This window comes from Varibaculum massiliense, assembly GCF_900106855.1.
GTDB classification, from domain to species: domain Bacteria; phylum Actinomycetota; class Actinomycetes; order Actinomycetales; family Actinomycetaceae; genus Varibaculum; species Varibaculum massiliense.
Genome location: NZ_FNWI01000004.1, coordinates 2,017,270 through 2,074,940, shown reverse-complemented (window position 1 = coordinate 2,074,940; position 57,671 = coordinate 2,017,270). Strand labels below are relative to the sequence as shown.

53 protein-coding genes and 1 riboswitch (2 of these 54 only partly in view) are annotated in these 57,671 nt (G+C 52.8%); of the genes, 13 read left to right on the top strand and 40 right to left on the bottom strand.

Features of this window, described 5'->3' with window-relative positions:
* From cybH to BQ5456_RS09135, 5 genes are all read right to left on the bottom strand, one after another.
* On the bottom strand, nt 1–51 hold the start of the coding sequence (gene cybH, locus BQ5456_RS09155; protein WP_083378455.1) for a Ni/Fe-hydrogenase, b-type cytochrome subunit. The gene continues 1,263 nt to the left of window position 1, outside the view; 51 of the gene's 1,314 nt are visible here — the first part of the coding sequence; the start codon lies at nt 49–51; the stop codon falls past the left edge of the window.
* Nucleotides 48–1,790, bottom strand: a complete 1,743-nt coding sequence (locus tag BQ5456_RS09150) for a nickel-dependent hydrogenase large subunit (RefSeq protein ID WP_071129706.1) — start codon at nt 1,788–1,790, stop codon at nt 48–50. The genes cybH and BQ5456_RS09150 overlap by 4 nt, the downstream gene beginning before the upstream one ends.
* Nucleotides 1,790–3,028 (bottom strand): hydrogenase small subunit, encoded by a 1,239-nt coding sequence (locus BQ5456_RS09145; RefSeq protein ID WP_071129705.1) that lies wholly within the window; start codon nt 3,026–3,028, stop codon nt 1,790–1,792. The genes BQ5456_RS09150 and BQ5456_RS09145 overlap by 1 nt, the downstream gene beginning before the upstream one ends.
* Nucleotides 3,029–3,153: 125 nt before the next feature.
* Nucleotides 3,154–3,942 carry a hydrogenase nickel incorporation protein HypB gene (gene hypB / locus BQ5456_RS09140; protein WP_071129704.1) on the bottom strand — a complete coding sequence of 263 codons (789 nt, stop codon included), beginning with the start codon at nt 3,940–3,942 and terminating at the stop codon, nt 3,154–3,156.
* A gap of 1 nt (nt 3,943) precedes the next feature.
* Nucleotides 3,944–4,294 (bottom strand): hydrogenase maturation nickel metallochaperone HypA, encoded by a 351-nt coding sequence (locus BQ5456_RS09135; protein ID WP_071129703.1) that lies wholly within the window; start codon nt 4,292–4,294, stop codon nt 3,944–3,946.
* A gap of 123 nt (nt 4,295–4,417) precedes the next feature.
* Between BQ5456_RS09135 and hypF the strand changes: the two genes are divergently transcribed.
* Nucleotides 4,418–6,712, top strand: a complete 2,295-nt coding sequence (gene hypF / locus BQ5456_RS09130) for a carbamoyltransferase HypF (protein WP_071129702.1) — start codon at nt 4,418–4,420, stop codon at nt 6,710–6,712.
* On the opposite strand, the gene hypE is transcribed toward hypF, so the two are convergent.
* Entirely contained in the window at nt 6,709–7,845 is a 1,137-nt protein-coding gene (hypE, locus tag BQ5456_RS09125; protein WP_162840157.1) for a hydrogenase expression/formation protein HypE, read from the bottom strand. The genes hypF and hypE overlap by 4 nt on opposite strands.
* Before the next feature lie 95 nt (nt 7,846–7,940).
* Here hypE and BQ5456_RS09120 point away from each other — a divergent pair, with 95 nt between their 5' ends.
* Nucleotides 7,941–8,207: a HypC/HybG/HupF family hydrogenase formation chaperone gene (locus BQ5456_RS09120; RefSeq protein WP_071129701.1), complete on the top strand. Its 267-nt coding sequence runs from the start codon at nt 7,941–7,943 to the stop codon at nt 8,205–8,207.
* A 48-nt stretch (nt 8,208–8,255) separates the two neighbouring features.
* Nucleotides 8,256–9,404, top strand: a complete 1,149-nt coding sequence (hypD, locus tag BQ5456_RS09115; protein WP_071129700.1) for a hydrogenase formation protein HypD — start codon at nt 8,256–8,258, stop codon at nt 9,402–9,404.
* A 285-nt stretch (nt 9,405–9,689) separates the two neighbouring features.
* On the opposite strand, the gene miaA is transcribed toward hypD, so the two are convergent.
* The 3 genes from miaA to BQ5456_RS09100 form a co-directional block, all read right to left on the bottom strand.
* On the bottom strand, nt 9,690–10,631 hold the full coding sequence (gene miaA / locus BQ5456_RS09110) for a tRNA (adenosine(37)-N6)-dimethylallyltransferase MiaA (protein WP_071129699.1): 942 nt from the start codon (nt 10,629–10,631) through the stop codon (nt 9,690–9,692).
* Nucleotides 10,632–10,636: 5 nt separating this feature from the next.
* Complete coding sequence (gene miaB, locus BQ5456_RS09105; protein WP_071129698.1) at nt 10,637–12,151, bottom strand: tRNA (N6-isopentenyl adenosine(37)-C2)-methylthiotransferase MiaB; 1,515 nt, start codon at nt 12,149–12,151, stop codon at nt 10,637–10,639.
* A 107-nt stretch (nt 12,152–12,258) separates the two neighbouring features.
* A complete protein-coding gene (locus BQ5456_RS09100) occupies nt 12,259–13,458 on the bottom strand; it encodes a DegT/DnrJ/EryC1/StrS family aminotransferase (RefSeq protein ID WP_071129697.1) in 1,200 nt (399 codons plus the stop codon).
* A 225-nt stretch (nt 13,459–13,683) separates the two neighbouring features.
* On the opposite strand from BQ5456_RS09100, the gene BQ5456_RS09095 reads away from it, so the two are divergent.
* Both BQ5456_RS09095 and BQ5456_RS09090 read left to right on the top strand, forming a co-directional pair.
* Complete coding sequence (locus BQ5456_RS09095) at nt 13,684–14,712, top strand: lipid II:glycine glycyltransferase FemX (RefSeq protein ID WP_071129696.1); 1,029 nt, start codon at nt 13,684–13,686, stop codon at nt 14,710–14,712.
* 170 nt (nt 14,713–14,882) lie between these two features.
* A complete protein-coding gene (locus BQ5456_RS09090) occupies nt 14,883–16,103 on the top strand; it encodes a DUF1015 domain-containing protein (RefSeq protein ID WP_071129695.1) in 1,221 nt (406 codons plus the stop codon).
* A gap of 53 nt (nt 16,104–16,156) precedes the next feature.
* Here the strand turns inward: BQ5456_RS09090 and uppS are convergent, their stop codons facing one another.
* Nucleotides 16,157–16,933 carry a polyprenyl diphosphate synthase gene (gene uppS / locus BQ5456_RS09085; RefSeq protein ID WP_071129694.1) on the bottom strand — a complete coding sequence of 259 codons (777 nt, stop codon included), beginning with the start codon at nt 16,931–16,933 and terminating at the stop codon, nt 16,157–16,159.
* A 7-nt stretch (nt 16,934–16,940) separates the two neighbouring features.
* A complete protein-coding gene (recO, locus tag BQ5456_RS09080) occupies nt 16,941–17,672 on the bottom strand; it encodes a DNA repair protein RecO (RefSeq protein WP_083378453.1) in 732 nt (243 codons plus the stop codon).
* 290 nt (nt 17,673–17,962) lie between these two features.
* Here recO and BQ5456_RS09075 point away from each other — a divergent pair, with 290 nt between their 5' ends.
* Nucleotides 17,963–19,237: an ATP-binding protein gene (locus BQ5456_RS09075; RefSeq protein ID WP_071129693.1), complete on the top strand. Its 1,275-nt coding sequence runs from the start codon at nt 17,963–17,965 to the stop codon at nt 19,235–19,237.
* Between the two features lie 259 nt (nt 19,238–19,496).
* Here the strand turns inward: BQ5456_RS09075 and BQ5456_RS09070 are convergent, their stop codons facing one another.
* The 18 genes from BQ5456_RS09070 to ribD form a co-directional block, all read right to left on the bottom strand.
* Nucleotides 19,497–20,543, bottom strand: a complete 1,047-nt coding sequence (locus BQ5456_RS09070) for a LacI family DNA-binding transcriptional regulator (RefSeq protein WP_071129692.1) — start codon at nt 20,541–20,543, stop codon at nt 19,497–19,499.
* A 64-nt stretch (nt 20,544–20,607) separates the two neighbouring features.
* Nucleotides 20,608–21,990, bottom strand: a complete 1,383-nt coding sequence (locus BQ5456_RS09065; RefSeq protein ID WP_071129691.1) for a glycoside hydrolase family 13 protein — start codon at nt 21,988–21,990, stop codon at nt 20,608–20,610.
* Nucleotides 21,991–22,011: 21 nt separating this feature from the next.
* Nucleotides 22,012–22,899 carry a carbohydrate ABC transporter permease gene (locus BQ5456_RS09060; RefSeq protein WP_235858569.1) on the bottom strand — a complete coding sequence of 296 codons (888 nt, stop codon included), beginning with the start codon at nt 22,897–22,899 and terminating at the stop codon, nt 22,012–22,014.
* Nucleotides 22,869–23,777, bottom strand: a complete 909-nt coding sequence (locus BQ5456_RS09055) for a carbohydrate ABC transporter permease (protein ID WP_071129689.1) — start codon at nt 23,775–23,777, stop codon at nt 22,869–22,871. The genes BQ5456_RS09060 and BQ5456_RS09055 overlap by 31 nt, the downstream gene beginning before the upstream one ends.
* Nucleotides 23,778–23,779: 2 nt before the next feature.
* Entirely contained in the window at nt 23,780–25,057 is a 1,278-nt protein-coding gene (locus BQ5456_RS09050; protein WP_071129688.1) for an ABC transporter substrate-binding protein, read from the bottom strand.
* A gap of 520 nt (nt 25,058–25,577) precedes the next feature.
* Nucleotides 25,578–27,329 (bottom strand): 2-isopropylmalate synthase, encoded by a 1,752-nt coding sequence (gene leuA, locus BQ5456_RS09045; protein WP_071129687.1) that lies wholly within the window; start codon nt 27,327–27,329, stop codon nt 25,578–25,580.
* Nucleotides 27,330–27,460: 131 nt separating this feature from the next.
* On the bottom strand, nt 27,461–28,519 hold the full coding sequence (locus tag BQ5456_RS09040; protein ID WP_071129686.1) for a LacI family DNA-binding transcriptional regulator: 1,059 nt from the start codon (nt 28,517–28,519) through the stop codon (nt 27,461–27,463).
* 157 nt (nt 28,520–28,676) lie between these two features.
* The gene (gene era, locus BQ5456_RS10625; RefSeq protein ID WP_071129685.1) at nt 28,677–29,738 is read right to left on the bottom strand and encodes a GTPase Era; all 1,062 of its coding nucleotides are present in this window, start codon (nt 29,736–29,738) and stop codon (nt 28,677–28,679) included.
* A complete protein-coding gene (locus BQ5456_RS09030) occupies nt 29,735–31,030 on the bottom strand; it encodes a hemolysin family protein (RefSeq protein WP_071129684.1) in 1,296 nt (431 codons plus the stop codon). The genes era and BQ5456_RS09030 overlap by 4 nt, the downstream gene beginning before the upstream one ends.
* Nucleotides 31,031–31,032: 2 nt before the next feature.
* The gene (gene ybeY / locus BQ5456_RS09025; protein WP_071129683.1) at nt 31,033–31,488 is read right to left on the bottom strand and encodes an rRNA maturation RNase YbeY; all 456 of its coding nucleotides are present in this window, start codon (nt 31,486–31,488) and stop codon (nt 31,033–31,035) included.
* Nucleotides 31,485–32,444 carry a PhoH family protein gene (locus BQ5456_RS09020; protein ID WP_071129682.1) on the bottom strand — a complete coding sequence of 320 codons (960 nt, stop codon included), beginning with the start codon at nt 32,442–32,444 and terminating at the stop codon, nt 31,485–31,487. The genes ybeY and BQ5456_RS09020 overlap by 4 nt, the downstream gene beginning before the upstream one ends.
* A complete protein-coding gene (locus tag BQ5456_RS09015; protein ID WP_071129681.1) occupies nt 32,445–33,227 on the bottom strand; it encodes a 16S rRNA (uracil(1498)-N(3))-methyltransferase in 783 nt (260 codons plus the stop codon).
* Complete coding sequence (dnaJ, locus tag BQ5456_RS09010; RefSeq protein ID WP_071129680.1) at nt 33,227–34,333, bottom strand: molecular chaperone DnaJ; 1,107 nt, start codon at nt 34,331–34,333, stop codon at nt 33,227–33,229. Before dnaJ ends, BQ5456_RS09015 begins: the two co-directional genes overlap by 1 nt.
* Before the next feature lie 25 nt (nt 34,334–34,358).
* Nucleotides 34,359–35,384: a heat-inducible transcriptional repressor HrcA gene (gene hrcA / locus BQ5456_RS09005; RefSeq protein WP_071129679.1), complete on the bottom strand. Its 1,026-nt coding sequence runs from the start codon at nt 35,382–35,384 to the stop codon at nt 34,359–34,361.
* Between the two features lie 150 nt (nt 35,385–35,534).
* Nucleotides 35,535–36,008 carry a 6,7-dimethyl-8-ribityllumazine synthase gene (ribH, locus tag BQ5456_RS09000; RefSeq protein WP_071129678.1) on the bottom strand — a complete coding sequence of 158 codons (474 nt, stop codon included), beginning with the start codon at nt 36,006–36,008 and terminating at the stop codon, nt 35,535–35,537.
* 48 nt (nt 36,009–36,056) lie between these two features.
* On the bottom strand, nt 36,057–37,301 hold the full coding sequence (locus tag BQ5456_RS08995) for a bifunctional 3,4-dihydroxy-2-butanone-4-phosphate synthase/GTP cyclohydrolase II (protein WP_071129677.1): 1,245 nt from the start codon (nt 37,299–37,301) through the stop codon (nt 36,057–36,059).
* A complete protein-coding gene (locus BQ5456_RS08990; RefSeq protein WP_235858568.1) occupies nt 37,298–37,846 on the bottom strand; it encodes a riboflavin synthase in 549 nt (182 codons plus the stop codon). The genes BQ5456_RS08995 and BQ5456_RS08990 overlap by 4 nt, the downstream gene beginning before the upstream one ends.
* A 32-nt stretch (nt 37,847–37,878) precedes the next feature.
* Entirely contained in the window at nt 37,879–38,943 is a 1,065-nt protein-coding gene (gene ribD / locus BQ5456_RS08985; protein ID WP_071130019.1) for a bifunctional diaminohydroxyphosphoribosylaminopyrimidine deaminase/5-amino-6-(5-phosphoribosylamino)uracil reductase RibD, read from the bottom strand.
* Nucleotides 38,944–39,016: 73 nt separating this feature from the next.
* A riboswitch (FMN riboswitch) is annotated at nt 39,017–39,138 on the bottom strand.
* Between the two features lie 94 nt (nt 39,139–39,232).
* On the opposite strand from ribD, the gene BQ5456_RS08980 reads away from it, so the two are divergent.
* Together BQ5456_RS08980 and BQ5456_RS08975 are read left to right on the top strand one after the other, a co-directional pair.
* Nucleotides 39,233–40,036, top strand: coding sequence for a glutathione S-transferase family protein (locus BQ5456_RS08980; RefSeq protein WP_071129675.1), 804 nt, complete (start codon nt 39,233–39,235; stop codon nt 40,034–40,036).
* Between the two features lie 22 nt (nt 40,037–40,058).
* A complete protein-coding gene (locus tag BQ5456_RS08975; RefSeq protein ID WP_071129674.1) occupies nt 40,059–40,946 on the top strand; it encodes a DUF3097 family protein in 888 nt (295 codons plus the stop codon).
* Between the two features lie 21 nt (nt 40,947–40,967).
* Here the strand turns inward: BQ5456_RS08975 and hemW are convergent, their stop codons facing one another.
* From hemW to BQ5456_RS08955, 4 genes are all read right to left on the bottom strand, one after another.
* Complete coding sequence (hemW, locus tag BQ5456_RS08970) at nt 40,968–42,272, bottom strand: radical SAM family heme chaperone HemW (protein ID WP_143037073.1); 1,305 nt, start codon at nt 42,270–42,272, stop codon at nt 40,968–40,970.
* On the bottom strand, nt 42,269–43,135 hold the full coding sequence (gene trmB / locus BQ5456_RS08965) for a tRNA (guanosine(46)-N7)-methyltransferase TrmB (RefSeq protein WP_083378450.1): 867 nt from the start codon (nt 43,133–43,135) through the stop codon (nt 42,269–42,271). The genes hemW and trmB overlap by 4 nt, the downstream gene beginning before the upstream one ends.
* Before the next feature lie 3 nt (nt 43,136–43,138).
* Nucleotides 43,139–44,986, bottom strand: coding sequence for a translation elongation factor 4 (lepA, locus tag BQ5456_RS08960; RefSeq protein WP_235858567.1), 1,848 nt, complete (start codon nt 44,984–44,986; stop codon nt 43,139–43,141).
* A 68-nt stretch (nt 44,987–45,054) separates the two neighbouring features.
* Entirely contained in the window at nt 45,055–46,605 is a 1,551-nt protein-coding gene (locus tag BQ5456_RS08955; protein WP_071129672.1) for an LLM class flavin-dependent oxidoreductase, read from the bottom strand.
* Nucleotides 46,606–46,778: 173 nt separating this feature from the next.
* On the opposite strand from BQ5456_RS08955, the gene BQ5456_RS08950 reads away from it, so the two are divergent.
* Both BQ5456_RS08950 and rpsT read left to right on the top strand, forming a co-directional pair.
* Entirely contained in the window at nt 46,779–47,210 is a 432-nt protein-coding gene (locus BQ5456_RS08950; RefSeq protein WP_071129671.1) for an RNA-binding S4 domain-containing protein, read from the top strand.
* Between the two features lie 292 nt (nt 47,211–47,502).
* Entirely contained in the window at nt 47,503–47,769 is a 267-nt protein-coding gene (gene rpsT / locus BQ5456_RS08945) for a 30S ribosomal protein S20 (protein WP_071129670.1), read from the top strand.
* A gap of 438 nt (nt 47,770–48,207) precedes the next feature.
* Here the strand turns inward: rpsT and BQ5456_RS08940 are convergent, their stop codons facing one another.
* The 3 genes from BQ5456_RS08940 to BQ5456_RS08930 are packed head-to-tail and all read right to left on the bottom strand — an operon-like array spanning nt 48,208 to nt 51,172.
* A complete protein-coding gene (locus BQ5456_RS08940; protein ID WP_071129669.1) occupies nt 48,208–48,999 on the bottom strand; it encodes an ABC transporter ATP-binding protein in 792 nt (263 codons plus the stop codon).
* Nucleotides 49,000–49,008: 9 nt separating this feature from the next.
* Complete coding sequence (locus BQ5456_RS08935) at nt 49,009–50,004, bottom strand: FecCD family ABC transporter permease (protein ID WP_071129668.1); 996 nt, start codon at nt 50,002–50,004, stop codon at nt 49,009–49,011.
* Nucleotides 49,997–51,172: an ABC transporter substrate-binding protein gene (locus BQ5456_RS08930; protein ID WP_083378449.1), complete on the bottom strand. Its 1,176-nt coding sequence runs from the start codon at nt 51,170–51,172 to the stop codon at nt 49,997–49,999. Before BQ5456_RS08930 ends, BQ5456_RS08935 begins: the two co-directional genes overlap by 8 nt.
* Before the next feature lie 701 nt (nt 51,173–51,873).
* Here BQ5456_RS08930 and BQ5456_RS08925 point away from each other — a divergent pair.
* Genes BQ5456_RS08925 through BQ5456_RS08915 form a run of 3 tightly spaced genes read left to right on the top strand, consistent with a single transcriptional unit; the run spans nt 51,874 to nt 53,804 of the window.
* Nucleotides 51,874–52,713 (top strand): SGNH/GDSL hydrolase family protein, encoded by an 840-nt coding sequence (locus BQ5456_RS08925; RefSeq protein ID WP_071129667.1) that lies wholly within the window; start codon nt 51,874–51,876, stop codon nt 52,711–52,713.
* A 51-nt stretch (nt 52,714–52,764) separates the two neighbouring features.
* The gene (gene msrA, locus BQ5456_RS08920) at nt 52,765–53,286 is read left to right on the top strand and encodes a peptide-methionine (S)-S-oxide reductase MsrA (RefSeq protein ID WP_071129666.1); all 522 of its coding nucleotides are present in this window, start codon (nt 52,765–52,767) and stop codon (nt 53,284–53,286) included.
* Nucleotides 53,277–53,804 (top strand): O-acetyl-ADP-ribose deacetylase, encoded by a 528-nt coding sequence (locus BQ5456_RS08915; RefSeq protein WP_071129665.1) that lies wholly within the window; start codon nt 53,277–53,279, stop codon nt 53,802–53,804. The genes msrA and BQ5456_RS08915 overlap by 10 nt, the downstream gene beginning before the upstream one ends.
* Before the next feature lie 433 nt (nt 53,805–54,237).
* Here the strand turns inward: BQ5456_RS08915 and gatB are convergent, their stop codons facing one another.
* From gatB to BQ5456_RS08895, 4 genes are all read right to left on the bottom strand, one after another.
* The gene (gene gatB, locus BQ5456_RS08910; protein WP_071129664.1) at nt 54,238–55,734 is read right to left on the bottom strand and encodes an Asp-tRNA(Asn)/Glu-tRNA(Gln) amidotransferase subunit GatB; all 1,497 of its coding nucleotides are present in this window, start codon (nt 55,732–55,734) and stop codon (nt 54,238–54,240) included.
* A 10-nt stretch (nt 55,735–55,744) separates the two neighbouring features.
* Nucleotides 55,745–57,238: an Asp-tRNA(Asn)/Glu-tRNA(Gln) amidotransferase subunit GatA gene (gene gatA / locus BQ5456_RS08905; protein ID WP_071129663.1), complete on the bottom strand. Its 1,494-nt coding sequence runs from the start codon at nt 57,236–57,238 to the stop codon at nt 55,745–55,747.
* 2 nt (nt 57,239–57,240) lie between these two features.
* Entirely contained in the window at nt 57,241–57,537 is a 297-nt protein-coding gene (gene gatC / locus BQ5456_RS08900; protein ID WP_071129662.1) for an Asp-tRNA(Asn)/Glu-tRNA(Gln) amidotransferase subunit GatC, read from the bottom strand.
* A gap of 66 nt (nt 57,538–57,603) precedes the next feature.
* Nucleotides 57,604–57,671, bottom strand: partial view of a phospholipase D-like domain-containing protein gene (locus tag BQ5456_RS08895; protein WP_071129661.1) — the 3' end only. Its footprint extends 1,174 nt past the window's final position; only the last 68 of its 1,242 coding nucleotides appear in the window; the start codon falls outside the window, past its right edge; its stop codon occupies nt 57,604–57,606.

Genomic DNA, 57,671 nt, shown 5'->3' with positions numbered 1-57,671 from the left:
AGATAATTTTTTCGGCTTTTCTACAGTCGTGGTTCCCGGTTTATCGCTCATGAGGTCACCGCCTCACCAACGAGATTCCCATCGGGATCAAGAATGTGTACCCCACAGGACATACAGGGGTCATAAGAGTGGATAGTACGCATCGGTTCTAGAGGAGCCTTGGGATCTACCAAGGGATGGGTCCCCGTTCCCATCAGGGATTGCTCATAGGGACCGGGAACACCTTTGGCGTCACGTCCTCCTGCCAACCAGGTAGTGGGTACTACTGCTTGATAACGCTCCACTTTCTTGTTCTTGATTGATACCCAGTGGGAAAGATCCCCCCGGGCGACCTCTACAAACGCGTATCCTTGCGATTCTTGCGGCCAATGACCAGGATCCCACTTGCTGGCATCGAAAACCTCAATGTCTCCCCGCTTAATGTTATCCACCAGCGCGTTATAGTCCTCTCGCAGCAAGGCGGCAGAGACCGTGGCTTCTGCAGCCCGGGCAAAAGTCCGTCCCATCGTAGAGTTAATCTGATCGGGGGTGATTCCCAAGGTTTCAATCGCCCCGTCGACTAGTTTCTTAACCGGCTCGTACCCCTGGGCATAAGCCAGTATCATCCGGGCTACCGGCCCCACCTGCATTGGTTTCCCGTCATAGCGGGGAGCCTTCGACCAGGTGTATTTATCGTTATCCCCCAGCCATTCGAAAGGTGGCTGCGGCCCGGTGTACTTTACGGTGGTCTCCCCCTTGTCAGGAGTTAGACCTTTCTTGTCCCCTACCGAGTATTCATACCAGGCAGAAGAGATAAACTCTTCAATCTTGTGCGGATCGAAGGGGTGTACTTTACTCAAATCCCCGTTGAGTATTACCCCCGGCTTAATAGCCGTATGCGGAGATTTTAGCCGCGACTTATTGGGGTCGCCTGCAAAAATCGACCCCGCCAGTCCTACCGCCAAATAATTGGGATGAGTAGCGCCAATATCGAAGTAGTCTTTATACACCCCGGCCAAAGCCAAAACATCCGGATAATAGCAATCGTTGACGAATTCGTTGATCTCTTCAACCCAGGTCTTGACTTGATCCATTTGCACCTGGTTGATGGATTCTGAAGACGTCGGATCTATAGAACAGGCCATCCCGCCTACCAGGAAGTTCGGGTGCGGGTTCTTGCCACCGAAAACCGTGTTAATCCGAATCATGGAACGTTGGAATTCCAGCGCATCCAAATAGTGCGCCACGCACATCAAATCTGCTTCCGGAGGAAGACGGTAATCGGGGTGATCCCAATACCCGCCGGTAAACACCGAGAGCTGCCCAGAATCCAAGATATTTTTAACCGTATCTCGTACCTCGGTAAAGCGCTTCAGGTTATTACCCCGCCACTTCGATCCGATGGAGTTTGCAAACTCTACCGCCTTAGCAGGGTCAGCTTTCGCTGCGTTAGGAACATTCACGAAGTCCAGAGCATGTAGGTGATAGAAGTGGATCACATGGTCTTGGATTTCTTGTGACCCCAATACTAGACCACGGATTAAACGGGCGTTTTCGGGGGGATTGGAACCAATCGCGTCCTCGACTGCGGTAATAGAGGCAATAGCATGTACCGAGGTACAAACCCCACAAATACGTTGCACGAAGGCCCATACATCTCGCGGATCGCGATTCTGCACGATGGTTTCGATTCCTCGGAACTGGGTACTGACGCTCCAGGCTTTCTTAATCTGGTTGCCAGCAGTTTCCATCTCAATGCGCAGGTGACCCTCAATCCGGGTCAACGGGTCGATAACTACTTTTTCAGCCATTACTTAGCCTCACTGTCTTTGTCGTTGCTTGCCTCAGGTACTTCTGCAGTAGTGGTTTCCCCCGGGGTGGGTGGTTCGGTATCGACATCGGTGGCATCACCGAAGGCAGCCATGGGAGAATTCTTGGTCGCTTTCCGGTCAGCAGCAGCTCTTGCGGCGGTGACCCCTGCGTGTACGGCAACGCCGGCGGCAACTGCCCCGGTAAAGCCAAGACCTACCTTCTCGGCGGTAGCCTCCACCCCGAATCCTGGAACGCTAGGCAACACTTGGTAGAAGGGGCTGAACCGATCGAAGAAGTCACGCTCAGTACAACCTATACAGGGGTGACCAGCACCAATCGGCCAACCGGCTTTCATATTCCATTGGACTATAGGGCAGGGGCTAAAAGTCGAGGGCCCTTTACAGCCCACATCGTATAGACACCAACCTTCCCGAGCACCAGCATCATCAAAAGTACGTACGAACTGACCCGCATCGAAGTGCGGGCGGCGCGGACAGGAGTCATGAATCCGCTGACCGTAGGCAAACAGGGGACGTCCCTCGGAATCAACTTCGGGAGTCTTCCCGTGAGTCAAGATATAGGTTAACGAGGCAGTGATTACCTCCCCGATTGGAGGACAACCCGATACGTTGATAACCGGCTTGTCTCTGATGATTTCATCTACGCCGACCGCACCGGTGGGGTTGGGTTTTGCAGCTTGCACGGAACCATAGACTGCGCAGGCACCCACTGCCAAGATTATGGAAGCATTTTCGGCAGATTCCCGCAAGACTTGTTCGGCGGTCTTCCCCCCAATCGTGCAGTAAATACCGCCATCTTTGGTAGGAATAGAGCCGTTTACTACCAGGATATGTTCCTTCGCGTTAGTATCAGCCAGCGCCTTTTCGGCGGCCTCGCCGGCTGCCGCCATTACTAGCTCGTTGTAGTTCACCGACAGCAGGTTCAGTACCACCTCTTCTACTGTGGTTCCCCCGCTACGCAAAGTAGATTCCATGCAGCCAGTACATTCTTGCAGCTGCAACCAGACCACATTGGGTTTAGTAATCGCCCCTAGTTTGTCGGCCAGTTCTTCGGCGGCTTTTTGCGCCGGAGCGGCGTGTGCTAACTCCGGCGTGCCTACCGCGAAAATGGCTGCTAGTCCAGCACAGTATTTAACGAAATCCCGTCGACTCACCCCGGCACTGGCAAGGTTATCGGCGAGGGTTCCCTCCCGCCACGGTTTTATCTCATAGCTCATTTCCGGTTCCTCACTGATATTGAAGTTAGACCACAACGTCTCTCGAAATCATTATATTCAGTCATGTATTTATCTGATTAACCTGTTAAAACACCTATTTTATTTCGCAAAAAAAAATTACGTATTTATAGTTGCTTTAGCCACTCGATCCAGGGGTCAATTCCTTCCCCATTGAGCGCAGACAGTTCAATCACCTTTACTCCCGGATTAACCTGTTCTAGATATCCGCGGAACCGATCCATATCGAACTTTAGATAGGGCGCCAGATCCATCTTATTTACCACCACGATTTCTACCGAGCGGAACATCACCGGATACTTTAGAGGCTTATCTTCGCCCTCGGTAATAGAAAACACCATTGCCTTGGCGTTCTCACCCACGTCGAACTCTGCCGGACACACTAGGTTGCCCACATTTTCGATGATTACCAGGTCAAGTTGATCGAGATCCAAACCATCCAGCGTGTGGTGCACCATAGGGGCATCCAAGTGGCATTCGCCGCCAAAACCTTGTCCGGTGTTCAGTAGGGATATTTGGGCGCCGTAACCGTCCAGGCGTTCGGCATCTAAAGGAGTTTCAATATCGCCTTCGATAATCCCTACCCGCAACTGACCTTGCAGTTTCGCCAGAGTGTGTTCCAGCAAAGTAGTTTTTCCCGATCCGGGCGAACTCATCAGGTTAACCACTTTCACGTTATTATCTGCGAATGCCTGACGGTTATGCTCTGCCAAGTGGTCGTTTTCTGCATAGATATCTTCTAGGATTTCAATGCGTTCTTTCTCGGTGTCGTATCCGGAGTGATCCCCGATTACTTCCGGGTCAGCCACATAGTCACCGTGATCGTGGTGGTGGGCATGATCTCCGTGATCGTGTGAGTGTACCGTGCCATCATCATGACGATGAAAACGTCCCATATTATTGTTTCCTCTCTGGCGTGACTTCTATGGACACTACTCTAAACTCTTCCCCGCTAATGACCGCTACCTCACGGGAGGAACAGTTTGCGCAGCGAAAATCTAAAACTTCCTCCAACTGGGTTTTTGATCCACAGTTTTGGCAAACAATCACCGCTGGAATCTCGGTGATATTAAGCTGGGCAGGACCCGACAAAGTGTTTTTACGAACGGCACCCCAAGCAAATTGCAATGCTTCTGGTACTACTTGTCGTAAATGCCCCACCTCTAGCTCTACCTCTAGAACCTCACGTCCCGCCGCATGCCGGGAAACGATGCGAGCTAGTTGGCGGGAAAGCGCAACTTCATGCATTGTTTCTCCTTTATTAGTCTGGCGGGGGGCGCCGTGAGGGCGTTACTAACCTTACCTTGTTCCCTGCCTTCCGCTTACCGCTAGGCTTAGAATGTTGAGGTTTCACTAAACGAGGAGGATGGGATGCGGCGAGCCTATCGGCTGCGCGGAGTCGTGCAAGGGGTGGGGTTTCGCCCGCACGTAGCGAAAGTCGCCGCTGACTTCCCCATCAGTGGTTTCGTGGGCAATGATGACGAATCGGTGTTTATTGAAGCCCAAGGCGCCGCCAGCGATATTGAAAACTTCATGACGAAAATGCTGGCGACCCTACCTCCCCTGGCGAGCGTCCTCCAGTGCATTGCTCGAGAGATTCCAGAGCAGGAGGGCGAAAATGGATTTAGGATTGTGTCTTCGCGGCGGCGTTCTGGCGCGCGCACTTTGATTCCCCCCGATACCGCCACCTGCCCGGATTGCTGCCGGGAAATGACTGACCCAAATAATCGGCGCTATCACTATCCCTTCATTACCTGCACCAATTGTGGTCCGCGGGCAACGATTATGGTGGATTTGCCCTACGACCGGGACACCACCACTATGGTTAAGTTCCCGATGTGTCCGGTCTGTCGAGCAGAATATACTGATCCGAAAAATCGGCGTTACCACGCGCAACCGGTGAGTTGTTTTGATTGCGGCCCGGTATTGTGGGTAAGCGATACTAAAAACCCAGAGTTGCGCCCTCCAGCGGGAAATCGCCGCCCCTTAATCGCCGCCGCCCTATCTGAGGCTCGTGCGCGTTTGCGGCGCGGAGAAATCCTGGCGGTGAAAGGTATTGGTGGTTTTCATCTGCTGTGCGATGCCCGCAATCAAGAGGCGGTGGCGCGGCTGCGTAAACGGAAAAACCGGGGGGATAAGCCGTTTGCAGTGATGGCGCCCAATGTTGATACTGCTCAAAGACTTGCACACTTAAATCCCCAGCAGTTAACGGAACTTTCTTCCCCGGCGCGCCCCATTGTAATCGCGCCTTTTGGTCCCGGATACGATTTAGCACCAGCGGTTGCTCCCGGGTTAGGGGATGTGGGGATTTTATTGCCCTACGCCCCTTTGCACTTAGAACTGTTAAGCGCAGAATGTGCCGAAATGTCTCTGGTGGCAACTTCCGGGAATCTGGCGGGAGAACCGCTGTGTTTTACCAACGAGGACGCGCTCGCGCGTTTGGCGAAAATAGCTGATGGTTTCGTTTTCCATGACCGCGATATTCACCTGCCGATGGAGGACTCGGTATTTTTGGCCAACTCGCAGGTAACAATCCCTTCCCGCCGTTCGCGGGGGTACGCACCACTGCCGGTGCCGCTGCCGCAGGCAGCCGCAGTACCGACTTTGGCGGTAGGCGGGGAACTAAAAAATAGTTTCTGCCTGTCCAGTGGAGATTGGGCGCATATATCGGGTCATATTGGGGATATGGGTACTCTCGCCAGTCAGGAATCCTTGGACAGAGCGGTAACCCAAATGTTGAATTTCCAACATCAGCAGCCTGAAAAAGTTGTCTGCGACCTGCACCCTGCCTATTCCACTGTCAGTTGGGCTTCCCGTTTCGCTGACCAGCGCGGCATCGAGTTGTTACAGGTGCAGCACCATGTGGCACACGCCTATAGCCTGTTGGCAGAGCGCTCTCACCTGGATTCGGCGGTAGTTGTGGCAGTAGATGGCACCGGGTATGGTCTAGATGGCACTATCTGGGGCGGAGAAATCCTGGAGATTGCGGGAGCTGCTTGGCAACGCCGCGCGCACCTGCCCTCATTTAGTCTGGTGGGAGGAGATCGCGCCGTGCGCTACCCCTGGCGGGTCGCCTTGGGGATTGCCCATGATTGGAAGCTGGAGGGGATTACCCAAAAAATCAGCAGCGAGATTGGGAATCGACAAGGAAAAAGTGCCGAATTAGAACTAGTCAAAAGCCAGTTAAATAGTGGTTTTGGAGTAGTCGCCACCACCAGTTGTGGCAGATTATTTGATGCCGCGGCTGCCATATTAGGTATCTGCACGTCAGTCACCTACGAGGCACAAGCAGCAATGGAACTAGAGTATGCTGCCACCACTTGGGCAAATAGGAACGCGGAGATGCAAACTCAGCGCTTTGGTAGCTACCGGGAACTTTTCGAGATGCTCACTGAGGACGAGAGGGAAGTGGGCGAGCGTGCCTGGCAGTTCCATCTGGGACTGGCGCAGCTATTGGCTGCCCAGGCTGGGGAAACTGCCGAAAAAGCGAGGATCAAAACCGTGGGGTTGACCGGTGGCGTTGCCCTAAATCGCCTATTTTCTAGCCATTTCGCTCAGATTATGCGCGAAGGTGGCTACAAAGTCTTGACTCACAAAACCGTACCCCCAAATGATGGGGGGCTGAGCCTAGGGCAGGCGTGGGCAGCAGTTTTGGGGGCTTGTTAGCAGATGCGCGGCAGCGGATCGCCGACCAGCATGTCAATCATGCGAGTGCCCCCGAAAGCGGTCACCATCACTACCGATGACTCCGGTTTAGAAACTACCCGCCCGATATTAGCGGCTTCTTCCCCACCGGGCAGCGCCCGCAGGGCTGTTAACGCCGCATCTACCTGGTCGGCAGGTACAACCGCACAGAACATACCTTCGTTTGCCACATAAATGGGATCGATACCCAACATATCGCAGGCACCACGGGTCATATCGTGTACCGGAATCGATTCGTCCTCGATAGCAATCCCCCATCCGGTAGCCACCGCTAGTTCGTTTAGTACTGTTCCCAGGCCGCCGCGAGTAGCATCCCGCATCCAACGAGTCTGCGGAACCGCCGCTATTAGCGCCTCAACCAGGTGATTAACCGCGCGAGTATCTGATTTAATCGGGGCTTCTATCGCCAGATCACCACGCGCCATCATTACTGACATGCCGTGATCGGCGATCGCTCCGGAAACAATGATTCGGTCACCACGTTGCACCTGGCTAGCACCCAGGTTACGTTCACCTGGCACAATCCCGATGCCAGCGGTGTTGATAAAAAGTTTGTCTCCGCTGCCTTTGGGAACCACTTTGGTATCGCCAGTAACGATTCGTACCCCCGCGTTCTCGGCGGCCTCGCGCATTGCCTGTACTTCTCGGCGTAGATCCGCGATTGGCAAGCCTTCCTCCAAAATGAAACCGGCGCTAATCACTTTGGGGATGGCGCCCGAAACTGCCAGGTCATTGACGGTACCATTAACCGCCAGTTCCCCGATAGAGCCACCGGGAAAAACGATGGGGTTAACTACATAGGAATCGGTGGACATCGCTAGCTTGCCGCCACCAAAATCAGTGTCCTTACCGCCGATTGCCTGGTCTAACAGGTCGGTCAAAGGCAGCACCCCGGCATCGGTTAGTTCCGCAAGCACCTCGTTGCCATAACCGGAAACGAAAACTTGATCAACTAGGGCGGCGGAGGCTTTCCCGCCGGCACCATGCGAGAGCGTCACGTAGTCGTCTTTGAGTTTCATTCCGCGACTGCGCACCCGCGCGATATTGGAGTTTACTTTGAGTTCATCTTTATTAAGGCGGTTTTTAGGATCCACTCTTTGATAATCGCACAAACCGACACCGATTTTCATCTTTGATAGCGCTGACAATTGCAAGTAACCTGGAATCTAGTTAGCTCAAGGAGGGTTCTATGTGCTTGGGAGTTCCTGCCGAAATCGTGGCATTCGATGAAAATGAGAGTGGTCGTGCCAAGGTTTCGCTATCCGGGGTGGAACGGATGATTTCCACGGATTTGCTGGCAGACGAGGGTTTGAAAGTCGGCGATTGGGTGCTGGTGCATGTGGGATTTGCGATGTCGCAAATCGACGCCCAAGAGGCCGCCACCACTTTGGATCAAATTAGGAAACTGGGGCAGTTTGAAGACGAACTAGAGCAATTTAAAACCACCTCGGTTTAACCAGCTCGTCCTATCCGAATCTTTTAACCGCGAAAAGAGACCAAATAGATGAAGTACGTTGACGAATTCCGTGACCCCGAGTTTGCGCGCAAACTGGTAGAACGCATCAATGCGGAGGCCAAACACTTTGACCGCCCGCTAGCGTTTATGGAAATTTGCGGAGGACACACCCACACCATTTACCGGCATGGTCTAGAACATCTTTTACCAGAAAACGTGCAGTTCATTCACGGACCGGGCTGCCCGGTGTGTGTAATCCCCATGGGACGGGTAGATGACGCCCTCTGGTTAGCTAACCAACCCGACGTTATTTTGACGACTTTCGGGGACATGATGCGGGTACCGGGTTCTAAAGAATCCCTACTGCAGGCGAGGGCGCGCGGGCGCGACGTTCGTTTCGTTTACTCTCCCCTGGATGCTTTAAAAATTGCGAAAGAAAATCCGGATAAGAAGGTAATTTTCTTTGCGATTGGGTTTGAAACTACAGCCCCTTCCACCGCGGTTACTCTGGTAGCTGCCAAGAAACAGCAGGTAAAAAACTTTTCCGTGTTTTCTAATCACGTGAAGATTGAGCCGCCCCTGCGCGCGATTGTGGGGGCTGATGAAACCCGCATTGATGGTTTTATTGGACCGGGTCACGTGGCGACGGTAGTCGGCTCCGATGCCTTCAAATTTCTGCCTAAAGAATACAACAAACCGGTGGTGGTAACCGGTTTTGAGCCGCTCGATATTTTGCAGTCAGTAGCGATGTTAATCGACCAATACCTGTCGGGAGCGGTTGAACGGGGTGAAGCACGAGTCGAAAACCAATATTCGCGGGTAGTGCGTCCCGAAGGAAACCTCGCAGCCCTCAGGCTACTTGACCGGGTATTTTCTACCCGCGACACTTTCGAGTGGCGCGGTCTCGGGTGGATGCCCTACTCCGGTATGGGAATTTCCGAGGAATTCGCCGCCTGGGATGCCGAGCGGCTGTACCACGTGCCAGGCGTACGGGTTCCTGATCCCCCGGCTTGTGAATGTGGATCGGTACTCACTGGGCGTATCAAACCTTGGGAATGCAAGGTCTTCGGTACCGCCTGTTCCCCGGAGAAGCCCATTGGTACCTGCATGGTTTCCCCCGAAGGTGCATGCGCCGCGTTCTATAACTTCGGCCGCATTGACCGCGAAACCGCCCACGCTATCGTCATTGAGGACTAGTAGGGTCTGGCTAAGCACGCGGGTCTGTTCACGGGTCTGGCTCGGTAAAAGCGCTCCGGGGACCCCACGTTCCGCTTGGAGCAAGCGGAACGAGCCCCTCTCGCATCTTTTACCGGCCGCGACCCTTGCCCCCGCATGAAGACAGCTCGGTAAGCCAAGGCAACTTAAACGAGGGGGCGAGGTTTTATCCGAGCAGGCGCGGTGGGCATAAGAATTCGGGAAACGTTGCTACGTTTTCCGAATTCTTGGGCGGGAGGAAAAATCTTGCCCCCTCGTAACGCGGTGCTACTGTTCGATTCCAAGGAGGGTTAGGGCTCGATCCAGGTTGGCGAATCTGCCAGCTTCGCCGTCTAGCCAATGGATTCTGGGGTCTTTACGGAACCATTTGCGCTGTTTGCGGGCAAGCTGCCGGGTTTGCAGGGAGATTTGTTCGGCGGTTTCTTCGTGGGTTATCTTTCCGGCGAGATAATCCATGACTGCCTGGTAGCCGGTGGCGCGGCATGCCGTGGGGGTATTCGCGAGTCCCTGTTTTTTTAGCTCCGCAACTTCTTCGATAAATCCGTGTGCCAACATTTGGGCGGTGCGCTCGCTAATGCGTTCATCGAGAACTGTTAGCGGCCACTTGATTCCCAATTGCAAAGTCGGCTGAAAGTATTCCCGCCGCGGCATGGTGGCGGAAAATTTCTTGCCGGTTAGCTCATAGACTTCCAGAGCGCGGATAACTCGGCGTACGTTGCTGGGCAAAATTCTTGCTGCAGACTCTGGATCAACTTCGGCAAGACGCTGATGCATTTTTTCTTCCCCCAGCTGCGCCGCCTGGGCGGTAATCCGCTCCCTGACGGCGCTATCAGTTCCGGGGAACTCGATTTCATCCAGGGCGGCGCGCACATAGAGTCCGCTCCCTCCCACCAGTATCGGGAGGGCTTTGCGCGCGCGGATCTGCTCAATCACTTGGCGGCAACTGCGCTGATAGGCGGCTACTGAGGCTTTTTCCTCAAGCTCCAAAACATCTAGCATGTGGTGCGGAATTCCTCCGCGTTCCTCTAAGGAAACTTTCGCAGTTCCAATATCCATTCCCCGGTAAAGCTGGAAGGCATCAGCAGAAATAATCTCGCAGGTGATTCCGCGCTCCCCCAAAGCTTCGGCTAGCTGCAGGGAAAAACCAGATTTTCCGCTGGCAGTCAGCCCTACTACCGCAACGATAGGAAGTTTTGAGGAATCCACCATGCTACCTAACTACGAGAACGAATAGCGGGAATCCCCAAAGACACCTGCTGGGAATATGCTTCTTCTTTACTTTGGCGCGCTTCCCAGGCATCTCCGGCTCTAGTAGCACGCACCGAGAACATTCCCCCGTTCAGGGCGGAATCCGCAATCAGATTATGGGGAGCGCCATAAGTAACCTTCGCGGTTACGATATCTCCCGGTCGTGGAGCTTTCTGTCCGGCAGGTAGCGCCACGTGGACTAGGCGTCCATCGCGTGCCCGACCAGATACCCGGTGAGTTTCTTGGTCTTTTCGCCCCTCGCCCTCAGCCACTAAAACTTCAACGGTGCTGCCTTCCAACTTCTGGTTTTCTGCCAGGCAAATTTTTTCTTGCAAGGCAATCAAACGGTTGTAACGCTCTAGCTTGACCTGATGAGGAATCTGATCCTCCCGATCGGCTGCCGGGGTGCCGGGACGCGGAGAATACAGGAAGGTGAAGGCGGAAGCGAAACGCGCCTGCTCCACTACCTCTAGGGTTTGCTGGAAATCTTCCTCAGTTTCTCCTGGAAAGCCCACAATAATGTCAGTAGAAATCGCGGCCTCGGGCATCGCCTGACGTACCTTATCTAATATCCCTAGGAAGCGTTTTTGCCGATAGGAGCGGCGCATAGCCCGCAAAATCGTATCGGAACCCGACTGCAGCGGCATATGCAGGGTAGGCATTACGTTTTCGGTTTCTGCCATCGCCCAAATCACGTCATCACTAAAGGCTGCCGGATGCGGGGAAGTGAAGCGCACCCGCTCTAAATCCTCGATATTTCCACAAGCACGCAGCAGCTTCGCAAAGGCTCCGCGATCACCAAATCCGGCACCGTAAGAGTTCACGTTTTGCCCCAGCAACGTAACTTCCAAAGCTCCCTGCGCCACTACCGCCTCTACTTCCGCGAGTACCTCCCCCGGACGCCGATCCCGCTCGCGACCTCGCAAAGAAGGAACAATACAGAAGGTACAGGTATTATTGCAGCCCACCGAGATAGATACCCAGGCGGAATAGGCAGATTCACGGCGGGTCGGCAAAGTAGAGGGAAACACCTTTAAAGATTCTGCGATTTCTACCGCTGCCTGCCGGTTATGGGCGGACCTGCGCAGCAAGGCGGGGAGAACATCAATATTGTGGGTACCGAAAACCGCGTCCACGTAAGGGGCTTTTTCAATAATTTTTTCGCGCATCTGCTGCGCTAAGCAACCCCCGACCGCAATCTGCATTCCGGGGCGCTCCCGCTTCACACTGGCCAGTTGCCCCAGGTTCCCAAACAAGCGGTTAGCTGCGGCTTCCCGCACGGAACAGGTGTTGATTACTACTACGTCTGCTCCCCCGTCCCCAGCGTTGGTGGCGCGGGCAGCAGCATCCGGCACTAGCTCTACCGGCACTAATCCGTCAGCTTCTAGCAGACCCGCCATGCGTTCGGAGTCATGCTCGTTCATCTGGCACCCCAGGGTGCGCACATGGTAGGTGCGGGGCATTTTATCGTTGCTTGTCATCGCGCCCAGTCTAATAGGCTAGCTGCCAGGGGCGAAAACTGCTGTGACCGAGGGCTCGTTGGAGGTTGGACTAGTTATTGCGTGCTTTCCTCATACAAAATCGCCGATTAGCAGTGCTCCTCTACCCAATGATTTACCAAAGAGACGATTTCTTGGGCTCGTGTAACGCTTTCCTGGGTAGGAAGGTTAATGGCACTCTCAATCAGGTACTTAGTGTTGGGCAAGTTAGAAAACTCAGGATCGAAATTGTACAGATCGTAATCTGTTACCCCGGGGAACAGTGCCGGCCGATACCAGCGCCCCGGGTAATATCCCTTCTCCCTCAAGAAAGAAAATAGCCGTTCCGCCTGATTATCCGAGGGCGTGCCGTTAACAAATAACGGGAAACGCACTAAAGCCTGGGAATCACTGATATCTGCAGGTATGTGCAGCTGCCGCGTAAGCTTTTCTTGATAGAGGTGTTGCACTTGTTGGCGTCGCCGCCGGGTATCTTCGATATTTTTCAACTGCGCTAACGCCTGCGCTGCCACCCATTTTGAGGGTAATGCGGGAATGCGATCCAACTTTCCTTGCTGCTCAACCGGCATAATCGGGGCTAAAAATCTATCGGTCTTTAGGAGAGTTTTCCGCAAGGGAGCCGAGAGCGCCCTCGGTAAATGGTTGAGTACCCGCACTTGGTTAAAGTAGCGGCGCATAGCTTTTTCTTCGCGCCCCTGGGGAGTACGCACCCCGGCGCAAGTGGTTATTAGCTTTTCAACGAAGCGTTGATGCTGCGGGCTGCGCTCCCTCAGACACGGATTAATCCAGATGGCACCCCCGAACTTGGTGGGCAGTAACTTTTCCACCCCGAAAGAGTGGACCGAGATATCCGCAAGCGGCTCCCCCTGCTTATCACGCACCATAGATCCGACGCAGTGCGCGGAGTCTTCCAGAAAAATCGCGGGGGTATTATGAGCCCGCGAACGCAGCACCGCGGCCTTAGCATCGGCGAGGATTCCGAAAGTATTTTGCCACACCAGTGCCCGCGTCCGGGCATGGAGAGGCGCTGTATCAGGGAGTAAGGCGATGGAATCCGGGTCAATATCGCCGTATTCGGGTTTTAGCCCGGCTACCAGGATGGGGTTAACCGCAGTTACACAGGTGTAGGCCTGGGTGGTTACCGTTCCTTGTCCGAAGCATTGGTGCAAGGTTTGGTAGACGGTTGCCATCCCGTGGCGGGCGCGCATAAACAAGAACCAATCTTCGGCGCGAGTATTAGTGAGCTCCGCGAGAAGATTCTGTAAGGGTCGGAAGTTGCTTGGGGGCATGTAGATATTCTAAAGCCTGAAAATGAACGCCTCGGAGGAAATGCGATTAATCACGTGATACCTATTACTTTTGAGGAAAGAAACTACCCGGAATCTGCTACCCGATTAAGCGGGTTCAAAATAGCTGATTAATGGTATTAGCACCGCGCCGGGGCAGTGAAGTATCCTAAATGAGGATTTCATCCTGAAACATATTTGGTTATCTCAAAAAAGAGGAGCGTTATCGTGCCCATTTTGGATTTATCAAATAGCGAAGAGGTGGCTCGCTATGAAGAATTTGTTGCTTCCAGTCCCCACGGTCATGTTATGCAATCCCTAAACTGGGCAAAAGTAAAGGAAAACTGGGATAGCGACTACGTATACCTACAAGATGATTCCGGAAACATAACCGCCGCTTTGTCGATACTCTCTATCAAGAACGATGGCGAGCATGCTTTTATGTATGCCCCGCGTGGTCCCGTCTGCGATTTTAGAGATATTGACACCGTGAAAGCGCTGGTAAAAGAGGCCTCCCCAGTGATTGAAAAACTTAACGGTTTTGTTTTAAGGATGGATCCCGAGTTTGCCTACGACGAGGAAGTACTTGCAAATTACCGGAATGCCGGGATGGGTAATCTGGTGATTACCACTAGGGGAACTGATGAACATAGCTTTTCCAATCCCCGGATGCATGTGATTGCAGATATATCCATGGGGTCGCACGAAGAATATTTTCAAACAGTTAAACGCAAAAAGCGCACCATGATTAGACTTCCGTATAAGCATGGATTGGAAACCATTCGCTTGCATCGCAACCAAGAAGGTTTTGAAAAATCTCTCGACACTTTTTATGACCTCACCAAAGTAATGGCTCAGCGCCAAGGAATCACCTATCGCCCCAAAGATTACTTCGTGCGGCTATTTAATGCCTACCCCCCCCCAGCGGTAACTCTCTATGAAACCAAACTGAATGATCAGGTTCTATCCAGCGCAATTGTGCTTGGTTATAACAAAAAAGCTTTCTATATCTATGCCGCTAGTTCTAATGAGCATCGAGAGCTTTACCCCAACTATCAGATGAACAATGAGGCAATTAAAGATGCTATCGACCAGGGATATAGCGAATATGATATGGGAGGAATATTCGACCTCAATCCTGCAGCTGGTCTATATCGGTTCAAAAAAACTTTCTGTGGTGAAAACGGTCTGATGGAAATGATTGGACAGTTCGACTGGGTTTATAACTCTGACGCCTACAGCAAGTTCAGCAAATAGCTGGAGTATGTCGCATATTTTCCCTAAGCAAACAGCTAGCTAGGCGCGAATATCCGTAAACCAGCACCAACTTCCAGCTTTCCCCCTCGGTAGTAATTAGTGCGCAACTACAAAACTAGATTCAAGCCGATAAGCTGGACCTAAAGGTAATTTATCTGAAGGAGATTTTGATGCCGAAGTTGCGTCCTTTCCGTGCGCTGCGTCCCACTAGCGAGGCTGCCCCGCGGGTAGTGGCGCTGCCCTATGACGTTATGAACCGTCAGGAGGCCGCCGCGCAGGGCAAAGACCCCGACTCCTATCTGCATATCACCCGCGCGGAAATTGATTTGCCCCTTAGTGTGGATCAACACGCCGACCAGGTGCATGAGCAGGCTGCCGCCAATCTAGCGGATTTTATTGACCGCGGGATTCTGATCCGTGAAGATCACCCTTGTCTGTATTTGTACCGGGAGACTTGGCAAGGCGCCGCCCAGGTAGGGATTGTAGGGTGCGCCCAGGTGGCCGATTATCAAAACGGCATTATTGAGCGACACGAGAAAACTTTGGCAATTAAAGAAGCCGACCGGATTAAACATTTTGACCGGGTGAATGCCCATACCGAGCCGGTTTTTCTTACCTATCGTGCCAATAAAAAAATCGATGAGATTACCGCGCGGGTAATTAAAGAAAAGCCGCTGCTCACCGGCGAAACTCTCGATGGAACCTGCCATGAGCTTTGGCCACTATCTGCTGCAGATACTGCCTTGGCTGCCCGCGCCCTAGAGGCGCTAGACTACTTTTATATTGCCGATGGACATCACCGCTCGGCATCTGCGGCAAAAGTGGGACTTTCTCGCACCCAGCGCCTCGATGCTCCTTGGAATGAGTTCCTGGTAGTTGCAGTTCCCGATCATGATTTACGCTGCCTGCCTTATAACCGGTTAGTACTTGATTGGGGCGACACCAACCCCAAGCAGTTCTTGGCTGATTTAGCGCAGGTTGCGGTAATCACCGAACTCGGCGAGTTCGCACCCCCGGAAAAACCCGGCGCCTTCAGTATGTATCTGGGTGGCAAATGGTATGCATGCAGTTTCCATCCCGCGGTGATCGCGGGTAAAGAGCTACCCGATTCCTTAGACGTATCTTTGCTGCAAGAAAAAGTGCTTTCTCCCCTACTGGGAATTACAGATCCCCGCACCAGCGAGCGCATCGAGTTCGTGGGCGGGATTCGCGGGGATGGCGAGCTTAAGGAGTCGGTAGATAACGGCGCGGCCTGTGCCTTCTATATGTATCCCACCCAGATTGCTCAGGTTATGAAAGTCGCTGATGCCGGTGAAGTCATGCCTCCTAAGTCCACTTGGTTCGAGCCGAAACTGGGGAGTGGACTGTTTGCCCATCCTCTCTGGGATTAGTATTACCGAGATTTAGCGCCTTTGTTATTACGAGGACGCAGGCAAACTTAAGCCTAGCAAGGCTGGTCTTTCGCGCCCCCAAAACGCCGATTGCGTCCTCCAAATGCTGCTAGTTCGCGCCAGAGTTGTTCCCGTTTAAAGTCGGGCCACATCTCGGGGACAAAACTAAGTTCCGCATAAGCACATTGCCAGAGCAAAAAGTTAGATAGGCGTTGCTCCCCGGAGGTGCGGATCAACAAATCTACATCCGGCATTCCCCCTAAATACATTTCCCTAGCCAAAGTGTCCTCGCGGATATGGTTTTCGCCGATTTCCCCGGCCGCAACCCGGCGGGCAACCGCACGCGCTGCATCAACCATTTCTGCGCGCCCTCCATAGTTAATACACATATTGAACACCAGGCCGGTGTTTTTCCTGGTCAAGTCGGCGGCAGCTTCTAGCTCCTTGATAACTGACTTCCATAGGCGCCCGCGTCGCCCCGACCAAACTATGCGCACGTTCCAGTCGTTGAGTTCCCGGGAGCGCCGGCGAATCACATCCCGCGAATACCCCATTAAAAAACGCACTTCCGCCGGGGAGCGTTTCCAATTCTCGGTGGAAAATGCGTAGACGCTCACCATTTTTACCCCGGCTTCTACTGCCCCGGCCAGCGTATCCATAAGCGATAGTTCTCCGGCCTGGTGTCCTGCCGTGCGCGGCAATCCCTGCTGGTTAGCCCAGCGTCCATTGCCGTCCATAATTAGTGCCACATGGGAGGGAACTGAAGATAACTGCGGCATAGCAGCACCTTTCCCCGGGGGAATAGTTGCTACAATCTCTTGTTCTCTCATATCTTTATTATGCCTTTCGTGCCATCACTGACAGGGATTTTAATTTTCGCTCTAATACCCACTCGGTATAGGCGGTGACCACTTCTTCTGCTATCCCCTGGGTTAGAGCATCTGCCTGGTAAACCTGCGGCCACTGCCCCGCCAAGAGCGCGGTGAGCAGGTCGATTACTGGCATAGAGATGTGAAGACCTCCGCTTAACTGACAGTTTTCGCACACCACCCCACCGGCAGGTGCCGAGAAAACCTTAAAGGGGTCATCAGCTCCACAGAGGGCGCACGCGCTTAAAGCGGGCGCCCATCCGGCAATCGCTAAGGTACGCAATAGATAGGAGGAGAGCACCATACCCGGGCGGTGCGCCCGGTTTGCTAATGCCGCTATGGCCCCGGCGAGCAGACGGTATTGACTGCGTGAAGCCTCGCCTTCGGAAAGTTTCTCGGCAGTTTCCAGCATTACCTGTCCCGAGAGGTAACGTTCGTAGTCGGAGGCGATCGCCGGGGCATTGAGGCTAAGCGATTCGGCTTGAGTGACGGTATCCAGGTTTCGCCCGGAGTGCAGCTGCAGTTTTACCCGGTTAAAGGGGCTAAGACGCGCCCCGAATTTAGAGGAAGTGCGGCGCAGACCTTTGGCTACTGCCCGAACCTGCCCATGCTCTAGAGTCAGCAGGGTCAAAATCATGTCCGCTTCCCCTAATTTGGTAGTTCGCAGGACAATCGCCTGGTCGGTATAGGTTCGCAGCACCCGGCTATTATCTCATATCTAGGCGCCAGGTCAGCTCATAAAGGCCAAAGGGCACTTGCGGGCGAAAGCTAGCGGCCTCTCCGTAAATGCAAATACCGCAGCCACCCTAAAATCTGCAAAACGATTGCTAGACTTCCTGCAAAACGACTGCTAGACTTCCTGCAAAACGACTGCTAGACTTCCTGCAAAACGACTGCTAGACTTCCTGCAAAACGATTGCTAGACTTCCTGTAAAACGATTGCTAGACTTCCTGTAAAACGACTTTTAGCATCTATTAATCGAGGTAATAATGCTTCCAGGTTCTTCCGGAAACTATTTAAGGCGTTACGTAGACAATGAGCTTGATGCGCTGCTTCCAGAGCTACATGGAATCGCCCTTGACGGACCTAAGGGCGTGGGAAAAACCGTTACCGCTTCACGTAGAGTCGAGCGCGTCCTCGAACTGGATTCTCCAGATGTACGTAATCTAGTCGCCTCGCAGCTGCGAACAGTGCTTACCTCCCACAAGACTGTGCTGCTTGACGAATGGCAAAACTATCCTCCGGTTTGGGATGGTGCCCGCCGGCTTATCGATGAAAAAAGCGATACCCGTTTTCTTTTTACCGGCAGCGCTACCCCGATTGAAAATGTGGACACCCACTCTGGCGCCGGGAGAATTATCTCGCTGCGGATGCGTCCTCTAGCCTTATCGGAGCGCCCCGGCACTACCCCAAAGATTTTTATCCGCGATATTTTTTCTTCGAAACCCTTTTCAACTCCGATATCTGGGGAAAGTAATTTTTCTTATTCCGATTACGCCGGCGCCATCTGTTCCACCGGCTTCCCCCAGATTGAAACTCTTTCTCCCCGGGCACGCAGAGCCAGTATTGATGGCTACATTTCGAGAATAGTTGACCGAGATTTTCCCGAACAGGGACTTAGCTTGCGTAGACCTGCAGCGTTACGCGCATGGCTGCGTGCCTATTCTGCTGCCACCGCCACCACCGCTTCGTACACCAAGATATTAAAGGCTGCACTACCGACAGAGGGCGACTTACCTTCAAAATCAGCTACTAGCAGCTACCGGAATCTCCTAGAGAAACTTTGGATTCTAGACCCGCTTCCTTCTTGGTCGCCCACTTATACTTCCTTCGCGCGATTATCGAAAGCTGCTAAACATCACCTGGCAGATCCGGGGTTGGCTGCTTATCTTATGGGGATCAGTGAAGATGTTTTGACCAGCGGAGCCGAAGGAACCCTAGAAACTTATGGGCAGCTATTTGAATCACTGATGTTGCTCACCTTGCGGGGAGCTGCTCAAGAATGCGAATCTCAGGTCTTTCATTTCCGCACTCCTTCGGGAGAACGTGAGGTGGATGCGATTATCGAGCGCTACGATGGGAAAACTATTGCATTCGAGGCGAAGTCCTCCGCAGTCATAGATGCAGAGGACGTCCGCCACCTCAACTGGCTAGAAACCCGCCTCGGAAATCGGCTACTAGATAAAATCCTGGTATATACCGGTCCTTACGCCTACCGCCGCAAGGACGGGGTGGCAGTGATTCCTCTGGCGCTCCTAGGTTAATGCAGCTCAGAAGATGCTAGCGCACTTTTTGCAGACGTTCTAGCGCAGGTTTTGCAGAGTCTTTAGCGCACTTTTTGTAGAGCCTCTAGCGCACAATGATATAGCCAAAACATATTCTCTTGAGCCTCAATTCGCTTTTACTCGCTACCGCTGGAAAATCTAAATGCCTGAGCAATCGGCATCGCCAAGAATGGGCATTAGCCCCCAAGTATTTTAAGCAGCTCAAATTTATAAACCTCAAGGCACTCCCACCCCAAAGTTATTGGACTAATCCAAGTGTTTTCCCCTCAATAAATTTTGCAGCCAGGATTTCATGACGCACATCGTAACTTGAATTTGCCTTATTTTTTATAGAGTCGAGAACTATTTGTCCAGCTAAATAGCCTTTTTTCACGATTGGCTGACTGACGGTAGTCAGCGGTAAAGCAGAGAAATATTGTGGCATTCCATCATAACCAGTAACTGACAAATCTGTTGGTACTTTCAAACCTGCAGCAGTTGCCGCGCTTATTACACCTGCGGCTATTATGTCACTAAAAGAAATAATGACTGTAGGAGGATTATTCCCCGTATATAGCTGCATGAAGGCTTCTTTTCCCCCATCATAGGTACTGGAAGTTTCATAAACGGTTAGGTCATCCTCTGATAAAGCTTTTCCGAATTTATCGAAAGCGTCTAGAATTGTTTTTATGCGCTGCCCCATTACCCCATGCCAAGCCTGATAGCTAGGCTCCGTTTTAGTTTCGATTGCGGCAATCCCCACACGCCTATGACCACATTTAATAATTGTTTTAACAAGTGAGTCTATAGCTTTCGCGTCGTCGATCTCTATTGTTGAGACTTCCAGTTCAGTTTGCGGGTCGATTACCGCCAAGGGCATATTCTTACTAAAGATTTCCACAACTTCTTCACGCTCTTTTTCAAGCCCAGAAACAATGAAACCATCTACTGCGGCAGTGGGAATAAGATTAACCGAAGAATCATCCTCGAACGGAGGAACCAGCAATAAGGAGTATCCGTCCTCACGGCATGCTTTTCCTATTCCTTCCATGAGAAATGTGTAGTAAGGATTTTGCAAAGCCAAATCAATCTCTTGAGGTAGTAAAAGACCAAGAGCCCCAGTTGTATTGGTTCGCATGGTACGAGCTGCAGCGTTACTTACGTAACCGATATCTGCCGCAGCTCGTAATATGCGTTCTCGCGTTTCCACTGAAAGTTTCTTGGGATTATGGTACGCACAAGAAACTGCCGAATTAGAAACTCCCGCTTTCATAGCGACGTCTCTAATGGTGATTTTTTTCGACATATTTGCAGACTACCTGGTTGAACAGTTATTTAGTAGTAAACGCACTGCAACATTCATTTTCCCTTCACAGCGACCACTTTCGTTCGTCAATCTCTCCTTCCAGAATCAACGGATTGGCACTATCTACCCGATACGAATTACCGATTAGACTCGGGATTCCGAAAATTGCTTTTTCTTTCCGCAAAGGGATGAGGTTATAAGACACATCTCTGCCCGCTCCTCTGTGCACAATGCTGACGACCCCTCTATCTCCAAGGCGCCGCTTAACCAGCACTGTTTCAGCGTCTAAAGCTACTAGCCCTTGCTCTCCCTCTTGTAGAACCTTGGAGTTTGTCCTAGCTGATAACAAGCCAGTTACGCTCCGGTGAATTTGCTGATTCCATGCTGCCTGATTCCAGTTCATCCCTCCCCGGCAGCCGGGATCATTTTCACCCGTCATACCGATTTCATCACCGTAGTACAGAACGGGAGAACCGTGCATAGAATATAAAAGAGCAAAGGCATTTATTACTCGCGGAGTCTCATTTTTGCAACGGGTTGCCAACCTTTCAGTATCGTGACTCCCCAGCAGATTAAACATGGCGGCACGAAACTCCTGAGGTATGCGCTTATATAGTTCATTCATCCGTTCCACAAACTTAAATGCATCAATAAACTTTTCAGCTGCATAGGCCAAGACAAGGTTACGAAGCGAATAATTCATAGCCCCATCCATTAATCCGGATTTCAGCCAAATAGTAGGATCGCGCCAATCTTCCGCAACCAGATACTTATCTTCGCCAAAATGTTTAACTACCTCGTGGAACTGATACCAGAAGTTCATATTTACCAAGTAGGGAACATCTAGTCTCCAACCATCAATCCCGCGGTTTAACCAGAACCTAGCCACCTCTAAATGATGCTCTCTGACCTCGGGGTTATAGATATTCCATTTTGGTAGATAGTAACAACCGGTGCAGGTTCGGTAATTATATTTTTCAGGACCAGAAATAACTGGAAATCCCTCAATCATATACCAATTTACATATTTGGACTTTGCTTGATTATTTATGACATCTTTAAAAGCATAATGAGCGTTTCCACAATGGTTGAATACTCCGTCCAAAATAACCCTTATGCCTAAGCTGTGAGCTCTTCTAATAAGCTTGTCAAAATCTTCAATACTCCCAAGATACTGATCTATTTTAAAATAATCAACTGCATCGTACCTATGATTAGTTACAGCAGAAAAAATAGGGTTTAAATAAATTGCATTTATCTTTAAATCTGCTAGATAGTTCAGCTTCTCAGTAATTCCAGGAAGGTCTCCACCCATAAAGTTATCAGGGGTTGGATCACTGCCCCAGGGAACTACTTGCGGAGGATTTAAACTGGGGTTTCCGTTATAAAATCTGTCTGGAAAAATTTGATAGAAGTTTGCTTTATTTACCCATTTAGGAATAGTCATTATTTTATCTTTCTATTATTTTTAGTCTTTTAATCCGGTTGCAGCAATCCCTCTTTCCAAAGCTTTTTGGAAGAAGAGGAAAACGACAACACTCGGTAGAGTGGCTGTAATAGTTCCTGCCATAAGATAGTTCCATGAGGTTCCATACCGACCAACAAATCCGTTTAGACCTATCTGTATAGTGCGCATTTCTTCCGCGTTTGTCACCAACAGCGGCCAAAGAAAATCATTCCAGGCGAATAGGAAAGAGAATATTGCCAACGTCGCCAAAGCCGGCTTTGCAAGGGGAATAATGATTCTCCAATATATTTGCCAGCTTGAGCAACCATCCATTCTGGCTGCTTCATCTAATTCCATGGGAATGGTAGAAAAATACTGGCGAAGCAAAATAATTCCAAACACATCCGCCAACCTAGGAACTATCAGGGCAGCGAAAGTATCTATCCATCCCAAAGAAGAAACTATTGCGTAGGCGGGAATGACGGTAACAAAGATTGGAACCATTAATCCTGCAAGTAAAATAATAAACAGAATATTTTTACCCGGGAATTTTAATCTGGCAAAAGCAAAGGCCGCTAAAGAGTCAAAGATTAAATGGCCAATAACTATTCCTGCCGACATAATGAGAGAGTTTATGTAGAATCGACCAAAGGGAGCATTTTGCCAAGCTTGTAAATAGTTTTCCCAATGCCAGGAGGTGGGAAAAATAGATTGGGCAGTATAGGTTTCCGCTTTGGTTTGCAGAGATGTAGTGATCATCCACAGGAACGGAATCAGAATCGTCAACGCTCCAATAATCAGAATTAGGTGTCTACCCAGATTGCTAGAGGTTTTATTCATAGGTATTGAGCCTTTACGCTCTAAATCATTTTTCCGACTCATTTCTCGTCCGATCCCTTTAGTTTCCATTGAACAAGAGTAACTAGCAACACTAAAACTAGAGTTACCAGCGATATCGCTGTTCCATACCCAAAATCTCCCAATCTAAACGCTTGGCGATACATCATCATGCCCAAGACATCAGTACCTCCGCGCGGCCCGCCTTCGGTGAATACATAAACAAGATCAAACGCTTGGAAACTGTTTATCAAGGCTTGGACAACGACAAAAAATGTCATAGGTCGCAATAGTGGAACAACAATGAAGCGAACTTGTTTGAGCTTGTTCGCACCATCAATTTCTGAGGCTTCAAAAACCGCTTTGGGCAGAGATTGCAAAGCAGTTAGGTATAAGACGATATTAAAACCAAGGTTTTTCCATACCGTCAGCAGGGTTAAAGCTAACAATGCTAGCCATCGATTTTGCAACCAGTCAGGGCCGGAAATACCTATTTTACCTAGCCAGGTGTTAATTAAGCCTGAATAGTCGAGCATATACTTCCATACGATTGCGATAGCTACAGAAGAAGTTACCACTGGGAGAAAATAAATGGTTCTATATATACCCCGTCCCCGTAATGGACCGTCTAGCAGCAGTGCAAAAAATAGTCCGCTAATCACAGAAAGTACTGACACGCCGAATGCGTAAATGACTGTCACTAGCAAGGAATTCCAAAACTCATTATCTTTTGCTAGTCGGATATAGTTACTAAGCCCAACAAATGGTTTTTCAGGATTAAATCCATCCCAACTCGTCAAGCTAAGATAACCAGCAGATACAATTGGGTAAAACACGAAGATTCCCAAAATAATCAAGGCTGGAATCAGCATGAGATAGGCGGTTCTGGCTTGCTCTTTAGTCGAGGCGTTACGCTGCACCCGACGTGCCAGTACATTCTGTTTTTCCATCTTTACTTGCCTTTAGCGATTACTTCGTTTACGGCACTCTCAGCGTTCGCCAAAGCTTTATCAACGCTGACCTCTCCTGCAAACGCTTTTTCCATTTCTTTAGCGAAAGCCATAGAAATCTGGGGGTAAGCTGCGGTGTTAGGACGTGCCTTTGCAAATTTCATTTGCTCAACGAATGGCATTAGCTGCTTCTGGTTTTGCTGAACCCAATCGCGGTATTCTGAACCTTCTGCTATTGAATTGCGCACAGGGATAAACCCAGTTTCTTGATTCCACTTAAGAACTTGCTTATCCGACAAGAACCAGGATAAGAATTTGCCGGCTGCCTTAACTTTCTTAGGATCATTATTGAAAATCATGGCTTGTTCTCCCCCAAGGTTTGTAGCTTGCTTACCACCCTCTGGAACAGGCAGTTGCGCCACTTCAAAATCAAATGGGGGGTCAGCAGCCCAGATGCCTACCATCCAGGAGCCTTCCTGTGCGGATCCACCCTTGCCTTTTTCAAATTCTCCCCACTTTGCGTAGGGGCTGACGCCAGATTTAATTAAATCTACCCAGAATTGAGCAGCTTTCTTCCCCTCGGGAGTATTGAACGCCGCTTTGCTATTGTCCTTATTAAGGAATTCGCCACCTGCTTGCCACAGATTAACTTGGAAATTCCAGGTCAGACCCTCTCCGTTATCTCCCGCCTCAGTTAACAAATCATAGCCAGGCTTTCCGGTCTTATCGAGAATTTGTTTCCCCATGGTTTTAAGTTCCTCCCAAGTCTTAGGGGGAGCCGCCGGATCCAATCCAGCCTCCTTAAAGAGAGTCTTGTTATACATATAGGCCAAGTTATTTGCCGAGAGCGGAACCGAAACTTGTTTACCATCAATGGAACCAAAGCTGGTTAGGGCAGGATTAATATCATTTATTAGCTTCTTATCCAACACCTGGGATATATCAGCTGACTTACCCAGCTTGGCAATTTGTGGAACCCAAATAAGATCCCCAACAGAAATATCTGGCAAGCTATTAGAAGAAGCCGAAGCACGTAATTTTGTCAGGTAGTCTCCATTAGGAACGGCAGTAGTTTTTACCTTGATGTCTGGATTTTCCTTGTTGAATGTTTTTACCATTTCATCAAAGGTATCCGCGTTTTTGCCATCCCAATAATGCCAAATCTCAATCTCAGTCGTGGCACCATCAGCTGTGGCTGATTTCGCTCCCCCACCCGCACACGAACACAGAGTAAGAGCTGTTGCTGCAGCAACACCAATGGCTGCTATTCTTTTTCTCATTTTTCCTCGATTCTCTTTGTAATAAAACTAAGCAAATTATCTAAATTGCAGATCTTTATCTATAACGCCACCTCTTTTTCACTGAAAATCTCCACCTATCACTCATGACTTATCGGTGAAAGCGATTTAAAGTCACAGTCTTTTTCAAACGGTTCAGCAGCTTAAAAAAACATTGAGTTAGTCACCAAGTACGAATTAAGTCTCAATTTTTTCATTTTTACTTCCTCCTCGAAGTCTGACTTACAGTTTATGGTAAAACGTTTTACTATACGTGTCAACAGTTTTGGAAAAATTTTTCCCCTCGACTCACATCTGCATCACTGCAGCTATACGCCTGGAGTCTCTATTTTGAAATCTTCCTGGCGCGATAGGAAGGCAACATATAAGGGTTACCGGTGCACGTAAAGAAGACAATAGGTAGATACTGGCCGCGAAAATTCGAGTTTTCTAGCTGCCTGTGACGGTGATCGATCCGACTTTCAGACAAAGCCAAACAACTCTCATTTGCTAACTAGTGCGGCTAGCGTTCCGCGCGGTTGAGGGCGCTAATAACTGCCTTATAGGTAGCACGGGTAATCGAGGGATCAATACCTACCCCCCACAGCACCTGCCCGGCGATCTCGGCCTCCACATAGGCGGCTGCCCGCGAACTTTCCCCGGTTTCCATGGCGTGCTCAACATAGTCCAGCACTTTGATATCCAATCCCAGCCCTTGGAAAGCAGTAATAAACGCCTCAATAGGCCCCGGCGCCACCGCCTCTAAAGTGCGCAAAGTACCGTTATCAGTGACCTGCGCCCGCAGGGATACTTCCCCGGTTTCATGGTTGGTGTCGGCGAGAGAATCCCGCAGCTTGAAGCGACCCCAAGGCGAAAGGCTATGTTCTTCACCGGGCAGATATTCGTCAGCAAAAATCTTCCACAAATGCTGCGAGTCGACCTCGCCCCCGAACTTTTCGGTGTAGTCCTGGACGTGGCGATAGAACTCCACCTGCAGGCGGCGCGGCAAATCCAAGGAATAATCCCGTTTCATCATGAAGGCGATGCCACCCTTACCAGACTGGGAGTTAACCCGCACCACTGCCTGGTAGTCGCGTCCGATATCACCCGGGTCAATCGGTAAGTAAGGTACCGTCCAGATAACTTGGTTTTGGTCGCCGCTGGCAGCTGCCACTGCCTGGGCGCGCTTATCGAACCCCTTCTTAATGGCATCCTGGTGGGAGCCAGAGAAGGAGGTGTAAACCAAATCGCCAGTATAGGGCTGGCGAGGATTAGTTTCCATACGAGTGCAATACTCCACGGTTTCCCGCACCTGATCCAGGTCAGATAGATTCAGCATGGGATCGATTCCTTGGGAATAAAGATTCATCGCCAAAGTAATCAAATCTACGTTGCCAGTGCGTTCTCCCTGTCCCAACAGGCAGCCTTCTACCCGGTCAGCTCCGGCCTTCATCGACAGTTCTGCCGCCGCAATCCCCGTCCCCCGGTCATTATGGTTATGTACTGATAAACATACGTGTTCGCGGCGGCTCAGGTTCCGGCTCATCCATTCAATCTGATCCGCATAGGAGTCCGGGGTGTAACGCTCTACGGTTGCGGGCAGGTTCAAAATAATTTCTCGTTCCTCATCGGGCTGCCAGATATCCATGACTGCTTCGCAGATTTCCAGGGCAAAGTCCGCTTCGGTATCTACGAAAATTTCGGGCGAATACTGCAGCCCGAAAACCGTGGAATCATCCAGTTGCTTTTCTGCCTGCGCGATTACCTCGCGCACCCCGCTTACTGCCAGTTCCACGGTGGCCGCTTTATCGTTATGGAATACTACTTCCCGAAAAGTGGGTGAGGTGGCATTATAGATATGCACATTGGCGCGCGGCACCCCCACTAGGGATTCCACGGTGCGTCCGATTAGATCTTCGCGCGCCTGGGTAAGGACTGAAACGCACACGTCCTCGGGAATCGCGTCCTCTTCCACCAGAGAGCGCACGAAATCGTAATCTACCTGCGAGGCAGCCGGAAACCCGATCTCGATTTCTTTCATGCCTATCTGTACCAACAGATCAAACATTTTCCGTTTCCGCAGCGGATCCATGGGGTCAATCAAAGCCTGATTACCATCCCGCAAATCCGTAGATAGCCAGCGGGGAGCCTGGGTAACATTTTTATCTGGCCAGGTACGATCCGACAGTTTCAGGGAAGTATCCCAAAAATGGGCATACTTTTGAAAAGGCATTCCGGAAGATTGTTGTCGGGGAGCTTTACCAGTAGTTCGCATTACAAGATTTCTTTCTGCTTTTTAAGTGGCTGGCCGAAGGCACCGAAGAATCCCGCGACGAGTCTCGACCAGTTTTACTGGACTTCGTCGCGGCAGCCTAGCAGCAGAACAATCAAGCGCATACGCCTACTCTAAACAGTTTTTCCGCTTTCTGGTAACCAACGTCCCGCATATTGAGCAGACAGCCGCGGTCCCTGAGTGGATTCTCGGGGAATAAAGGCGCCCTCACCGGCCACTAAACGATCCCCGGCTTTGGGGACAAAGGCAGCACCAAAAATCTGTTTCATCAGTACGGTTACCCCCAGATTAGCCAGCTTGTCTACGGGTTGGTCAATCACGGTAATTGCCGGGGACATTACTGAAAACCAGGGAATATCATCGATTGCCGCTAATCCCAGGTCAGTGCCTAGCTGCATTCCCATGCTTTTGGCAATCATCAACACTCCCAGGGCGATCTGGTTAGAAGCGCAGATAATAATATCGGGATGGTAAAGCGCCAGCAGGGCACGAGTCGCGCTAGCCGCAGAAACTGCCTCGTGGTGGCAATATTCCACTTCTAGCTTCCCAAAACCACAACTGGTTAAGGCCTCTTGTAATTTTTCACTGCGCCTTTGCCCGGAAAAAGAAAACTCCGGACCTGCCAAATAGGCGGGACGGCGATAACCGACTTCCCGTAAATGCTCAGCCATGTCCCGCATCGCTCGAGAAGAATCAATCACCACCGAGGGAATCTTAGCTCTCGGTGCTTCCCGATCTAAGGCCACCATCGCCATTCCCTCGGGAGGATCAGGATGCTTCCATCCGGGCTTAATCCGCGAGGGAGGCACCACCAATAGCCCATCTACCCCTTGTTTTGCCAGTGCCCGAATCCCGTTTTCGTAGCTTTGCCCGTCCTCATGAGCGTTAGAGAGCACGAGGGAAGTTTGATGGGAACGTACCGCCCGCTCCACGCAATGCGCCAGCATCGCATAAAACGGGTTCATCACGTCTCCTATCACTAACCCGATAGCTCCGGTACGCCCCGTGCGCATAGCCGCTGCTAGACGATCTTTTTGATAACCTAATTCTTCCGCGGCATCCAATACTTTACGCAAAGTTTCCGGAGCTAAATGGGTATTTCCATTGAGAGCGCGCGAAACGGTGGCGATAGAAACTCCGGCAGCTTTAGCCACGTCACGGATGGTTGCCACGAAAAACGCCTCCTCGCGTAAGTGTTTTAACGTTAAAATCTTAGCAAGAAAACTCATCTGCGGGGAAACGTTTACAAGACCGCGGTGGTAAGGGTGCTTCTAAAACCCTAGCTTTTTACCCAGCACCCATCCAAGAGGACGGCACCCCGGCAGCGCGCTAAAACCCTAGGCGCCCTAGCATTTTCGTGTCGGACTGCCAGTTCTTCGCCACCCGCACATGCAGGTGCAAGTGCACCGGTTGCCCCAAAAGTTTTTGAATCTGCCGTTTGGATTTAATCCGTACCCGGCGAATATGACTACCGCCCTTACCGATCAAAATTCCCTTTTGGGAATCGCGTTCCACAAACACGTTTACATGCACGTCAAGGGGTTTGGTTTCTTTCTGAGGCGGCGCGGGCTTGCCCTCAGTAGCGCTATCGGAGGGCGAGTTTGCGCTGTCGTAAGCAGCCGTCTCCTCGCTTTGATCAGCAGTTTCCTCTTGTTTCTGAGGGAGGCGGTGGGTTCCGTAGCCCAGGTGCGGCCCGCTATCTTCCCCCTGATAGAGGATCTCCTCTACTTGAACGGCGATCGAATGCGGCAATTCTTCGCGCACTCCCTCGAGCGCGGCCTCACGTACAAACTCCGCAATCATTTTTTCTACCGACTCATCACTTACCTGGTCGCGGGGATAAAGGGGCGGGGAAGGCGGCAGATATTTAGCAATCTGATCAGCCAGAACAGACACTTCACCCTCTAGGGCACTGAGAGGGACAATCTCCTGCCAATCCCCCAATTCCCCCGCAGCTACCAGCGCGGCCACCATCCGTTCTTTAGAAACCAGGTCTGCTTTGGTAACCGCTAAAATCACCGGGATATTCAGTTCTTTCAGTTCCGCAGCAATATAGCGATCCCCTGGACCGATCTTTTGATCAGCCGGCACGCAAAACACCACCGCATCTACATCTACCAGGGCTTCACGCACCATATCGTTCAGACGTTTGCCCAGAAGGGTACGGGGACGGTGCAAACCGGGAGTATCCACCAACGCAATCTGGTAGTCCTGCCCCTGAACTACTCCCCTCACGTTATGGCGGGTAGTTTCCGGGCGGGAAGAAGTAATCGCCACCTTTTGCCCTACCAGCGCATTCGTTAGGGTAGATTTGCCAACATTGGGGCGTCCGACGATAGAAACAAATCCCGCGCGGTGCTGGCTAGGGTCATTTTTCACTTGTTTGCTCATTCCTCGTCCGTTTCTATCTCTAGACGTTTTACCAATAGGGTATCCATTTGCCGGCGGCGACCGGCAACTGTTTTCACCGTTAACTCCAGTCCCATGACGCAGGCATGAGAACCCAACAGCGGCACTTTACCCAGCGCTTTTGCCAGCAGCCCGCCAGCAGTATCGACTTCATCATCATCGATTTCTAGATCCACCAGTGTGGCCAGGTCATCTAGCCCTAGCCGAGCAGGTATCACCCAGGTGTTATCGCTCAGTTGCTCCGGTTCTTGTTCGGCACGGTCATGCTCATCGGTTACCTCACCGACCAGCTCTTCCAATATATCTTCGATAGTTACCAGACCGACTGTCCCTCCCCATTCGTCTACTACTACCGCGATATGCGGGGCATCGGCTTGCATTTGGCGCATCAGGTCATCAGCGAGCATCACTTCGGGGACAAAGAATGCTTCCCGCATCATCTCTGGAACCGGGTGATCCATTAGCTCAGGACGGGAAAAACAGCGAGAAACTACGTCTTTTAGGTAGAGCATCCCGCGGACATCATCGGCATCATCACCAATTACCGGAATCCGAGAAAAACCAGATTGAATAAAAATTTCAAAGGCTTCCCGAGCCAAAGTGGTGGTATCTACCGCCACCATATCGGTACGAGGAACAATAAGTTCCCGGACCAAAGTAGTCCCCAGCTCCAGAGCCGAACGCACGATTTCGCGGTCTTCATCCTCGAAAGCCAGATTTTCTTCCTCGGCCATCTCATCGACCATTTCCCGGAAATCTTCGGCAATTTCGGCGCGGGAAGCGGCCTCATCTACCGGGGAAAGCGGCGCTATTCTATTAGCTATCCATTCTATTGGGCGATATAGAACCGAAATCTTCAGCCCGAAACTGACCATTTTACTGAGCCACAAGGCAGTAGCTTCCGGGCGATAACGCCCAATCCGCATGCCTGCAAAAGTAGCAAAAATTAGCAGCAACGCCCCTAAAACCAGCAGCGACACTAATAGTGCCACCCACCAAACCAGCCCAAACCCCACCATTGCTAAGGTCATACAAGTCGCCGCTAAGACCTGTGCGAATAGGCGCCAGGACTGACAAATAGCCACAGTGTGAGCCCGGTCTGCAACCAGCGCGCGCACTAGGGGTGCGCGGTGACGCCCCTCCTCTACCAAGTCTTGCGCACGCGCATGCGAGAGAGTTTGAAATGCCCCCAAAGCAGCTGTCCAGGCAGCGTCTACCGCCACTAGCACAATCGCTAAAGCCAGCAGCCTCCCGGCAGGTATTTGGGAGAACAAAACTAGCTCCGTTCCGCCAAGAAAGTCAACAGCAATTTCCGTTGCAGGGCGAACATTTCTTTTTCTTCATCTTTTTCGGCGTGATCATAGCCTAAAAGATGTAAGATTCCATGCACCGTAAGCAGTAGCATTTCTTCGGTGGAAGAGTGGCCGGCATTGGCCGCCTGCGTCTGGGCAACCTCAGGACAAATCACGATGTCCCCTAAGATTCCCGCCTCGGTGGGAGCATCCGCGCTTCCCGGACGCAGCTCATCCATGGGAAAACTCATCACGTCAGTGGGACCTTCCAAATCTAACCAGCGCTCATGTAAGGCAGCGATGGCATCCGGTTCTACAAAAATCACCGACATTTCCGCCGCCGGAGATACGTGCAGCGCGCGGAGCACGTAGTCGGCAAGTTCTTGGAACTCCACCCCATCGATTTGGTATTCAGTTTCGTTTAAGACCTCTACGCTCACCGGTACTTCTCCCCCTCATCTGTAGCGATTGCCTGTCGCTCATAAGCGTCAATAATCAGCCCCACCAGTTTATCGCGCACCACGTCCTCGCTGGTCAAATAGCAAAACTCTATATCTTTAACTCCGGTGAGGACGTTGCGAGCATCCTTTAGTCCCGAAAGTTTGCCCCGGGGAAGATCAATTTGGGTAATATCACCGGTCACCACCATAGTCGAGCCCTCCCCTAGGCGGGTGAGGAACATCTTCATCTGCTGGGTGGTAGTGTTTTGCGCTTCATCTAGCACAATAAACGCATGAGAAATGGTACGTCCGCGCATATAGGCGAGCGGAGCTACCTCGATAGTTCCCGACTCTAACAGCTGGGCAAGTTCTGCCGGTTCCAGCATTTCCCGCAGGGCATCGTAAAGAGGGCGCAGATAGGGATCAATTTTTTCGGTGAGAGTGCCGGGCAGGAAACCTAAAGATTCGCCGGCTTCTACGGCGGGACGGGTCAAAACGATGCGGGACACCGCCCCCGATTCCAAGGCTTCCACCGCTTTCGCCATCGCCAAATAGGTTTTTCCGGTTCCAGCCGGACCTACCCCGAACACGATACGGTTATTGGTAATCGCCTCTAAATAACTTTGCTGACCAGAGGTTTTTGCCCGAATCTGTCGGCGTTTGGTGCGTAGCACCGGCAGAGTTTCTTGGGTAGACATTAGAGTTAAGGCTTGCTGAACTGCCGCTGCCGATAGCGGATTTCCATGACGGGCAGCGGCAATCAACTCGCTAAGCAAATCCGCTCCCATGCGTGCCTCGCCGGGATTACCTTGAAAAGTCACTATCCCGCCGCGGGAGTTAATCCGCACTCCCGGCAGGTTGTCTTGCATCGCCCGCAACACCTGGTCACCAGGCCCGAACACCAGCACTGGATCCAGATCTTCCGGTAATAGCACCTGGGTTTGTTCATCGCTCATTTAAAGAGATTCCTTCCGACCCCACAGTCCACTGCAAAGCCCTAACGCCGCCAAAGCAGCTGGTCCGGCGCTAGAGGAACGTAAAACCGTTGGCCCTAGCCTGGCGGTAATTGCGCCCGCAGCTCTAAAGTCTGCAGTTTCCTCCGGGCTCACCCCGCCCTCCGGTCCGACTATCACCTGTACCATTTTAGCTTGCCTTACCTGCTCCCAGGCTTCGGTAAGAGGCAGGGAGGCATCCGGATCCAGCAGCAGAAACTTTTCTTCTCTGCTCCCGGCGGCAATTATTTCTCGCAGTTTCCGGGAATCAGCTAGGGGATCTAGCAATGGCCAGTTAGCGCGCCGTGATTGCTTCGCCGCCGCTTGCAGCAGTGACAGCCACTTCTTACTTCCCCGCTGCAGCTTTTGTCCCTTCCATTGCACGATGGAACGCTGCGCCGCCCAGGGACGCACCCGGCTCACCCCTAACTCGACTGCCGACTCTACTGCCTGCTCATCGCGCCCGCCTTTAGAAAGCGCCTGAATCAGCCCAAACTGGGTTTCAGGTAGCGATAGATGCATTACCTGAAGTACTTCGAACTCTAAATAGTTCTTATCGGTTGCCAATATCTGGCAGCTCAGACGCAGCCCCTTACCGTCAACCAGGTCGAGGGAATCGCCTACTCCTAAACGCAGCGAAGCTACCGCGTGAGCAGCTTCCGTACCTTTAAGGGATCCGCATCCTCCCTCCTGCAGGGAAGAAAGCGGCGGAGAGGATTCATCACCTAAAAATACCGGAAGAAACATTAGTTACCTGCAAATCGTTCCCGTAGGCGAGAGAACACTCCACCATCTTCTAACCGCTCTGGTTCGACCCGGTCTTCTTTTCGCAGCTGCGCTAACTGTTCGATTAGTTCCCGCTGGGCGGCATCCAGGTTGGTAGGCACCTGCACCATAATATTTACTATCAGGTCACCGCGCCCTTCCCGCTGCAAGCGCCCTACCCCCAGACCCGGCAGACGAATCTGTTGCCCCGGCTGGGTGCCCGCCGCAATGGTTATCTCTTGGGTTCCGTCGAAAGTTTCCAGGTCGACTTGGGTTCCTAAAATGGCGGCCGTCATCGGCACCCGCAAAGTGGTTTCCAGGTTATCTCCGTGCCGGGAAAATACCCGATGGGCACTCACTTTGATCTCTAAATACAAATCTCCATTGGGGCCACCGCCAGGCCCTACAGCCCCTTTACCGCGCAGCTGCACCTTATGACCGGTTTGCACCCCGGAAGGAATCTCTATCTGCATGGTGGCGGTGGTGCGCACCCTTCCTTCACCGGAACATTCGGGGCAAGGATCCGGGATAGTAGTGCCGTGACCAGCGCAAGCACTGCAGGGAACCGTAGATTGCATTTGCCCCAGGAAGGTGCGGGTGGAGCGGGTTACCGAGCCGCGTCCGTTACAAACCTGGCAGGTGCGCGGGGAAGTTCCCGGAGCGCAACAGCTACCCTCACAGGTGGGACAGACTACCGCGGTGCGCACCTGTACTTCTTTCTTTACCCCAAAAACCGCTTCTTCTAAAGAGATCTCTAGGCGTTGACGCAGGTCTTCACCTCGCCGCCCTCTGGGAGTAGGTCCGCCGCCGCCTTCGGCTCCGAAGAAGGATTCGAAAATATCGGAGAACATTGAAAAGTCCCCCATACCGGAGCTGGCAAACCCGGAATCGCCTCCCATATCGTAGCGACGTCGCTTGTCGGGATCAGAGAGGACTTCGTGTGCCATAGAGACTTCTTTGAAAGCCTCCTCTGATTCCGGCCCGGCTACGTCGGGATGCAATTTGCGGGCTTTACGGCGGTATGCGCGGCGGATTTCCGCCTCGGTGGCATCCCGGGAAACCCCTAGAATCTCGTAATAATCAGCCAACGGTATTTTTTCCTCTTTCCTTTACCTACCTGGTCATCATGCGTGATAAATATCGGGAAACCGCGCGCACTATACTCATCGCGTGCGGATAGTCCATCCTTTGCGGGCCTACTATCCCCACGTGGGCGACCCCGCTTTCTTTATCTCCATAGGCACCGGTCACGATGGAGGTTTCCGACAGGGAACGCTCCCCCGATTCCGAGCCAATCGTCACTGTTACCGGAGAATCCTGCTGGTCAATCTCAGAAAATAGCCGCAGCAAAGTTACCTGCTCTTCCAAGACATCCAAAATCGAACCGATTGAGCGAGAAAACTCGGGGCTAGAGCGCACCAAATTTCCCGCTCCCACCATCACAATCCTCTCGGTTTGTTCCCCGGTTAAGGCTTCACGAATAATCGGCATAATTTGGGATATTAGTTCTAGCTGTTCGGGGCGCGCCCCTGCAATTAAAACCGGCTCTAGCTGGGCTATTTGGGTTTCTTCCATCCCCTCCAAAGCGGAGTTCAAAAGCATAGCCAAGGAGCGGGCGCTCGCCGAATCGACCTCGTAGCGGGTATCAATCGTGGTTTGCTGTACCCGCGCGCTGTTGGTAATCACGATTACCAACAGTTTGTATTCGGCAACCGGAATCAGTTCGATATGGCGCAGACCGCTGCGTTCAAAATGCGGATACTGCACAATCGCCAATTGTTGAGTGAGCTGGGCTAATACCCGAACGGTCCGTTCGACCACCTCATCAAAATCGGCAGATCCCAGTACAAAAGCTTCAATTGCGCGACGCTGGGAACTGGTGATGGGACGTAGCTCAGAAATCCGGTCTACAAAGGCACGGTAGCCTTTTTCAGTAGGCACCCGCCCCGCGGAAGTGTGCGGCTGATAAAGATAGCCCTTTTCTTCCAACACTGACATATCGTTGCGCACAGTGGCGGGAGAAACCCGCAAATCATGCCGGTCGACCAACGCTTTAGAGCCTACAGGTTCACCGGTTTCCACATAATCGGTGACGATAGCTCGCAAAACGTCATCACGACGGATACTTGCCTGGCTCATTTCTCCTCACTGTTCTCTGGCTGCGGCAGCGCGAAATGCCATCCGAAAAATTTTAAGCACTCGACCGCCTCGACTGCTAACTCTACCCTGATTGGCAGCTAGTTATTAACCTCGAATCGCAGATTCGCGCAAAGCAAAAGGTGCTCGCGCCTAGTTTTTAGCCTCCGCTAAGACCTGCACCATCGCTAGCGCCGCTTGCACCGCCTCGTAACCTTTATCTTCATGGGAGGATTCCAGTCCGACCCGATCCAGGGCTTGCTCCAGGTTATCGCAGGTAAGCAGCCCAAATCCTAGCGGAATCTGGGACTCCACCGATACTTTGGTAAGGCCGTAGGTGGCGGCGTCACATACGTAATCAAAATGAGGGGTACCTCCGCGGATAACCACCCCCAAGCAAACCAGGGCGTCCGCTTTCTCGCTTTCGGCGTAGGCTTTAGCCGCGAGGGGAAGCTCAAAAGAGCCCGGAACCCGCACGACTTCGAAGTCGGCTTTAGCATCCTGGCAGGCGCGTTTTGCCCCTGCTACTAGACCGTCCATTACCTGTTCATGCCAGCGGGTAGCAATGATTACCACCTTTTTCCCCGCAGCGGAAGTATGTAGGTCGGGAACTCCGGCTCCAGCCATTTCTTTCTCCTTAGCGCTTGTAGATTAGTTAAAAATAGGACGTGACCTCTATTTTTCAGTCACGAATTTATCGAGGTCGTGGAAGGTATGCCCCAGCCGCTGTTTCGTGCGTAAATACTCGATATTGTGGGGGTCAATCCCTACTTCTAGCGGCACGGTTTCCTCTACCTGAATCCCGTCTTGACTAAGCAGCGCCTTTTGCGGATTGTTGGTGAGCAAACGAATATTAGTCATCTTTAGGTTCCGTAAGATTGCGGCCGCGGCCCCATATTCCCGCAGGTCTACCGGCCACCCCAAGTCGAGATTGGCTTGAGCAGTATCGCGCCCTTGGTCTTGAAGAGCATAGGCTTTGATTTTTTCGCTAAGCCCAATCCCGCGTCCTTCTTGTCCGCGCAGATAAATAATCGCGCCGCCCTCACCAGCTATTTTCTTCATAGCTTGGTGCAGTTGGGGACCGCAATCACAGCGTAGGGAGCCAAAAGATTCTCCGGTGAGGCATTCGGAATGCACTCGCACCAGTGCACTCGCCTCGGGGGTCTTTTCCGAAATCAAAGCGATATGAACTGCCCCCAGTTCCGCATCCCGATAGGCGCGCACCGTAAAATCCCCAAACTTGGTGGGCAACTTGGCGGTGGCTATCTGGGTAACCCGAGGGATCTCTGCTGTATCTGCCTGCGGTTTCACCTGGGTGAGATATTCTTTTAGTTCGGCAACCGTGATTAGCTCCAAGTCGAATTTTTCGGCAATCGCCGGGCAGTCATGATAGCGAATCATGGAGCCGTCATCGTGCACCATTTCCCCGATCGCCGCTACCGGCTCCAGGTCTGCCAGATTCATGAGATCTACTGCCGCTTCGGTATGTCCTGCCCGGGTAAACACCCCGCCACCGCGGGCTCGCAGCGGCAAAATATGTCCCGGTCGCACCAAATCTTCACTGCGCGAGAGAGGATTTGCTAAAGCCCGCAAAGTGGTTCGGCGATCCGCAGCCGAGATTCCAGTGGTTACTCCCCGCGCCGCGTCGCAGGAAACCGTATAACAGGTGCGCAGTTGGTCTTGATTTGCCGGCCACTGGATCGGCAGTCCTAGCAGTTCCGCGCGTTCGGCAGGCATGGGGGCGCAGATATAGCCAGAGGTGTAGCGCACCATCCACCCCATCCACTCAGGAGTCACCTTTTGGGCACTAACGATCGCGTCGACCTCGTTTTCCCGGTCTTTGGAATCGGCAACCAGGACGGGCTTTCCGGCCCTGAGCGCCGCGCTTACTCGCGCAAATAACTGCGCCAAGTCACTCATTGGTTATTACTCCCCTCCAGTAAACGTTCCACGTATTTCGCTATTTGGTCAGTCTCTAAGTTAACTACCGAGCCGAGCGAAAGCGTTCCTAAAGTAGTGTTATCGCGGGTGACAGGGATGATTGCCACCCGGAAATAGTCCACGCCCACCGCGGTTACGGTTAAAGACACTCCGTCAATCGCAATCGAGCCTTTACGAGCAATCTGAGGCATTAACGCGGGCGGAGCGGAGATTTGTATCTCCAGCCAGCGTTCGCCCTCTTCTAAGGAAGTAACTGTGCCGGTGCCATCGATATGTCCGGCAACCAGGTGTCCCCCCAGGCGATCTGTAGGCAGGAGGGCGCGCTCCAGATTAAGCGGGTCGCCTACGTGCTTTTGCCCTAAAGTCGTGAGCCTGACGGTTTCCGGCATCGCATAGGCAAAAAAGGTATCGCCCTCTACCCGGGTCACCGTGAGGCAAATCCCGGAAGTAGCCACGGATTCTCCGGGATTGAGTTCGCCAGCGAAACTGCAAGACACCCCGATCTCGAGATCTTTTTCCTGCATTTTTAGGGCCTTAATGCGCCCTACCTCTTGTATTAGCCCGGTAAACACGACGCCTCTTTCTTTTCTAATGCCAAGAAAACATCTCCACCTAGCTCTTTGACTTGTTGCAAACTAAAATCTAGCGAGCTACTCAAGGAGCTAATCCCCAGGTCACCTATCCCCTGGCGTCCTGCCCCCAATAGGCGGGGAGCGAGGTAAACATGCAGTTCATCAACCAGGTTCGCCTTTAATGCGGCAGTTATTAAAGTGGGCCCGCCCTCGAGCAGCGCAAAAATCTCTCCCCGCTGGTAGCAGCTTTCTAGTACCGCCTTGAGGTCATGGGTGCGTGCCTGTTCCGCTTTACCTGCCAGGTAAAAATCTGCGGGAATATCGCGGTTACCAACTATCAGGGGGCGCGGCTGGTGCGGGAGGTGCCGCCCATCGGCTAGACGCGCGGACAGTTGCGGGTTATCGGCTAGTACGGTACCGGTACCGGCAATAATCACATCTACGCGAGAACGAATCCGGTGTGCGTAGGCTCGCGAAAGCCGGTTGGTGATCCACTGGCTCGATCCGTCCTTTGCGGCACAGTACCCATCTAGGGTTTGCGCTACTTTTGCGATTGTCCAGGGTCTACCGCGCTTGGTGGCTCGAACCCACTGAGCGCTAACTGACCGGGCTTTAGCGAGGGCGTTTTCCTCAATCCCTACTTCCCTGGCAGGCTGGGCATTAATCCCCTGTTGCTGTAGATATTCCCCGCCTCCAGCAGCTTTGGGATTAGGATCTGGAACCGCCCAAATAACATTCTTGATTCCAGCTTCGATGAGGGCGCGGGTACAGGGAGGAGTTTTACCGCTATGGTTGCAGGGCTCCAAGGTGACTACTGCTGTGAGCGGAGCAGATCCGGTGTCCTCTTTTAAGTTGGCAAGCGCATCGACTTCAGCATGGGGGGTACCTGCTCCCCGGTGATACCCCATCGCCAAAATTCGACCGGCCGGAGAAAGAATAGCGCAGCCTACCTGAGGATTTCCTCCGGTTCTCGGGCCTTGCAGAGCAGCTTTGGTGGCGGCTGCCAGCGCATGAGTAAGCGCCGACCTGGGGGGCATCGAGTGTGCCAACAAAAAACCTCCTCGCGAATAGCGTGTTCCGAGGAGACTTGAGCGCGCGAATACGCCACGCGGGCATGACTACCCGTGCTGCCTCCCATCCGGACTGTAACCGTCGGTACCGGAATTTCACCGGTTCAGCCACCCAATATGGGCGGGTCGCGGACTTTACCGCCGGTTCGGATTTTCACCGACCCCGGAGCACTCGTTTATTATGCCACATTTTGACTCGATTCGCTCAGCAAGCGAGGGGGCTCCGCATTTGCGATAATGAAAGTTGAGTCAAGAACAGGAGTTGTCCATGATCCCAAATTATCGTTTTGGTAGCGCCGAGTTGCCGGTGCAGGCCGGCCGCTACCTGCTAGTAGTTTCTCCCCTGTGTCCCTATTGCCGCCGGGTGACGATTGCGCGGCGACTTTTAGGTTTAGAGGCCGCAATCGGGGTGCGTTACGCTACCGGCTCTGGTCCGGATGGTTTCGAGTTTATTCGGGATGGCTATTCCTATGACCCGGTGCTAATGGTGCGTTCCGCGCGCGAACTTTATCGCCGTCAACCCACTTTTGAGCCAGATGATCCCCAAACCGTGCCGGTGATTTTGGATTCCCAGCGCAATAACCAGATTGTGGCTACCGAGTCTGCCGATATGCTGCTAGATTTTTGCACCGCCTGGAAACCTTTCTGCCATTTTGAAGCCCCGGATCTGTATCCGCCAGCGGAACGGGAAAACCTAGATGAGTTCGATGCCTGGCTTAATAAGCAGCTAGTCGCACCGTCTTGGTCGGTTTCTCATGGGGAAGCGGATGCGGAAACGCGTGAAGAATTTTCGCGGACTCTGCAGCGCCTGGACGGGATGTTGCGGGAAAATCCGTTCCTTACTGGCCAGCAGCCGCGGGAAAGCGATATTCGCGCCTTTGTGGTTTTCCAGGTGATCTCTTCTGCAGATCCCCAGATTTTGAGTGATTTCCAGGCGATTAGCGAGTATCTTTCGCGCTTGAGCAAATTGCCTACCTGGGTGAGTCCGGAAGAAGCAGCGGCTCTTGACCCTGATTATTCCGGCATCGGCGAATCTGAAGACTCTGCCGGGGCGGTAGCCTGTAGCGCCTAGGCTCTTCCCTTATAGTTAGGGCGTGTTTGATCGCTACGGAAAAGACGTCCTCGCTAATGATGATTGGCGGAAACTGCCTGCTTCTCGTCCGGTGGCTGCTACCCGCGGTCTGGTGGTTGAGGATGTGATGACCGGTTTTGTAGGTGCGGTGCTGCGCTGTTATAAAGCCGGCGGCATGTATCTGGTGGAGCTGGAGGATCGCCGCGGCAAAGTCCGGGCTTTCCCCCTGGGTGCCGGTTTTTGGATTGACGGGAAACCGGTAGAACTGCGGGCTCCCGTGCCGGCGGCCAAAAACGATAAATCTCCCAAGCTGGCGAGCGGTAGAGCTGCTACGAACTCCGGTTCTCGCCGCGCGCCGCAGGAGGATAAACGGCGGGCACGGGTGGCGCGGGCTTCCCGGATTTGGGTGGAAGGGCGCCACGACGCGGAGCTAGTGGAGCACGTTTGGGGCGATGACCTGCGAGAGCTGGGAGTGGTAGTTGAAATCCTCGATGGAGTAGATCATCTTCAGGAGCGGCTGGCGCAGTTCGGTCCTACCTCGCGAGAAAGAATCGGAGCCTTAGTTGATCACCTGGTAACTGGCTCTAAAGAATCTCGCATCGCCCAGCACTGTATCGCTACTTTTGGGGAGGACGCAGTCGCGATTGCGGGGCATCCGTTCGTGGATGTGTGGCAGGCAGTAAAACCGCAGCGAGTGGGGCTAGCGTCTTGGCCACCGGTGCCGCGTGGTACCGATATTAAAGTGGGTAGCCTGCAAGCTTTAGGCTTACCGGCGAAAAACCAGGCAGATATCGCTCAGGGTTGGAAACATATATTGCGGCAAGTCCGCGATTGGCGGGATCTGGAACCCGGTCTTTTAGGGCCGGTAGAATCGCTAATCGATTTCGTTACCGCCGCCGGCACCCGCTAACTGCAAAACTGCACGTGACCGCTACCAGCCAAGTAACTGACCAGTAACATAGTCGGCCATCAAGCGCCCCCGCAAAGTTAGTACTGCTTGACCGCGCCGCGCCGATTCTGGCTGCAAATATCCCGCCTCCACCAGTGGCGCTATGCGAGCGCCTTCCGCTGGCGTCAAATGTTTTACCCCCGAGGCGGTGCGCAGCCCCAGCATAATCCGCTCCAGTTCCCGGCTGGCAGCAGCTACCACTTCCCCATCCTGGACTGGGAGTTCACCTGCGGCTACGCGGCTAGCGTAGGCGCGGGGATGTTTGCAGTTCCACCAACGTACCTGGCCGAGATGAGAATGTGCGCCCGATCCGATCCCCCACCAATTCCAGTCTCGCCAATAGGCCAGGTTATGCCGCGATGCATTCGCCAGAAAAGTAGCGTCCGGAATCTGCGGGCTAGGAAGATTTTCGCCCTCTAGCCGCCGCGCCCAGTTGGAGATTTCATACCATTCGAAACCCGCCGCTTTCAGCAGCGAGTCCGCCATTTCATATTTTTCTGCCTGAATATCGGGATCTACCGGAGGTAGTTTCCCCCGTTCCACCAGGGCGTGCATTTTGGTACCCGGCTCAATCACCAGAGAATAGGCGCTAATATGGTCAACTTCTAACTCTAAGGCTGCCTGCAGAGAGGCTTCCCAATCCGCCAGAGATTCCCCCGGAGTGCCATAGATCAAATCTAAAGAAACTGCGAGTCCAGCTCGGCGCAGCGCCGCCACTGCCTGGGGAAGATTTTCGGGGCGGTGGGTACGTTCCAAAGTCGCTAACACCCTCGGTACCACCGATTGCATCCCCAGGGAAACTCGGGTAAATCCGCTGGCCGCTAAATCCTGCGCTACCTGGTCAGTTATCGTGTCCGGGTTAGCTTCGGTGGAGATTTCTGCCCCCGGAGCTATTCCCCAGGTGTCCGCGACTTCCTCCAGGATTGCCCGCAGCGCTCCCACGCTCAACATGGTGGGGGTGCCGCCTCCAAAATAAACCGAGGACGCCGGGGGCGGAACTAACTGATTTTCATCTAAAAACCCCGCGGCAAGTGTCAGTTCTTTACGCGCGGAATCGTGGTAGCTTTCCCGATCCGCACCGATTCCAAAACCTTTAACATAAGTGTTGAAGTCGCAGTACCCGCAACGCACCCGGCAAAAGGGAACATGGACATAGACCGCGAAACCTGGTGCCGACTGACCCAAATCAGAGCGCGCCGCGCCCTCCCTCGCTATCGGGAAAGACTGCGAGCACCCGCCGGCACTAGCCGCCGAAAACAGTGCCTGTAACTTGGCGGTTCCGCTCACGAAAGCCGCTGCGCCACCAGGTCAAATACTTCGCGTCCCGCTTCTAGGGCGCGCCGCTCAAACTTGGTCATTACTCGCCCTTCCCAACGAGGCGCGAAACCGCCGCGACCCGGATCCGGATCTTCCTCATGGGGATTAACGCCGGCATAAGGATTCTCAAAATAGGGGGAGCTTTCAATTACGTCTCGCATCTGGAACGCATAGTCAGACCAGTCGGTGGCCAGCCGCCAGATTCCGCCGGGACGCAGCACCCGCGCCACGGTTTCCGCAAACGGAGCCTGCACTAGGCGCCGTTTATGATGCTTAGTTTTTCGCCAGGGATCCGGGAAGAAAGTCCATACCTCATCGAGGGAACCTTCCGGGAATAGAATCGGCAAAGCCTGAGCCGCGTCAGCCTCGATAATCCGCAGGTTACCAACCCCGGATTTAACCGCCTTCGATACGGTTTGAGCTACTCCTGGGCGGTAAACCTCGAACCCGATATAGTCACGATCGGGATGGGAAACTGCCGCAGACACAATCTGATCCCCGTTACCCGTACCAATTTCCAGGCGCACCACCGAGTTGCGGTCAAAAATCCGCTTAAACGATAGCGGCTTGGCGTCTTCGGCTACCGCCGTATATCCCGCCCCAGTCGGTACCTCTAATACGTATTCACTGGCATGCGCGTCCCAAGTATGTTGCAGGGAATCGCTAAGTTGCCGTGCCCGCGACACAAATGACTTTGAGCGGGCCAGATAGCGCCCCTCGGGGGATGACAGGTCAAAATCGGTGGCACTGTCGCCATGGTCACCGCCTGCCAGTTCCTCCGCCGAATACAAATCTGCAGTCGCATCTTCGCGATCAGATAGTTCTTCACTCATGATTTACCCCTTTCCCGTGGGCGTATCTTGGGTTATGGCCTCAATGAAAGCCGAGTTCGGGATTTCCACCGCGCCCACCGCTTTCATCCGTTTCTTGCCGGCCTTCTGTTTTTCCAAAAGTTTACGTTTACGGGAAATATCCCCGCCATAGCATTTCGCCAACATATCTTTACGTAGCGCCCGGATAGTTTGCCGGGCAATAATCCGCGAACCTACCGCCGCCTGCACCGGAATCTCGAACTGCTGACGAGGAATCAACTCTTTTAGCCGCCGTGTCATCTTATCCCCGTAGCTATAAGCCGCGTCACGATGCACAATGGCGCTAAAGGCATCTACCACGTCACCATTCAAAAGCACATCTACCTTCACCAAATCCGCAGACTGGGTGCCGGCCTCGTGATAATCCAAAGAGGCAAATCCCCGGGTCCGGGATTTCAGCTGGTCAAAGAAGTCAAAAACGATTTCTGCTAGCGGCAGCCGGTAATGCATCTCTACCCGGTCAGAGGAAAGATATTCCATTTTCCCTAAGGTACCTCGCCTGCCTTGGCAGAGTTCCATCACCCGCCCCACATAATCATTCGGGGTTAAAACCGTGGCTTCTACTACCGGTTCTTGCACATCAAAAACTTTCCCATCCGGGTATTCCGAAGGGTTAGTGACCTCTAGTTCGCTGCCGTCCTCCCTGGTTACCTGATAGATCACCGAGGGCGCGGTGGCGATAATCGACAGTCCGGCTTCTCGCTCCAGGCGCTCTTTAACAATCTCTAGGTGAAGCAGCCCCAAGAATCCGCAGCGGAAACCAAAACCTAAGGCCACGGAGGTTTCGGGTTCAAAAGTAATCGCGGCATCGTTTAGCTGCAAGCGGTCAAGAGCCTCGCGTAAATCCGGAAAGTCATCCCCATCTACCGGATAGATCCCCGAATAAACCATTGGTTTGGGTTCTTTATATCCGGGAAGAATCTCGCTGGCCGGGTCTTTAGCGCTGGTTACCGTATCACCGACTTTTGACAAACGTACATCTTTGGCACCAGTTATCAGGTAGCCGACCTCTCCCGGTCCTAGCCCTTCAGCCGGGGTGGGTTCTGGGGAAATCACCCCGATTTCTAAAAGTTCATGTTCGGAGCCGGTGGCCATCATCTTGACCCGCTGCCCCTTTTTAAGGCTGCCATCCATCATCCGCACGTAGGTAACTACCCCGCGATAAGTGTCGTAGATGGAATCAAAAATTAGGGCGCGTGCCTGGCTGCGATCAGATTTCGGGGCGGGAACATCTGACACAATCCGATCAAGTAGCTCCGGCACGCCCTCCCCGGTCTTGGCAGATACCCGCAGGCAATCCTCAGGAGATCCCCCGAGCAGACCCGCGATTTCCTCGGCACAACGCTCAGGTTGGGCCGCTGGCAGGTCAATCTTGTTCAATACCGGGATAATCACCAGATCATGTTCCATCGCCATATACAGGTTGGCGAGGGTTTGCGCCTCAATCCCCTGGGAAGAATCAATCAGCAGGATCGCACCTTCGCAGGCAGCTAGGGAGCGGGACACTTCGTAGGAAAAATCTACGTGACCAGGAGTATCAATCATATTGAGGACGTAATGGGTATCCCCCACTTGCCAAGGCATTCGCACTGCCTGGGATTTAATCGTGATTCCCCGTTCGCGCTCAATATCCATGCGATCCAGATATTGCTCACGCATTTCCCGTTCGGAAACTACCCCGGTATCCCCCAACATGCGGTCAGCGAGAGTAGATTTCCCGTGATCGATATGGGCAATGATGCAAAAGTTACGAATCCGCTGAGGATCCGTGTTAGCGGGGGCGATTCCTAGATCCCGATCGCTATTAGCCAATCCTATTTTCTTTCTATTAAATCTGGGTGCCTTATCGGCGCCATCTTATTGCTCAAAAACCCCGAACGCTAACTGCGAGCACTGGGTTTGCGCCGTGTACGGGTGCGAGCAGTACTCTTAGCTGCGGACGATGCCTTTTCAGGGGGTGAATCCGCTTTGTCAGCAGTTTTCGCCGCCGGTTTTGCCTTGGTAGCAGATTTCGCTGCCGGTTTCCTGGTGGCGGGTTTCTTGCGGGCAGTAGTTTTATTGGCAGGCGCTTTCTTCACGGGAGCTTTTTCCGCGTTCGCGCCACTAGCTGCAGTTTTACCTGTAGAACTGGCTGCCCCTTTGAGTGCCGGCTTCTTGCGCTCGCTGCGATGCACCGGTCCGTAAACGGCAGACCGATTCCGAGTAGTGGCTCGTGGCGCCGGTTTTTCTTCCGGTTTCTCTTCGGCGATTTCTATCACTTCCGGTTCCGGGCTTTGGGAGGCTGGCTCCGCCGATTCTTCCTCGCCGTTTTCCGGCAAAATCGGCAGTCCCCATTCTTTGGCCACCAGCTCTAGAGAGTGAATCCGTACCTGGGGATCATAAGCGTGAGTAACGGTGATAATCTCGTCCACCATGTACTTGCGGGAAACCCAATCCATCTTTTCGACTACCTGCTCCGGGGTGCCTACCGCGTGAATAGAGGGCAGCGCCCGCACCCGGTTAGCTAGTTTTTCACCCAAAGTAGCGTCCAGATCATCTGTAGGCGGAGTGAGTGTACCCGGACGCCCCGACAGCACGTTACCTTGCACCTGTTGGGTGGTGGTGAACTGGTACTTGGCTTCCGCTTCGTCCTCGTTACACATCACGTTCATCCCCATCATCACCACGGGATGATCCACCATAGCCGTAGGGGCTTGGGCATTGAACTCACGCCGATAAATCTCAACCGCTTCATCAACGTTATAGGGGGCGAAATGCCCACCAAACACATAGGGCATTCCCAGGTCAGCAGCTACTTTTGCCCCCGCCGAGGAGGAAGAAAGCATCCACATGGGAATAGCAGTCCCCTCGCCAGGAATCGCGCGCACCCGGGTATAAGGCCGATCGACACCGATAACTTCAATTCCCAGAATCGAGGCTTCCGCACCCGAAACTACCCCGGAATGAACCACCGACTTTTGATCCGAAAGATAGGTGGCAAGTTCCTCTAGGTCTTCCTCGAAATAGGCGGGCTCACTGGATCCTCGGTGCAGCGCCCTGGCCGTTGCCGGATCAGTTCCGGGAGCGCGCCCTAACCCCAGGTCAACCCGCCCATCGTAGATGGTATATAACGTTCCGTAGGTTTCCGCTACCGTTAGCGGAGCCCAGTTGGGGAGCATGACCCCGCCAGCACCTACCCGCAGTCGGGTAGTGTTTTCCAGAGCGCGGGTGATGATAACCGCCGAAGCTGAACACATAAACACTTGAGACCCATGGTGTTCTGCCACCCACAGTCGGGTATAACCCAAGCGGTCAGCGTTCTTCGCCAGATTTAGGGAAGTGTCCAGCGCCTCTTTGCGGGTCATCCCGGTGGACAGCGGAGCAAGCTCCAAAATGTTCAAAGGAACCCGCCCATTGGGCAGCTTGGCAGCGGGAATTGGATTCGGTACCAATTTATTCCTTTCCTCAACACCCCTATGGGGCAATAATCCTCTCCTCTAAGGTTACGCCATTTGCGCCCGCGGCGGGGGGGGTAGAAGCGCTAACCTCTAAAATGAAAAATAGAAAACTACGGTAAAAATCGGAACATTTAGGACTTAGTGACTTGAGGAGCGGCGGAAACCAGATGGGAACCGAAGAACGCGGCCAGGGCAAAGCCACTGGAACCGCTAACGCTGTCTCAGTGCGTGCCGACATCTGGGTGTGGGCGGTACGCAAATATAAAACCCGCTCAGCAGCGTCCAAGGCGTGTAAAGCCGGACACGTGAAGATTAATGGGAAAAGCGCCAAGGCTTCTTCTCTGGTGCGTCTTGGTGACCAGGTAGTGGTGCGTATCGGGGGCTTTGACCACATACTGCAGGTAAAACAGATACTGGAGCGCAGGGTGAGCTATCCGGTAGCGCGTTTAGCCTACGAAGATCTAACTCCGCAGCGACTTCCGAAACTTTCTCTGCCGGCTTTACCACGCCGCGACGCCGGGAGTGGGCGGCCTACTAAAAAAGAACGGCGGCAGCTGGACCGGCTGCGCGGACGCAACCCTAATCAGGGGCGGCGTTAAGGAACGCTCTGGACGTTTCTATCGAAAGTTGGCGTTTTAATAACTTGGGTAAGGACGGCACTCGCCTTAGCGGATGCCGGGTAACTAGCTTCGCGGGTGGTTGGGGAAGTGAATTTGATTACCACGACTGGTTTTTTTAACGCTAGGGGCGCTGCGCCTGTTAGACTTATTCGCGGACTTGAGCCCCGGTCGGCTTTAGTCTTGCCGGTTTCTTGCCAGCGTGCCCCACACGCCAGTCCGAATCCGGCTCAGCCCTCTGGACCGAATATTAGTACTCATAGAGAGTGAAAAATTGGCAAATATTAAGTCTCAGAAGAAGCGTATTCGTACTAACGAAAAGCGCCGTTTGCGTAACCGCTCGGTAAAGTCCGAGCTCAAGACGCTGGTACGTCGTACCCGCGAAGCGGTGGCAGCTGGTGATGCCCAATTGGCAGAATCCGAATTGCGCGTGGTCAGCCAGAAACTGGATCGCGCCGCGCAAAAGAAGATTATCCACCGTAACCAGGCGGCTAACCGCAAGTCGAAACTGGCGAAGCTGGTTAACTCCATGGAGAAGTAACCGCTTTTCTAGCGTTTAACTTCCTGGCAGCAGCGCTTTAGGTGTGTTGCCGGAAAAAATATCTCACTACCCCAGGTAGTGAGATATTTTTATTCCCCGCCCTGATGATTTCGGGCTAATACTGGTTAATACCCAAATGGGCATTAGCCCATTAATCACCCAGATCCGAGTCGGCATCATTGAATCTGATTACCATCTCATGCGTTTGCTGACGTGGCAGGCGTGGCTGAAGCAGATAACTGCCATTGACTGCTGGTGGTGTATTGATTCCAAAGCGATACGGAACGGATCACCATCGTTTCGGGCAGGCAAACATGTTGAAAACTAGCTCGTGTTCACTTCCTTGTTGAGCGCCAGATTATCCAGAAGGAGAAGTTACGCACTTGGCGAGGTGATGATTTTTGTCCAGGGTTGGCCATGTTACTTGCTCGGTTAACGCTAATTTTGGCAAAACTTGGAGGTGTGCTCCTGAGTGGCCGAAATATGCGGGTCGTCCAAGAGGTCGAACCCGAAAAGGATCCGGTCTTTAACTGACTCCAATATTGCGTCCACCGTATAAACTTCCCTGAAGAGTTGCTTCGTAAAAACCTTGTTGGGCGCGCCCTCCGCATAAATCTTGCCTTCGTGGAGGACGACAATGTGATCCGCAAAACGCTCAATGAGGTCGATCTGGTGCAGGGTAACCACAGTTGTGATGTGCCGAGCCACGGTTAGTGATTTTATCTGCTGCAGAATACGGTACTGATTTTCTATATCGAGTGCTGACGTAGGTTCGTCAAGAAGAAGGACATCAGGGTTTTTCACCATTGCCTGACCTATGAATACCTTTTGACGTTGACCGCCGGAGAGGTTTCTGATGGCAACGTTCCTGAGGGGCTGCAGTTCAAGCATGTCTAAGATCTCGTTAACATCGTCAACATCCTGTTGCGCAGTCCGCAACCCGAGTTTCGCTACCTTTCCTATCAACACTGTCTCGAACACCGAAAACGGCAAATCGGCCTCGGTATGCTGGTTGAGATATGACATCGTACCGACGGCCTCAATTGACTTTGCCGTGCCCGGGCGTGGCTTCTCCCTGCTCGAATGCACAATCGCCTTCATCAGCGTGGTTTTCCCAACGCCATTGCGGCCCATAAATACGGTGACCTGACCAGGTTTCGCCTGGAAACTAATACCATCGATGATTCGACGACTGCCATAGTTAAACGAGAAATCACTGACATTAATCACGTTCTACACCTATCGTTGACGCCGCTGGCTAACTAGGGCATACACCAAGAATGGGATGCCGATAATGGAACTGATGATGCCGATTGGCACAACCACACCGGGAACAATCAGCTTGGAAACAATCGAAGAGAAAAGCAGAATCATTGCGCCAAGAATCGCAGAACCGGTCAAATAGAATCGCTGATCCTCAGACACGAGCCTTCGTGCCAAGTGCGGCGCCGCCAGCCCGATAAAACCAATTTTCCCGCAAAAACTCACCGCCAGTGCTGTGAGCACTGATGCCGATATCAGCGACACAATTTTTACTCGTTGGACTGGCACCCCAAGCGCATCCGCACGTGCTTCACCGAACTTCAACGCTGTGAGATTCCATGCATTGCGCAAGAGCACGGCAAATACTATGACGAACACTGAAAGCATTATCCAGCCTTGAGTATACGAGCCGCGAGTGAGGCCACCCATGGTCCAGAAGACAATATACGAAAGGCTTTCTTCTGAGGCACGGTATTGAATCAACGACAAAAATGCGTCGAATAGAAAATTCAGCGCAATACCAGCGAGTACCAGCGAAGAGTTGCTCATCGCAATGTACTTTCCCACCGCGAAGATCACGAACACCGAAAGGAGCGCCACAAGTAGCGCGCCACCGGTGACGAACACCATCGGCACTGCCATCACAAATACAATTGCCGCCCCCAAACTCGCTGCGGAAGAAACACCGAGAGTAAATGGAGAGGCCAGCGGGTTGTTCAATATTGTTTGCATTACCGCGCCGGCCAACCCAAGACTTAAGCCCACCCCGACTGCCATGAGAGCTGCGGGCATGCGTATTCGGAAGAATGCAATATGCTCGACTGTATTAGGGTCAAACACCACGGCCAGATTCGAGAGTGTGATCTTCGCAGGGCCAACACAAAGGTCAACCCCAAACAGAGCGATGACCGCTAAAGCGGCAAGTACGATCCACAGCCCGCGCGGAAGATGCCGCACTTTCGCACTACTCATACTTGATAAACCATGTCCCCTGGTACTTAATAGGCATGAACTTGTCGAAGTACTCCTTGATTAACGCATCCGGATCGAGATCATCGAATTCTTTTGGATGGAACAGTTTGGCAAGTCTTGCGTAGGAGTAAAAGTCAAGCATGTCACGGGTCAGCGGATGGCCGATCGCGTATATCTCTTTGTTCTTTACTGCCTTTAGTTTGTCCCAGCCGTCACGTTCCAGGAAGGGGGCGATAGATGCCCGCGCTTCTTCCTTCGACACGGAGAAACCCATCTTCACTGAATCCGGCTGATCCGCCCACAGGGAACCCGAGAAGATAATTTTGTCTGGGTTACTTACCAGCACTTGTTCAGCGGAAAGCGGTTGCGCATCTTTTGCATCGAGAAACTGTTTTGCGATGTTATCGGCGCCAACATCCTCGAGGATTGCACCCCACATCGTTCCTGAGCCATAGGTGTTTCCAAATTCCTTTGGCCCACCCGACGAAGTTTCAAAATACACTGATTCAGATTTTTTAAGTTTCGCAGCACGCTTTTCTATGTCACCGACGATGTCAGAATAGAACTTTGTGATTGCTTTTTCGTTCTTAGTTAGGCCGGTTGCCTCCGCGATAATCTTCGTGGATTTGATGTGGTTTTTCAGGTCTTGCCCATGATAATCAATGTAGATAACTGGCAACCCTGATTTATCAGCGATAACGTCCATCTTTGCTTTTTGGGTAACAGGAGCGATAATTCCATCGACACCATCCGCCAGCAATTGCTCGGCGGTGAGCTGATCCTTTGTCGCATCACCAATTTTCGGGATATCAGCTAACTCCGGGTTGGCCTTGACTAAGAGTGACCAGAGGTCTTGGCGGTTAGATTCCAGTCCCTTGTCCATTGCGCCAATCTTAGAAGTGTAGTTGTCTCGGTCGAGAGCCGCCATCGTCAAAAAAGGTCCGCCCGAGCCCGACAATTGAATAGCCGCCTTCTCAAGCGGTTTCTTCAATTTAACAGTATTGCCTGTAACATCCGTGATAGTTACGCCTTGGGACGCGGATGTTGTTGCCTGATCCGATTTAGAGGCAGAAGAGCTCCCTCCCAGAGCGCCGCAGCCGGCCAGCGAACAGATCATTGCTACGCTGACAATGAGACTAGAAAATGTTTTTCGTATGTTAAAGCTCATAACCACGACTTTCTTTCTTAATTTTGGTCGCACCACATCCGAGCAAAGAGTGGTTGAGGTGCGTTGGCGGACTCTAACCAACAGTTATTCAATCATTCGATTTAATAATTGATTAAAACATGTTCCTACCCTGGTGTCAATAATCTGACATGCCTCACGCATTTTGGGTTAATACCGAAAACCCGAACGGTTTTCGCACCGTTCGGGTTCGCCGCGCTAGCAACTCTTCGTGTTGCGCCAACGAAGTGCAAGCAACACTTAGGTGTTGCGCACAACTTCCTCCGATTCACTAATGAAGAAACAAGTTTCTTCACCGTTCATCGTCTTTGTGCCAGTAATCCCTGACGGGATTACGCACGATTTCGTCGTCCTCACTAATAAAAAAGCCCAAACGGCTTTTTCACCGTTCGGACTCACCGTGCTAGCAACACTTCGTGTTGCGCACCGTTTCCTCACCCTCACTAATACGAAAACCCGAACGGTTTTCGCACCGTTCGGGTTCGTCACGGTGGAGCTAGCGGGAATCGGCGGTGCTACGCACCAGCAAGGGTTTTCGGAGCACAGCCCCCGAAAACCACTGGCGCGGGCGAACGCTCAACCCGCGTTCGCAACCTCCCCGCGCCAGCCCTTACGGGCTAATGCTCATTTTCGGGTTCTACGTAACCGTTGCAGATAGTTTTCTTGGCGTTTAGGGTGGAGGCGTGAGTACAACTGATAAGGAAGATGCAGCAGCAGCTCCAGTTGTTCCCCCTTGGGACAGCTTTGTAGCGATTGGAGATTCTTTCACCGAGGGAATGACCGATGCCCTAGAAGACGGCAGCGATGACCCACTTTATGTGGGATGGGCTGACCGCTTGGCGATGGAGATTTCTCGACGCCGAATAGCTGCCGGCCAAGAGCCCCTAAAATACGCTAACCTGGCCATACGAGGAAAACTCATTGGACAAGTAAACCGGGAACAATTGGATGCCGCCATCGCGATGAAACCGGCACTAATGTCGATTATCGCCGGCGGTAACGACATGATTCGTCCCGGATCCTCTGCCGATAAAGTGACGGAGCTGTTAGAAGAAATGGTGGTCAAGGTACGCGCACACGGGATTGAAGTGTTACTTTGCGCCCACTATGCGCCGCGCCACTCCCCGGTACTGGAACTTACCCGCCCCACGGTGGCGATCTTCAACTCTAATCTCTGGTCGATTGCGCGCCGTCACGGCTGCTATGTGATGGATCAATGGGGGCTACGCTCGCTCAATGATACTGCTATATGGGCACCTGATCGTTTACATTTAACCGGGGAAGGTCATCAAATAATGATGAACGCCGCCCTGGAGGCTTTAGGGCAACCCATAGTAGATGCTGACTATCAAACCCCGGCTCCTGCCGGAAAAGACCGCTTTGCCGCCTCAGAAAATATCGCCTGGGTAAAGGATCATTTATGGCCATGGGTAACACGCCATTCTCGAGGACGTTCCTCTGGAGACGGTCGCAGCCCTAAATATCCGCAGCTAGTTCCGGTCACTGACGATTTCTTGGAGTAACTACCTGCCTTCTACCGAAAGTAGTATCTTCTCGCCCTCTATACTGAAGCCATGGGAAACACCGAAACCGCTTATTTTGCAATGGGCTGCTTTTGGGGAGCCGAACGCCTTTTCGCAGGGATCCCCGGGGTAATACAAACTGCGGTCGGCTATATGGGAGGAAATACCGAGAATCCCAGTTACCAGCAGGTTTGTACCGATGCTACCGGGCATGCGGAAACCGTGCGGGTAGATTTCAACCCAGAGCAGGTCGGCTACCGTCAGCTGCTAAAGATATTTTTCTCCCACCATAATCCCACCACCCGTAACCGTCAGGGCGCCGATATAGGTTCCCAATACCGCTCCCAGATTTTCCCCACTAGCCTTACTCAAGAAAATGAGGCACGGGCGGTGTTGTTGGAGCTCTCTCCCAAAATTCAAACCCTCTACGGCGCCGAGCCCGTCACCGAAATCTCGACTGCCACTCAGCTTCCCGTATTTTACCCGGCTGAGGAATATCATCAACGCTATCTAGAAAAGAATCCCTTTGGGTACTGCTCGATTAAAGATAATGGACTAATGAAATGCAACTAGGAAAACTGCAGGTAGAGGTAATTCTATCCGATATCACTATCTTGGAAGTAGACGCGATTGTAAACGCAGCTAATACTTCCCTCTTGGGAGGAGGCGGCGTAGACGGCGCTATCCACCGCACAGCTGGTCCCGGGCTGCTGCAAGAATGTCGCACCCTGGGTGGGGCGCGCACCGGGCAAGCCAAGATTACCGGGGGCTACAACCTGCCTGCCAAGCACGTGATTCATACTCCCGGCCCGGTTTGGCATGGCGGAGGCAGCCGGGAAGCCGAGCTCCTGGCGACCTGCTGGCGCAACTGCCTGCATCTAGCCGCGGAAAATCATTGCCACTCCATTGCCTTCCCCTCGATTTCCACCGGGGTATACCGCTTCCCCATAGAGCAGGCCGCCCAGATCGCAATGGGAGAAATCAAAGACTTCGCAGCCTCCCCCTCCACCCTAAAATCCGTGATTATCTGCTGCTTTAGCCCTGAAGACCAGCAAGTCTACCAACAGGCCCTAACAGCAATCGCCCAGTAGCAGTCGAGTTCCCGAAGGCGAGAGGGCAGATTTCTATGCGAAGGAGAGATTTTTCCTCCCGCCAAACTCCGTGTAGATACGTACGCACGAGGGCGGATTTAGCCTCCCGCCCAAAAACTCGCAAAAGACTGGAGTCTTTTGCGAGTTTTACGCCCGCCTAGCCTGATCGGCATAAATCCGCCCTCGCGCGGTTGCGTTTCATGTGCAGGATATTTACGCCAGTTACCATGCCTTGTAAAGTGGGGATACCGCGGGAGACAAGCCTCATATAGTCCAAAAATCACGGTCGCGTTTGCCGTTGTAGCGCGGGGGAGAGATTTTATCCGAGTGGGTGCGGTGGGCATAAGAATTCGGAAAACGTCGCTACGTTTTCCGAATTCTTGGGCAGGAGGAAAAATCTATCCCCCGCGCCTGATCTAGCTAAGTGAAGAAACTAGCCGTTGATTTGCTTAAGAATCATTTCCCGAGCTTCACCGGCATCTGCCTGCCCCTTGGTGGCACGCATAACTCCCCCCATGAGGGCGCCAATCGCCTTGACTTTCCCGCCTTTGATTTGCTCCACCACTTTCGGGTTATCCGCAATCACCTGGGCGACAGCTGCCTGTAGAGCAGCGGTGTCCCGCACGATTTCTAGTCCCCGCGCTTTCATCACTTCGGCGGGGGTGCCTTCACCTTCAAGTACCCCGGCAATCACCTTGCGCGCCAACTTATCGTTGAGTTTACCCTGGTCTACCAGGTCTTGTAGCTGCGCTACATCGGAAGGAGTGGCTGCTACCTGTTCTAGCTCCAGGTTCTTTTCTTTGGCTATCCGGGAGATTTCCCCCATCCACCATTTACGCGCGGCCTGGGGCGCGGCACCCGCGGCGACAGTGGCCTCGATAATGTCCAAAGCATCGGCGTTTACTACATCCCGCATTTCCATATCGGAAAAACCGTATTCTTCGCGCAGACGGCGGCGCCGGGCTACCGGCAGTTCCGGCAGATTGGCACGCAGCTCCTCTACCCATTCTTTCGCGGGGGCTACCGGCACTAGATCCGGTTCCGGGAAGTAACGGTAATCTTCGGCATCCGATTTTTCGCGCCCAGCAGAGGTAGAGGAAGTGTCCTCGTGCCAGTGACGAGTTTCCTGGATTACTTTGCCGCCTTCAGAGAGTATCTTTGCCTGGCGGCGAATCTCGTAGGTAACCGTTTTTTCGATCGCTTTGAACGAGTTCACGTTCTTAGTTTCAGTGCGGGTTCCCAAGGGAGCATCGGGACTGGGTCGCAAAGATACGTTCACATCGGCGCGCACGTTTCCGCGTTCCATCCGTGCCTCGGAAACCTCTAACGCCCGGAAAATATCGCGCAGAGTACGCACATAAGCCGCAGCTACCTGCGGGGTTTTCGCGCCAGCACCCTCGATAGGACGCGAAACGATTTCTACCAGCGGTACCCCGGCGCGGTTGTAGTCCACCAGGGAATAGGCGGCGCCTTGGATACGTCCGGCATCTCCCCCAATATGGGTGTTCTTCCCGGCGTCCTCTTCCATATGGGCGCGTTCAATATTGACCCGGAAGATTTCCCCATCATCAAGTTCTACATCTACGTACCCGTCATGGGCGATAGGCTCATCGAATTGGGAAATCTGGTAGGCCTTCGCCAGGTCGGGATAGAAGTAGTTTTTGCGCGCGAACCGGCAGAAGGGGGCAATCTCGCAGTTGAGGGCCAGGCCAATCTTAATCGCGTATTCCACCGCCCGCTCGTTAGCTACCGGCAGGGAGCCGGGCAGACCCACTGAAACCGGGGTTACCCGGGTGTTGGGTTCGCCTAGCGAAGAGTTTGGGGCACTATCGAACATCTTGGTTTTGGTACCCAGCTCGACGTGGACTTCCAGCCCCAATACCGGATCAAACTCGGCTACTGCATCTTCGTATTTCATTAAGTCGCTCATTGCTTCTCCTCTACTTCACCGGGCAAGCAGCCGGAACGTCGGTGCCGCAGGCATCAACTGCGGCTTGGGCTACCTGATACATGAGGGCGTCGGCGCGCTGCGGCGCCATCACCTGGAACCCAATCGGCAATCCTTGATGATCCAGCCCAATCGGCACGCTAATCGCCGGAATCCCCGCTAGATTCGCAGGGATAGTGGCAATATCGCAGTTATACATGGTCAGCGGGTCGCCAATCTTTTCCCCCAGCTTGAAAGCTACGGTGGGCGAAGTAGGCAATACTAATGCATCTACCTGCGAGAACGCCTTGGCATAGTCTTCTTGCACCAAAGTGCGCACCTTTTGGGCGCTACCGTAGTAAGCATCAAAATATCCGGCAGATAACACGTGAGTCCCCAGAATAATCCGGCGTTTAACTTCTGCCCCGAAACCTGCTTCCCGGGTGGCAGCCATTACGGTTTCCGCAGTTACCGGCCCGGAGGTCGGCTCAACCCGGATTCCGAAACGGATACCGTCAAAGCGCGCCAAGTTAGAAGAAACTTCCGCCGGCATAATCAAATAGTAGGCAGCCAAAGCATATTTGAAGGAGGGCATATCGATTTCGGTAACCGTAGCTCCCCGCTCTTTCAAAGCCGCAACCGTATCGTTAAAGGCACGGGTAACGTCCTCTTCGTAGCCGTCTCCCCCAGCCTGTTTAACTACCCCCAGGCGCAGCCCAGACAGGTCAGTTTTACCTTGATATTCCTTAACGGCCTCTAGCAAAGCCGGAACCGGCTCATCTAGGGAGGTGGAGTCAAAAGGATCATGCCCGCCCACTAGTTCCTGCAGCGCTGCGGCATCCGCAACCGTACGGGTCACCGGACCAATCTGATCTAGAGAGGAAGCCATAGCGACCAAACCATAACGCGAAACTGCACCATAAGTGGGTTTGGCGCCTACGGTGCCAGTGACCGCACCGGGCTGGCGAATCGAGCCGCCAGTATCGGAACCTAAAGCTAAAGGCACCATAAAGGAGGCTACTGCCGAGGCCGAGCCTCCCCCGGAGCCGCCGGGAATCCGGGTAGAATCCCAGGGGTTGTGAGTAGGACCGAAAGCAGAATGTTCAGTAGACGACCCCATCGCAAACTCGTCCATATTGGTTTTACCGATAATCGGCAACCCCGCATCCTTGATTTTGGTAACTACCGTGGCATCGTAGGGAGGTTTCCAACCAGCCAAAATCTTTGAGGCACAAGTAGTTTCCTGCCCGCGGGTAACCATATTGTCTTTCAAGGCAATCGGCACTCCTGCCAGGGGATGCAGCTCTTCTCCGCCCTGGCGAGCCTTATCTACGCGGCGGGCAGTCTCGAGCGCGCCCTCCGGATCTAAATGCACAAATACGTTTAGCTTGGGGTTTAACTGTTCAATCCTGTCCAAACATGCCTGGGTTAGCTGCTCGGAAGTCAGTTCCCCACCACGCAGCTTTTCTGCTAGCTGCAGGGCTGAGAGTTTCAAAAAGTCTTCCACGGTTACTCCTCCCCAATGATTTGCGGTACCCGGAACTGACCGTCCTCGGCCAGAGGCGCTCCGGCTAATAGTTCCTCCCGGTCAAGGCATTCACCGGGAATGTCCGGGCGGAGCACATTGCTCATCTCAATCGGGTGGGAGGTGGCTTTAGTATCGGGACCTACGGCCTCGGATACGGTGGCGACCGCCGCCGCAATCTGCCCCAGCTCCCCCGCGAACTGGTTTATTTCTTCATCAGTGAGTGCGATGCGTGCCAAAGCGGCAACGCGCGCAACTTCATCCCTATCAATTGTCGACATGTTCCCCAGTCTAATGCCCGAGGCACTCCCGGTCATATTAGGCGGGGAACCCGCGGTGCGGCGCGTCTAGACAAAGAAAGCTAGGGGGCGTAAAAGCCTCTCTACTATCCGGTTAATAATGGGACGCTGATTCC

Bases quoted from the DNA above. Each gene is read 5' to 3' on its own strand.
- miaA (WP_071129699.1), bottom strand. From the start codon at position 10,631: ATGGTGGATTCCTCAAAACTTCCTATCGTTGCGGTAGTAGGGCTGACT.
- BQ5456_RS09055 (WP_071129689.1), bottom strand. From the start codon at position 23,777: ATGGAAAAACAGAATGTACTGGCACGTCGGGTGCAGCGTAACGCCTCG.
- BQ5456_RS08980 (WP_071129675.1), top strand. From the start codon at position 39,233: ATGATCCCAAATTATCGTTTTGGTAGCGCCGAGTTGCCGGTGCAGGCC.
- BQ5456_RS08995 (WP_071129677.1), bottom strand. From the start codon at position 37,301: ATGAGTGACTTGGCGCAGTTATTTGCGCGAGTAAGCGCGGCGCTCAGG.
- BQ5456_RS08930 (WP_083378449.1), bottom strand. From the start codon at position 51,172: ATGAGCTTTAACATACGAAAAACATTTTCTAGTCTCATTGTCAGCGTA.
- BQ5456_RS09135 (WP_071129703.1), bottom strand. From the start codon at position 4,294: ATGCATGAAGTTGCGCTTTCCCGCCAACTAGCTCGCATCGTTTCCCGG.
- ribH (WP_071129678.1), bottom strand. From the start codon at position 36,008: ATGGCTGGAGCCGGAGTTCCCGACCTACATACTTCCGCTGCGGGGAAA.
- gatC (WP_071129662.1), bottom strand. From the start codon at position 57,537: ATGTCGACAATTGATAGGGATGAAGTTGCGCGCGTTGCCGCTTTGGCA.
- BQ5456_RS09050 (WP_071129688.1), bottom strand. From the start codon at position 25,057: ATGAGAAAAAGAATAGCAGCCATTGGTGTTGCTGCAGCAACAGCTCTT.
- BQ5456_RS08990 (WP_235858568.1), bottom strand. From the start codon at position 37,846: ATGCAGGAAAAAGATCTCGAGATCGGGGTGTCTTGCAGTTTCGCTGGC.
- BQ5456_RS09145 (WP_071129705.1), bottom strand. From the start codon at position 3,028: ATGAGCTATGAGATAAAACCGTGGCGGGAGGGAACCCTCGCCGATAAC.
- BQ5456_RS08915 (WP_071129665.1), top strand. From the start codon at position 53,277: ATGCAACTAGGAAAACTGCAGGTAGAGGTAATTCTATCCGATATCACT.
- BQ5456_RS09100 (WP_071129697.1), bottom strand. From the start codon at position 13,458: ATGCCCCCAAGCAACTTCCGACCCTTACAGAATCTTCTCGCGGAGCTC.
- BQ5456_RS09150 (WP_071129706.1), bottom strand. From the start codon at position 1,790: ATGGCTGAAAAAGTAGTTATCGACCCGTTGACCCGGATTGAGGGTCAC.
- hypB (WP_071129704.1), bottom strand. From the start codon at position 3,942: ATGGGACGTTTTCATCGTCATGATGATGGCACGGTACACTCACACGAT.
- msrA (WP_071129666.1), top strand. From the start codon at position 52,765: ATGGGAAACACCGAAACCGCTTATTTTGCAATGGGCTGCTTTTGGGGA.
- BQ5456_RS09070 (WP_071129692.1), bottom strand. From the start codon at position 20,543: ATGTCGAAAAAAATCACCATTAGAGACGTCGCTATGAAAGCGGGAGTT.
- BQ5456_RS08935 (WP_071129668.1), bottom strand. From the start codon at position 50,004: ATGAGTAGTGCGAAAGTGCGGCATCTTCCGCGCGGGCTGTGGATCGTA.
- BQ5456_RS09075 (WP_071129693.1), top strand. From the start codon at position 17,963: ATGCTTCCAGGTTCTTCCGGAAACTATTTAAGGCGTTACGTAGACAAT.
- uppS (WP_071129694.1), bottom strand. From the start codon at position 16,933: ATGAGAGAACAAGAGATTGTAGCAACTATTCCCCCGGGGAAAGGTGCT.
- trmB (WP_083378450.1), bottom strand. From the start codon at position 43,135: ATGAGTGAAGAACTATCTGATCGCGAAGATGCGACTGCAGATTTGTAT.
- gatB (WP_071129664.1), bottom strand. From the start codon at position 55,734: ATGAGCGACTTAATGAAATACGAAGATGCAGTAGCCGAGTTTGATCCG.
- BQ5456_RS09065 (WP_071129691.1), bottom strand. From the start codon at position 21,990: ATGACTATTCCTAAATGGGTAAATAAAGCAAACTTCTATCAAATTTTT.
- era (WP_071129685.1), bottom strand. From the start codon at position 29,738: ATGAGCAAACAAGTGAAAAATGACCCTAGCCAGCACCGCGCGGGATTT.
- hypD (WP_071129700.1), top strand. From the start codon at position 8,256: ATGAAGTACGTTGACGAATTCCGTGACCCCGAGTTTGCGCGCAAACTG.
- BQ5456_RS09060 (WP_235858569.1), bottom strand. From the start codon at position 22,899: ATGGAAACTAAAGGGATCGGACGAGAAATGAGTCGGAAAAATGATTTA.
- hypF (WP_071129702.1), top strand. From the start codon at position 4,418: ATGCGGCGAGCCTATCGGCTGCGCGGAGTCGTGCAAGGGGTGGGGTTT.
- BQ5456_RS09120 (WP_071129701.1), top strand. From the start codon at position 7,941: ATGTGCTTGGGAGTTCCTGCCGAAATCGTGGCATTCGATGAAAATGAG.
- BQ5456_RS09020 (WP_071129682.1), bottom strand. From the start codon at position 32,444: ATGAGCGATGAACAAACCCAGGTGCTATTACCGGAAGATCTGGATCCA.
- BQ5456_RS09090 (WP_071129695.1), top strand. From the start codon at position 14,883: ATGCCGAAGTTGCGTCCTTTCCGTGCGCTGCGTCCCACTAGCGAGGCT.
- leuA (WP_071129687.1), bottom strand. From the start codon at position 27,329: ATGCGAACTACTGGTAAAGCTCCCCGACAACAATCTTCCGGAATGCCT.
- BQ5456_RS08950 (WP_071129671.1), top strand. From the start codon at position 46,779: ATGGGAACCGAAGAACGCGGCCAGGGCAAAGCCACTGGAACCGCTAAC.
- miaB (WP_071129698.1), bottom strand. From the start codon at position 12,151: ATGACAAGCAACGATAAAATGCCCCGCACCTACCATGTGCGCACCCTG.
- hrcA (WP_071129679.1), bottom strand. From the start codon at position 35,384: ATGAGCCAGGCAAGTATCCGTCGTGATGACGTTTTGCGAGCTATCGTC.
- BQ5456_RS09015 (WP_071129681.1), bottom strand. From the start codon at position 33,227: ATGTTTCTTCCGGTATTTTTAGGTGATGAATCCTCTCCGCCGCTTTCT.